Source organism: Streptomyces sp. NPDC000345 (genome assembly GCF_042898825.1).
GTDB lineage: Bacteria > Actinomycetota > Actinomycetes > Streptomycetales > Streptomycetaceae > Streptomyces.
Window position 1 is genome coordinate 414,430 of record NZ_JBIAZE010000006.1, and the last position, 55,267, is coordinate 469,696.

Sequence of the window (55,267 nt, forward strand, 5' to 3'; positions counted from 1 at the left end):
CGATGCGGCCGGTGTTGTCGGCGGGTCTGGGTCTGTGCTTGCCGATGCGGCCGGTGTTGTCGGCGGGTCTGGGTCTGTGCTTGCCGATGCGGCCGATGCTGTCGGCGCGTCTGGGCCCGCCCTTGCCGAGGCCCCCGGCGCTCTCGGTACGTCCGTACCCTCCCTCGCCGAGGTGGGCCGCACTCTTGCCGGGCGGCGGGTGTATCGGCATCGGGCGGTCGTCGTGGCGCGGGATGCCGGGCAGGCGGTGCGGCTGCTGCGCGGGGTCGCCGAGCGGGAGGCCGCCCGGGACGCCGGTGCCAAGCCGCGCAAGCTCGGCAAGGTCGCGTTCGTCCTCCCCGGCCAGGGCACCCTGCGGCACGCCGCCGGCGCGGCCGCGCATCGCGCGCTCCCCGGATTCCGGGCGGCGTTCGACGCGCTGCGCAAGCACGTGCTCGACGAGCACGGCATCGATCTGACGCCCGTCGTCGAGGATTACCCCGGGGACGGCACGCCGGACGACTGGTTCGCCGACACCGTGCACCAGCAGCTCGCCCTGTTCGCCCTCGGCCACGCCTTCGGCAGCCAGCTCAGGGAGTGGGGCATACGGCCCGCCGCCCTCCTCGGCAACAGCGTCGGCGAGTACGCGGCCGCCGCCCTCGCCGGCGTCTGGTCGCCCCAGGACGCCGCCGACCTGGTGTTCCGCCGGGCACGGGCCATGTGGGACACCGAGCCCGGCCGCATGGTGAGCGTCACCGGCGACGCCCGCGAGATCGCCGCCCGGCTCCCCGCCGGCGGCGAGGTCACCGTCGCCGTCGAAGGCGCCGGCTCCGTCGTCCTGTCCGGCCCCGAGCGGGCCGTCGAAGACCTTCTGGCGGGCGACGCGCTTGCGGGCCTGCCCCTCACGCCGGTGCACACCCGGCGCGCCTTCCATTCGAAGGCCATGGAACCGGCAGCCGAGGCGGTGCGTGCGTACCTGTCGTCGGTGCCCGCCCGCCCGCCCCGGCTGCCACTGATCTCCAACTCCACCGGCGACTGGGCCGACCCGGCCCGGGTGGCCGAGCCCGGCTACTGGGCCACCCAGCTCCGCAGCCCCGTGCTGCTGGCCCGCGCCATGGAGACCCTGCTCGCCTCGGGCTGCACGACGTACGTCGAACTCGGCCCCGGCAGCTCGATGCTCGGCGGACTGCGCCGCAGCCCCGGCTGGGACGCCACCGCGTTCACCGCCGTACGGCTGACCGGCCGCCCGGACGAGCCCGCCGACGACGCCCTGCTGGCGGCGCTCGGCACGCTGTGGGAACTGGGCGCCGACCGCGCGCTCGGGGACGTACTGGAGCCCGCCGGGCCCGGGGCGCCCCGCTGCTCGCTGCCCGGCTACCGCTTCCAGGGCGAGGACCCGCGCGGCGAGCGGCGCCCGGCGCGTGCGCCCGCGCCGGGCGCGTCGGCCGCGCCCCGGGCCCTTCCCGCGCGAGGCGGCACACGGGCGGTGCTCGAAGAGGTGTGGTGCCGCACCCTCGGGGTGGCCGCCGTCCGCGACGACGACGACTTCTTCGCCCTGGGCGGCGAGTCCCTGATGGCCGTCACCCTGATGTCCGCGGTCAGGGAACGCACCGGCCACGCGCTGTCCGTCACCGACTTCTCCCGCCGGCCCCTCTTCGGAGAGCTCGTGGCCGCGGTCGCCGCCGGCGCCGTGACGCCGTCGGTGCCCGGCGTGGCCACCCTCGCCGAGGGGCGGCCGGGACAGCGCCCGCTGTTCCTCGTCAGCGACGCCGTCGGCAACGCCCTGCCCTACCGGGAACTCGCCGGTGAGCTGGCCGTCGCCGGCAGCGGCAGGCCGGTGCTCGGCCTGGAGGACACCGACGACCCCCGGGGCACCCCGCGCACGGTCGGCGCCCTCGCCGCCGCCCACCTCGCGACCCTGCTGCGGGCCCAGCCCGAGGGCCCCTACACGCTCGGCGGCTGGTCCTACGGCGCCGTCGTCGCCCATGAGCTCGCCCGGCTGCTGATCCGGCGCGGCGAACACGTCGATCTGCTCGTCTGCCTGGACGGTTTCGTGCCCGACACCGCCGGTCTGCCCGTCGGCCTCGCCCCCGAGTTCCTCCGCGCGGGCCTGCGCCACCAGGCCGAGGCCCTGCTCGGCGTCGGCCCGCTCGCACGGCGGCTGCGCACGGACCCGGTGCTGCGGCGGCGGTTCGCGGCCCGGCAGGCGGGCCTGCTGCGCTACCGGCCGCGCCCGCTGCCCTGCCGAGCGGTCCTGTTCAAGGCGGCCGAGGGCCTCCCCCCCGGCGGCGCGGACCGGCTGCGGGCCCGGCTGGACGGCCTGTACGGCGGCGGACTGCGGGTCGAGCCGGTCCCCGGCGACCACTGGTCGATGCTCGCCGCCCCCCACGCGGCGCCGCTGGCCCGCGGGCTCCTCGGCGTGCTCGACCCGGGGGAGCAGTTGTCCGGCGAGAAACGGAGCGACCATGGCTGACGCGATCACCCAGGAAGAGGCGCAGACCCGGCAGGAGGAGCCCAGACCCCTCCTGCGCAACGCCGACTTCCAGGCGCTGTGGACCAGTGAGGCGTTCGCCGCGCTGGCCAAGGAGACCGCCGAGGTCGCGTACCCCCTGCTGATCCTCGCCACCGGCGGCTCCGCCTTCTACGCCGGTGCCGTCGGCTCCGCGCAGCTGATCACCGCGAGCCTGATGTCGATCCCCGGCGGCACCCTCGCCGACCGGGTCGACCGCCGGCTGCTGCTGATCGCCTGCAACATGGTGCGCGTCGTCCTGCTCGGACTGCTGGCGCTGCTCGTGTCCACCGGGCACACCCACCCGGCCGTCATCTTCGCGGTGGCCGTCGGGTCGGCCGCCTGCCTCGGCATCTCCAACCCCACCGGCCTCGCCGTCATCAAGCAGCTGGTGCCGCCCTCGCAGCTGACCCAGGCCACCGCCCAGAACCAGGTCCGCTACTTCGCGGCCACCATGGGCGGACCTCCGGCCGGCGGCGCGCTGTTCGCCGTCGCGCGCGCCTTCCCGTTCCTCACGGCGGCCCTCGCGTTCCTCGCCTCCTCCGCGCTGCTGCTGTTCATCCGCAAGCCGCTGAAGGTGGAGAACGCGGCGCCCGGCGAGAAGCGCAACGCCGCCGAGGGCTTCCGCTTCCTGGCCCGGCAGCCCGTCCTGCGGCTGCTGATCGTCTGGATCATGGGCTCGAACATGGCGTTCACCCACACCGGGGTCTTCCTGGCGCTGATCGCGACCGCCGAGAGCCGGGGCGCCTCGTCCACCTTCACCGGTCTGCTGCTGTCCATCGCCGGCATCGGCGGAGTGGTCGGCTCGCTCCTCGCGAGCCCCATCATCAAGCGGGTGCCGCCGCCGGTGGTGTTCCTGACGGCCGCCTGGATCGGGCCGGTCGCCGCCGTGCTGCTGGCCACCGTCTCCGGGCTCGTCCCGCTCGGCATCATCGTCGCCTGCGTGTTCCTGCGCGGGCCGATCACCAGCGCCCTGTTCCTCGCCTACCTGGCGGCCATGGCGCCGGACCGGACGCAGGGCCGCGTCCTCGGTGCCGTGATGTTCATGTCGATGGTGGCCGCCCCGCTCGGCGTGTTCGGCGTCGGCACCCTCTTCGACCTGGCCGGATCCACCTGGGTGTTCACGGCCATGGGCATCGTCTCGGGCCTCGCCGCCCTGCCCACGCTCAGCCCCCGCATCCGCAAGCTCGCCCCGCCGGAGGAGTACGCCGTCACCACGGCGGACCCGGCCGGGGACCCGGACTCCCCGACCTCCCCGACCTCCAAGGAGACGTGATGCCCGCCGACACCACACGGCCGACCTCCGCCCCCGAGACCGCCGCCGCCACCCTCCCGGCCCAGCCGGCGGCCGGCGCCGCTCCCGCGGACGACACCGACCCCGCCGTCGCGAAGCTCGCGGCAGCCACGGGCAGCGGTGACCGGCTGCCGCCGGAGTTCTTCACCGACCCCGACCCGGCACCCGGCGCCACCCACGCCGCCAACGCCCGGCTGCGGGCCACCGGTTGCCCCGTGCACCCCATCAACTACCCGCCCGGCGGCGACGCCTACGTGGTCTCCGAGTACGAGACCGCCCTCAAGGCGTTCGGCGACCCGCGGCTGTCCAAGTCCGTCGACAACGCGCCCGGCTGGTTCCGCGACCTGCTCAAGGACAGCAGCCCGGTCCTCATCCGCAACATGATCACCGCGGACGCGCCCGAGCACACCCGGCTGCGCCGCCTGGTCAGCCGCGCCTTCGTGCCGCGCCGGATGGCCGTGCTGCGGCCCCGCATCCAGGAGATCACCGACGAACTCATCGACGGGCTGCCCGAGTCGGGCGAGATCGACCTGATGGAGTTCGCGTTCACCCTGCCGATGCGGGTCATCTGCGAGTTCCTCGGCGTCCCCATCGAGGACCGCCCCGATCTGCACGCCTGGGGCTACTGGCTGAGCGGTGCCCCCTTCGCGGACGAGGAGTCCAACCGGCAGCTGAAGGTGGCCAGCGACAGCATCGAGCAGTACCTCGTCGGGCTGCTCGACCGGCGCCGCGCCGAGGGTCTCGGCGACGACCTGGTCTCCATCCTGCTGCGGGCCGCCGACGAGGAGGACGTCTTCACCAACGACGAGCTCGTCTCCACCCTCGTCCTGCTGATCATCGCCGGCCACAAGACCACCGCGAACCTCATCGGCAACGGCTTCCAGGCCCTGTTCGCCTTCCCGGACCAGCTGGAACTCCTGCGGTCCAAGCCGGAGCTGGTGGAGTCGGCGGTCGAGGAGTTCCTGCGCTTCGAGCCGCCCGTCTACCGCGGCACCCTGCGCGTGGCCACCGAGGAGATGGAACTCGGCGGCTGCCCCATACCCCGCGAGGGGTTCGTCCACATCCTCATGGACTCCGCCAACCGCGACCCGGAGGCCTTCGAGGACCCCGACCGCCTCGACATCACCCGCGGCAACAACCGCCACTTCGCCTTCGGTCACGGCGCGCACTTCTGCGTCGGCGCCCCGCTCTCCCGCGTCGAGGGCTCGGTCGCCTTCCCGACCCTGCTGCGCCGCCTGAGGGGACTCGAACTCGCCGTCCCGCACGACGAGCTGGAGTGGGTCTTCGACAACTCCACCAGCCGGGGCCTGAAGAGCCTCCCGGTGCGCTACACCGCCCGGCTGGCCGCCGACCACCCGGAAGGGGCCCACTGAGATGACCGCCACCACCCTGGTCTGCCTGCCCTTCGCCGGCGCCGGCGCCTCCTTCTTCCGCCCCTGGCAGCGCGTCGCCGGCGAGCGGCTGACGGTCCTGCCGCTCCAGCTCCCCGGCCGGGAGCGCCGGATCGACGAGGACCCGTACACCGACGCCCGTACGGCGACCGACGGACTCCTCGCCGACCTGCGCTCCACGCTCGCCGACGACCCGGGACTGCCGCGCCGGATCGCCCTGTTCGGGCACAGCCTGGGCGCCGTCCTCGCCTACGAACTGGCGCACCGGCTGGCCGCCGAGCCGGGCGGCACCACCCTCGTACGCCTCTTCGTCAGCGGCTCCCCGCAGCCCGCCGAACAGCGCACCCGCCGCGCGACGGGCCTGCCCGACGACGCGTTCCTCGCCCGTGTCAACGAGTTCGCCGGCTACACCCACGAGGCGCTCGACGACCCGGAGATGCGTGAGCTGATCCTGCCGACGCTGCGCGCCGATGTGGAGATGCACGAGAACTACGCGCCCTCCACCGACCTGCCGCTGCCCGCCCCGCTCACCGTGCTGCGCGGCAGCGACGACGAGCTGGTCAGCCGTGACGAGGCGGAGGCCTGGGCGAAGGTCGCGGGCGCCGGCTTCACGTCCGTGGAACTGCCCGGCGGCCACATGTACCTGACCGAGTCGGCGGCGGGGCTGATCGACGTCATCGCCGCCGACGTCAAGTAGCAGAGATGGGGGAGCGCGCCATGCGCCTGACCGGGAAGACCGTCGTCGTCACCGGGGCGTCCCGGGGTCTCGGCCGGGCCACGGCGGTGGCCTGCGCCGCCGAGGGCGCCGACCTGGCGCTGCTCGACCTCTGCGGCGACCTGCCCGGGGTGCCGTATCCGCTGGGCACAGCGGGCCAGCTGGAACACACCGCCGCGCTGTGCCGCAAGGCCGGTGCGGCGGTGCTCACGGCCCGCTGCGACGTGCGCGACCTGCGTTCCGTGGAGGAGGCCGTGGCGCTCGCCGAGGACCGGTTCGGGGCGATCGACGGCGTGGTCAACAACGCGGGTATCGCGGCGCCCTCGGGCCGTCCCGCCCACGAGATCGGCGAGGAGGAGTGGGCGCTGATGATCGACGTCGACCTCTCCGGGGCGTGGCGGATGATCCGGACCGTCGGCAAGGCGATGAGCGCCCGCCGCTCGGGCAGCATCGTCAACATCGCCTCCACGGCGGGCCTGGTCGGCTACCGGCACTTCGCCGGGTACGTCGCCGCCAAGCACGGCCTGATCGGGCTCACCAAGGCCGCGGCGCTCGACTACGCCCCCCGCAAGGTGCGGGTCAACGCCGTCTGCCCCGGCTCGGTACGCGACGACCCGGCCGCCGAGGGCCGGATGCTCGCCGAGATCGCGCGCGCCCTCGACGTGCCGGTGAGCGAGCACGAGGAGGAGTTCGTGGCCGCGCAGCCGATGAACGCGCTGATCGAGCCGGAGGACGTGGCGGCGGCCGTGGTCTACCTGCTGTCGGACGACGCCCGGCAGGTGACGGGCACGACCCTCACGGTGGACGGCGGCTTCTCGGCCCGCTGAGCGGCACCGCGGGGATCAGCACAGCGACAGCACAGGAACAGGACAGGGGAGGACACCCGTGCCGGGTGCACAGTGCCATGCGGTCCGCGTCCCGGTGACCGGGACCGGCGTACGACAACTGCAGGACCGGCTGGCCGCGGCGGGCCCGTGGCGGCTGTGGGCGGACGACGTCCCGGCCGCACCGGCCGCGCCGCTCGCCGTACGCCGCCGCGAGGCCGAACTGCACCGCTCGGTCTCCCGGGACGTGCGGTGCGTCCTGCTGCGGTACGCCGACGGCACCGCGGACCTGGTCCTCGTGGCGCACCGGGACCGACTGGACGGGGCGGGCCTGCGCCACCTGGCGGAGGTGCTGACGGGCGAGCGCCCGCCGTCCCCCTGCCCGGCCCCCGCCGCGCCCCGCGCCCCCCTGCCGCCCGCGGCCCCCGCCCCGGAGTGGGGCGACGGCGACCCCTCCGCCGCCGCGCTCGGCACCTGCCGGCTCGACCTTGGCGTCCCGTACGCCGCCACGCCCGTGTCCCTCCGCCTCCCCGCCCTCGCGCTGACCCTCACCCGCTACGACGGCCACGGCTCGACGGGGTCGGCGACGGTCGGGACCGACCGCGGGGAGGCGTGGGAGTACGCCGTCCCCGAGTCGGCCGCCCTCCGGGACCTGGCCGCGGCGCAACCGGCGCGGGTGGAACGCGGTGTGGTCGCGGGGATCCTCGACGAGCCGGAGGACTTCGGCCCGGGCGAGCGGCTCCCCTGCCTCGCGCCGCCCTTCCCGCTCACCTTCGTCTTCTCCCCCCTCCCCGACGGCGGCACCCGCCTCACCTGCTTCTTCCGGACCACCCATGTCTCGCTGGCGATCGCCGAGGGGTTCACCCGGCACTTCGGCGAGGTGTACCGGCAGTCGGCGCTCGCGGGGGAGACGGTCGTCGCCGACGTGGACCTGCTCGACGCCGGTGAACGGGCCCGCGTGGCGCGGCTCGGGCGGCCCGGCGCCGCCCTGGTGTCCGAACCGGACACCCTGCCCCGGGTGTTCGCGCGCGTGGCGGCCGCCACGCCCGACGCCGTGGCCGTCTGCGACGGCGGGACGGAGCTCAGCTACCGGGAACTGGACGAGCGTTCCGCCCGGGTCGCCGCCGGGCTGCGGGCCCTCGGCGTGCGCCGCGGCGACCGCGTCGGGGTCTGCCTGGAGCGGACGGCGGAACTCGTCGTCACCCTGCTCGGCGTGGTCCGGGCGGGCGCGGCCTACGTCCCGACCGACCCGGCGTACCCCACCGACCGGCTCGCCCACACCGTCTCGGACGCCGGGCTGCGCGTGGTCGTCACCCGTCTCGCCGAGTTCCCGCGCGAGGGCGGGGCCACGCTGGTGACCCCTGATCGACTCGCCGAGGCGGAGGGCGACCCCGGCGCTCTCGACGTGGTCCCCGACGACCCGGCGTACGTCATCTACACCTCCGGTTCCACGGGCCGCCCCAAGGGCGTGACCGTCCCGCACCGCAACGTCGTCGCCCTGATCGACGCCACCCGGGACGAGTACGGGCTCGGCCCCGACGACACCTGGACCCTCTTCCACTCGGCCGCCTTCGACTTCTCGGTGTGGGAGATCTGGGGCTGCCTGCTGACCGGCGGGCGGCTCGTCGTCGTGCCGTACTTCGTCAGCCGCGACCCGGACGACTTCCGCGACCTGCTCCTCGCCCGGCACGTCACCGTGCTCAGCCAGACGCCGTCCGCCTTCTCGCAACTCCTGCGGACCGACCACGCCCGGCTGCCGGTCCGGCTCGTGGTGTTCGGCGGCGAACCGCTGGACAGCCGCATGCTGCTGCCCTGGTTCGACGTCCACCCCGAGAACACCTGCCGCATGGTCAACATGTTCGGCATCACCGAGACGACCGTGCACGTCACCGCCCAGACGGTCACACGGGAACTCGCCCTGGCCGGCTCCCGCTCCGTGGGCCCCGCCCTGCCGGGCTGGCACCTGTACGTCACCGACGACCGCGGCCGCCTCGTGCCCCCGGGCGTCACGGGCGAGATCCGCGTAGGCGGCGCGGGCGTCGCCGCCGGCTACCTCAACCGCCCCGACCTGACAGCCGAACGCTTCCTGCCCGACCCCCACACCCTCGCCCTGGACACCCGCGGCCATTCCGCCCCCACCCCGGACGCCCCGGGTCTGTCCGCTTCCGGCGCGGCTGCCCCTGCCGCGGATGTTCTGGGTCTGTCCGCTTCCGGCGCGGCTGCCCCTGCCGCGGATGTTCTGGGTCTGTCCGCTTCCGGCGCGGCTGCCCCTGCCGCGGACGCCCCGGGGCTGTCCGCCGCCGCCTCGGCCGCTCTCCTTCCGGATGCCCCCGGCCAGTCCTCCGGCGCCTCGGACACTCCGGGTCCGTCCGCCACCATCCCGGGCGCCCCCGTCGCATACGCCCCCGGCGCGCCCGCTCACACCCCGGATGCCGGGGGCCCGTCCGCCCCCGGCACGCCCGCCCCCGCCTCGAATGCTCCCGGCGCGCACGCCCCGGCGCCCGCCCCCGGCACGCATTCTCCCGGCTCGGACGCCCCCGCCCCGTCCGTCCCCGCCCCGTCCGCGCGTCTCTACCGCAGTGGTGACCTGGGGCGGTTGCGGGCCGACGGGCGGTTGGAGCATCTTGGCCGGATCGACAGCCAGGTCAAGATCCGGGGCTTCCGTATCGAGCTCGACGAGATCCGTGCCGTGCTGCTGGAGGACCCGGTCGTCGCCGCCGCGGCCGTCGTGGTGCGCCGCGACGACCCCGCCGACCCGGCCACGGCCCGGCTGGACGCCTACGTCGTCCCGGCCGACGGCGGCTCGGCCGCCGACCCGCAGGGCATCCGCAAGCGCGCCGCCGGCATCCTGCCCGAGCACATGGTCCCGGCCACGGTCACGCCCCTCGACGCCCTCCCGCTGACGACCAACGGCAAGCTCGACCCGGCCCGGCTCCCGGCCCCGCTCCGCTCGACGACGGCGTCCCCGCGGCCCGGAACGGCACCTTCCGCACCGGCGGGCGAAGGTGATTCGGGTCTCGCCGAGGCCCTGCGGGAGATCTGGGAGACGGTCCTCGGCACGCCCGTCGGCCTCGACGACGACTTCTTCGAGCTCGGCGGAAACTCCCTGTTCGCCGTCCGTGTCAGCGCCGCCCTGCGGGCCCGCGGACTGCCGTCCCTGCCGCTGCGCGACCTCTACCGGACCCCCACGATCCGGGCCCTCACCGGCTGACGCCGCAGCGCTCGCCGGGCGCCGACCCGGCCGTCCCGAACTCCAATCGCGTTAACATGACGAGAAATCGTCCGGTACCCCGCGCGGACTGGAACGGGAAGGCCGCCCTCGCGTGAGTGCATTTCAACAACCAGATCCCCAGGACCGCCCCGCGCGGCTCACCGTCGGCGTCGTCGGCGCCGGCCGCGTGGGACCCGCCCTGGCCGCGTCCCTCCAGCTCGCCGGACACCGCCCGGTGGCCGTCTCCGGTGTCTCCGACGCGTCCCGGCGGCGGGCCGCGCAGATGCTGCCCGACGTGCCGCTGGTGCCGCCCGCCGAGGTCCTGGAGCGGGCCGACCTGGTGCTGCTCACCGTCCCCGACGACGCCCTGCCCGGACTGGTCCAGGGCCTGGCCGACACCGGCGCCGTGCGGCCCGGCCAGCTCCTCGTGCACACCTCCGGGCGCTACGGCGCGAAGGTCCTCGACCCGGCCCTGCGCGCGGGCGCGCTGCCGCTGGCCCTGCACCCGGCGATGACGTTCACCGGGACGCCGGTGGACGTGCAGCGGCTGGCCGGCTGCTCCTTCGGCGTCACCGCGCCCGACGAACTCCGGCTGGCCGCCGAGGCCCTCGTCATCGAGATGGGCGGCGAACCGGAGTGGATCGCCGAGGAGAACCGCCCGCTCTACCACGCGGCCCTCGCCCTGGGCGCCAACCACCTGGTCACGCTGGTCGCCCAGTCCATGGAGCTGCTGCGCGCGGCCGGCGTCGAGGCCCCCGACCGGATGCTCGGCCCGCTCCTCGGCGCCGCCCTCGACAACGCGCTGCGCTCCGGCGACGCAGCGCTCACCGGCCCCGTCGCGCGCGGGGACGCCGGCACCGTCGCCGCGCACGTCGCCGAGCTGCGCCGGCACGCCCCGCAGACCGTCGCCGGGTACCTGGCGATGGCCCGGGCGACCGCCGACCGCGCGCTCGCCCACGGACTGCTCAAGCCCGAACTCGCCGAGGACCTCCTCGTCGTCCTCGCGGGCCGGCCCGACGGCGCCCCCGGCACCCACGGCACCGAAGGAGACGCCGGATGACCACCACCCTCCTGCGCACCGCCGCCGAACTGCGGGCACGCGCGCGTGCCGGCCGCCGGGCCGTCGTGATGACGATGGGCGCCCTGCACGAGGGCCACGCCACCCTCGTGCGCACCGCCCGCGACCTCGCCGGACCGGACGGCGAGGTCGTCGTCACGGTCTTCGTCAACCCGCTGCAGTTCGGCGAGGGCGAGGACCTCGACCGCTACCCGCGCACCCTGGACGCCGACCTCAAGGTCGCCGGGGAGGCGGGCGCCGACGTGGTGTTCGCGCCGTCCGCCGACGAGGTCTACCCCGGCGGCGAGCCCCAGGTCCGCGTCAGCGCCGGCCCGATGGGCGAGCGCCTGGAAGGCGCCTCGCGCCCCGGCCACTTCGACGGCGTCCTCACGGTCGTCGCCAAGCTGCTCCACCTCACCCGGCCCGACGTGGCGCTGTACGGCCAGAAGGACGCCCAGCAGCTCGCGCTGATCCGCCGTATGGTCCGCGACCTGAACTTCGGCATCGAGATCGTCGGCGTCCCGACCGTCCGCGAGGCCGACGGCCTGGCCCTGTCCAGCCGCAACCGCTACCTGTCCCCCCAGGAGCGCCGCACCGCGCTCGCGCTCTCGGCGGCCCTGTTCGCCGGCCGCGACCGGCACGCCGCCCAGGAGGCGCTGCGGGCACGCGCGCGCGAGGTGCCCGCCACGCAGGCGCGCGCCGAGGCGCTCAGCGCGCTGGGGGAGTCCCGCGCGGCGGCCGACGCGCACGCCGTCGCCCAGGCCGCCCCAGGCAACCCGGCCGCCGTCCGCGCGGCCGCCCGCCTGGTCCTGGACGAGGCCGCCCGGTTCGACCCGCCGCTGGAACTGGACTACCTCGCGCTCGTCGACCCGTCGGACTTCACGGAGATCACGGACCTCGAGGACGACTTCACCGGCGAGGCCGTCCTCGCCGTCGCCGCCCGGGTCGGGACGACCCGGCTGATCGACAACCTCCCCCTCACCTTCGGAGCCGCCTCGTGACCAGCACAGGCATACGACTGCACGCGCCCGCGCCCGGGTGGAGCATCGACGCGGACGTCGTGGTCGTCGGCTCCGGCGTGGCCGGTCTGACCGCGGCCCTGCGCTGCGAGGCGGCGGGACTGAACACCGTCGTCGTCACCAAGGCCCGGCTCGACGACGGCTCCACCCGCTGGGCGCAGGGCGGCATCGCCGCGGCCCTCGGCGAGGGCGACACCCCCGAACAGCACCTGGACGACACGCTGGTGGCGGGCGCGGGCCTGTGCGACGAGGACGCCGTCCGGATCCTCGTCACCGAGGGCCCCGACGCGGTGCGGCGGCTGATCGAGACCGGGGCGCACTTCGACGAGTCCTCCGAGGGCGGTCTGGAGCTCACCCGCGAGGGCGGCCACCACCGGCGCCGTATCGCCCACGCGGGCGGCGACGCGACCGGCGCGGAGATCTCCCGCGCGCTCGTGGAGGCGGCACGCGCGCGGGGCATCCGGATGATCGAGAACGCGCTCGTCCTGGACCTGCTCACGGACGCGGACGCCCGGACGGCGGGCGTCAGCCTGCACGTCATGGGCGAGGGCCAGCACGACGGCGTGGGCGCCGTGCACGCCCCGGCGGTCGTCCTCGCGACGGGCGGCATGGGCCAGGTCTTCTCGGCCACCACCAACCCGTCGGTGTCGACGGGCGACGGCGTGGCGCTCGCGCTGCGGGCGGGCGCGGAGGTCAGCGACCTCGAATTCGTGCAGTTCCACCCGACCGTGCTGTTCCTCGGCCCGGACGCGGAGGGCCAGCAGCCGCTGGTCTCCGAGGCCGTGCGCGGCGAGGGCGCCCACCTGGTCGACGCGGACGGCGTGCGCTTCATGGTCGGGCAGCACGAGCTGGCCGAGCTGGCGCCCCGGGACATCGTCGCCAAGGGCATCATGCGGCGCATGCAGGAGCAGGACGCCGAGCACATGTTCCTCGACGCCCGCCACTTCGGCGCCGAGATGTGGGAACACCGCTTCCCGACGATCCTGGCCGCCTGCCGCGCCCACGGCATCGACCCCGTCCACGAACCCATCCCGATAGCCCCGGCGGCCCACTACGCCTCCGGCGGGGTGCGCACCGACTCCCGGGGCCGTACGACCGTCCCGGGCCTGTACGCGTGCGGCGAGGTCGCCTGCACCGGCGTGCACGGCGCGAACCGGCTCGCGTCCAACTCCCTTCTGGAGGGTCTGGTCTACGCCGAGCGGATCGCCGCCGACATCGCAGCCGGTCACGCGGACGACGGCCTGCGCGCGCGGGTGCCCGCCCCGGTGGAGCAGCCGGACAGGCCCGCCCACCCGCTCCTCGGCGCCGAGGCCCGGTTCGCGATCCAGCGGATCATGACGGAGGGCGCCGGCGTGCTGCGCTCCGCCGAGTCCCTGCACAAGGCCGCCGACCAGATCCAGCGGCTGCACGCCGAGGCCCGCGACGCCCTCGACGAGAACGGCAAGACCGCCGAGCCCGGCGTCGACACCTGGGAGGCCACCAACCTCCTGTGCGTGGCCCGCGTCCTGGTCGCGGCGGCCCGGCGGCGCGAGGAGACCCGCGGCTGCCACTGGCGCGAGGACCACGCCGATCGCGACGACACGACGTGGCGCCGCCACATCGTCGTACGGCTGAATCCCGACCGGACGCTCGCCGTACACACCACCGATACCGCAGACTTCCCCCCTACCCGGCAGCACCAGCAGGAGCAGTGACAGACGTGAGCACCCCCGACCTTCCCCTCGCCTCCAGTGGCGGCTGCGGCGACGGCTGTGCCTGTGGCGCCGACGGCGACCTCACCGGCGAGGACTACCTGGAGTGCGGTCTCGACCCCGCGCTCGCCCAGCTCCTGGCCGACGCCGGGCTCGACCCCGTCGAGGTCGAGGACATCGCCAACGTCGCCATCCAGGAGGACCTGGACAACGGCGTGGACGTGACGACGGTCGCGACCATCCCCGAGGAGGCGGTGGCCACCGCCGACTTCACCGCGCGCGAGGCGGGCGTCGTCGCGGGCCTCAGGATCGCCGAGGCGGTCGTCTCGGTCGTCTGCACCGACGAGTTCGAGGTCGAGCGGCACGTGGAGGACGGGGACCGGGTGGAGGCCGGGCAGAAGCTGCTGTCGGTGACCACGCGCACGCGTGACCTGCTGACCGCCGAGCGCAGCGCGCTCAACCTGCTGTGCCGCCTCTCCGGGATCGCGACCGCCACGCGCGCGTGGGCCGACGCCCTGGACGGCACGAAGGCACGCGTGCGGGACACCCGCAAGACCACCCCGGGCCTGCGCTCCCTGGAGAAGTTCGCGGTCCGGTGCGGAGGCGGCGTCAACCACCGCATGTCCCTGTCGGACGCGGCGCTGGTCAAGGACAACCACGTGGTCGCGGCGGGCGGTGTGGCCCAGGCCTTCAACGCCGTGCGCGAGGCCTTCCCGGACGTGCCGATCGAGGTCGAGGTCGACACCCTGCACCAGCTGCGCGAGGTCGTGGACGCGGGCGCCGACCTGATCCTGCTCGACAACTTCACGCCGGGCGAGTGCGCGGAGGCGGTGGGCATCGTCGGCGGGCGCGCCCTGCTGGAGGCCTCGGGCCGGCTCACGCTCGAGAACGCCAAGGCGTACGCCGACACCGGCGTCGACTTCCTGGCCGTGGGAGCCCTGACCCACTCCTCGCCGATCCTGGACATCGGCCTGGATCTGCGGGACGCGGAGTAGGGAGCGGGTGCCGGCCATGCTGCTGACGATCGACGTGGGGAACACGCACACCGTGCTCGGCCTGTTCGACGGTGAGGACATCGTCGAGCACTGGCGGATCTCGACCGACGCCCGCCGTACGGCCGACGAGCTCGCGGTGCTGCTGCAGGGCCTGATGGGCATGCACCCGCTGCTCGGCGTGGAGCTGGGCGACGGCATCGACGGCATCGCGATCTGCGCGACGGTCCCCTCGGTGCTGCACGAACTGCGCGAGGTGACCCGCCGCTACTACGGCGACGTGCCCGCCGTCCTCGTCGAACCGGGCGTGAAGACCGGTGTGCCGATTCTCTTCGACAACCCCAAGGAGGTCGGCGCCGACCGCATCATCAACGCGGTCGCCGCGAACGAGCTCTACGGCGGCCCGGCGATCGTCGTGGACTTCGGCACGGCGACGACGTTCGACGCGGTGAGCGCGCGGGGCGAGTACGTCGGCGGCGTGATCGCGCCCGGCATCGAGATCTCGGTGGAGGCCCTGGGCGTCAAGGCGGCCCAGCTCCGCAAGATCGAGGTGGCCCGCCCGCGCAGCGTGATCGGCAAGAACACGGTCGAGGCCATGCAGTCCGGCATCGTCTACGGCTTCGCCGGCCAGGTCGACGGTGTGGTCACCCGCATGGCCCGCGAGCTGGCCGAGGATCCCGACGACGTCACGGTGATCGCGACGGGCGGCCTGGCCCCCATGGTCCTCGGCGAGTCCTCGGTGATCGACGAGCACGAGCCCTGGCTGACCCTGATCGGCCTGCGCCTGGTCTACGAGCGCAACGTCTCCCGCATGTGATCCGCTGATCCGCCGATCAGCAGCTGACCGCGGAAGGAGCCGGGGGGCGGATTTCAGGCGCGCCACACCTGCCCCCTATGTCGAATTTGTCCGATTAGCGCGTATCGTCGCCGCATGCCCACGCCATACGGATCCCGCGGCGGCATGGCGTTCGGCGCGGCGGAGCTGCGTGTGCTCCGTCGCGCTCTCGCCCTCGCCCTCCACCCCGGTCCCGCCTGCGCCGAGGACGTCCAGGACTGCCATCGCCTAGCCGAGTCCCTCGACGAGGCGATGCGCGAGGCCGCCCGTCTGCGGGCCTTCCTGGTGGCCGACCTCGCCCGCTACCGCGCCGCCCTCCCCGGCACCGCGGTCGGCTACCTCAGGCTCCTGGAGGAGGTCCTGGCGGAGGGGCACCTGCCCGGCCCCGACGACCTCGCCGCCCTGCGCGCCCTGCGGGGCAACCCGACGGCCGCCGCCCTCCTGGACCGCTGCCAGGCGCTCGCCGAAGCGGACGTACGGGCCCGTCTCGCCCGCCGTGCGCACCGCGAGGCCCCCGTGGCCGCCCCGGCCGTCCCGGCGTCCCGTACGCGCCTCCTGGCGCTTCCCGGGGGCCGTTCCAGCGAGGCCGGCGACCCCCTCACGGCCGTCGCCGAGGATCCGCGCGAGGAACCGCGCGAGAAACCCGCCGAGAAGCCCGCCGCGCCCGCTCCCGGCCCCGGTCCCGTCCCCGTGAAGCCCTCCGCCCCCGAGCCCGGGCGCCGCCCCATCCCCACCCCGGGCGAGGTCTTCCCGCGCCGCAAGCCCGCTCCGCGGCCGGCGGAGCCGGAGGAGCGGCAGCCGCGCACGCTGGCGGCCGGCTGAGGCGTCCGCTCCCGCGGCGCGGCGGCCCCGGTCGACCCCGCCCCTTCGTCCCGTTCCTCCCTGGCTACCCTGGATCCATGGACTATGTCTCCGCGCTGGTGCCCCCCGTCGTCATGGCCGCGTTCTTCATCGGTCTGATCAGGGTGATAGTGAAGACCCAGGGGGGCGCCAACAAGGCCAAGGAGGACGCGGCCGTCGACGCCGCCCTCGCGCGCGCGGAGGGCGCCCGCCGGCCCTCCGCCGGCCCCGACGCCTGACCCCGCGTCCCGCGGCACCCCCCGGGCGTACGGCTCCCCTCGGAGCCGTACGCCCCTTTTGTGTCTGTTTGACATCGAAAGTGCCCGTCCGGCACGCCATTGGCGGGATCTCCCACTATTGTGCTGAGAGTGCCTCGCCCATTGGGAGAACTCGAAGACGCGGTCATGACGCGGGTGTGGAAGTGGAACCGCCCGGTGACCGTTCGGGAAGTCCTGGAAGACCTTCAGCAGGAACGGTCCATCGCCTACACCACGGTGATGACCGTTTTGGACAATCTCCATCAGAAGGGCTGGGTACGCCGCGAGGCCGAAGGCCGTGCCTATCGATATGAGGCGGTCTCGACCCGCGCCGCCTACGCCGCCGCCCTCATGAACGAGGCCTGGTCGCAGAGCGACAACCCCGCCGCCGCACTCGTCGCCTTCTTCGGGATGATGAGCGACGAACAGCGACAGGCGCTGAGCGACGCCGTACGCATCGTCCAGGGTCCGGAAACATCCGAAGCCGCGACTGCGGGCAGTGGCGGGGAGAACCCCGGCTCGGCGGCGGGAGGCCGCGGGCGATAGCGTCCGCACATGTCCGCAGAGAGCCCCTCCGCCGAGAACCCCGAAGTCACCGCTAAAGCCATCACCGTCCGCCGGGCCCGGACCAGCGATGTCCCCGCCGTACGCCGGCTGCTTGACGCCTACGTCAGGGGCGGCATCCTGCTCGACAAAGCGACGGTGACCCTTTACGAGGACATCCAGGAGTTCTGGGTCGCCGAACGCGACGACAACGCCGAGGTCGTCGGCTGCGGCGCGCTCCACGTCATGTGGGAAGACCTGGCTGAAGTGCGCACTCTCGCGGTGAAGCCCGGCCTGAAGGGCGCCGGCGTGGGCCACCGGTTGTTGGAGAAGTTGCTGCACACCGCGCGCTGGCTCGGCGTTCGCCGGGTTTTCTGCCTGACCTTCGAAGTGGACTTCTTCGGCAAGCACGGCTTCGTGGAGATCGGTGAGACGCCGGTTGACACCGATGTCTACGCCGAGCTGATGCGTTCCTATGACGAGGGCGTAGCGGAGTTCCTCGGACTCGAACGAGTGAAACCGAACACCTTGGGCAACAGCCGGATGCTTCTGCATCTGTGATCGTGGGCGCCCATTCCCGCGGACCGGCCTTGCCCGGTGCCCTATGTCCGAAACGCGCACGTTTCCGGGCGAGGGGCGGGTCGTCGGTCTCCGCCAGGGGTTTGTGTTTTCCCAGCAAAAGCGGTTTGCTTTCCGACGTACTGCAGTACTGCATATAACAGGGCGCGGCTAAACGGCGGACGCCGCGGACCCCCGTCCCTCACGTTATCGATGAAAGGAAATCCGGTGGCACAGAAGGTTCAGGTCCTTCTTGTCGACGACCTCGACGGCGGCGAGGCGGACGAGACCGTGACGTTCGCGCTGGACGGCAAGACCTACGAGATCGATCTCACGACTGCCAATGCGGACAAGCTGCGCGGGCTTCTCGAGCCCTATGTGAAGGGTGGCCGTCGTACCGGAGGCCGTGCTTCGGGCGGGCGCGGAAAGGCGCGTGCCGCTGCCGGCAGCAGCCAGGACACCGCTCAGATCCGCGCATGGGCGAAGGAGAACGGTTTCGAGGTCAACGACCGTGGCCGTGTTCCGGCGAGCATTCGCGAGGCTTACGAGAAGGCCAACGGCTGAGCGCGGGAGCGCCGCAGCCGGACACGGTGACAGTGCGTCGCCAGCGTGTCCACCAGCCGCACCAGGTCGGGGGCGTCTCCCACGCCCCCCAACGCCGGCATCGCCGGCAGCGAGGCCTCACCCTCGCACCCCGCGACGGGGGGCCGCACCCACACGGCGGCCCCCTGCAACGGTCCGGAGCAGTGGTCCTCCGGGACCGGCGCGGCCTCTGACCCCGGCGGCAGGGGGGCTCGCGGGCCCGGGTGGAGGGCCGCCCGCGGACCCGGGGGCGTCCGCGGACGCGGGGGCAGGGGCGCCTCCATGAGGCCGCCCGGCCCGATCGCCGCGAGATCCAGGGGCAGCGTGCCCCACTCCAGCCACTGAAGGATTCCCGGCAGCTCCTCCGCGCTGCCCGCGGCCACCAGCAGCCGCATGCGCCCGCCCCGTACGGCCACGGGGGAGTGCGGCGCCAGCCGCCCGAGCGCCGCGCGTCCCGCCTCCGCGGGCACGTCCAGGACGTCGAAGCGCTCGCCGACCAAAAGTCGTACCGGTCTCCCGGGCACCGTGGGCCACCCCAGTTCGTTCTCGTACCAGCCGCGGACCCGGTCGTCCGGGTCGGCGGCGTCGAGCGGCCGCCGGGGGAGAGGCACTGAGCCAGCCATGCCGAGTAGAACCGTTCCCCAGGGCCGCGAGTTACGCTGGGTGGTCGTCCGGCCGCGCGCAGTGGCGAAAAGGGGGGCGCGCGGAGAGCCAGGGAGGCGCAAGGTTGTTCGCCCGTAGCGGAGGGAAAAGGCGTGCACGGCATGGACTGTCCGTGCCGGCGGGTAAGACATCCCTAGTGGGAGGGGGCGACACGCAGGAAAGGGCGTCTCACGTTCGCCATCGGCGTACTGATGGTGAGGGTAACCACCTGGCCTGCGGGAACATCGTCTCGCACCATCGGGTTGGAGCAGATGTCGGCGTTCGGGGTCAGGAGGCCATCGACGGTGTCGGCAGTTGGAATGAGCGGTCCCCGCTTGCGGGACTAAGCTGCGGAAGGACAGGGAGGGGAAGTTCCCCCCACTGCCTGACCGCTCTGAGGAGCGATTAACGATGTTCGAGAGGTTCACCGACCGCGCGCGGCGGGTTGTCGTCCTGGCTCAGGAAGAAGCCCGGATGCTCAACCACAACTACATCGGCACCGAGCACATCCTCCTGGGCCTGATCCACGAGGGTGAGGGTGTCGCCGCCAAGGCCCTTGAGAGCCTCGGGATTTCGCTCGAGGCGGTCCGCCAGCAGGTGGAGGAGATCATCGGCCAGGGCCAGCAGGCTCCCTCGGGCCACATCCCCTTCACCCCCCGTGCCAAGAAGGTCCTGGAGCTGTCGCTCCGCGAGGCCCTTCAGCTGGGCCACAACTACATCGGCACGGAGCACATCCTGCTCGGCCTGATCCGTGAGGGCGAGGGCGTCGCCGCCCAGGTCCTGGTCAAGCTGGGCGCAGATCTCAACCGGGTGCGGCAGCAGGTCATCCAGCTGCTCTCCGGTTACCAGGGCAAGGAGACCGCCACCGCCGGCGGGCCTGCCGAGGGCACCCCCTCGACGTCCCTGGTCCTCGACCAGTTCGGCCGGAACCTCACCCAGGCCGCTCGTGAGTCCAAGCTCGACCCGGTCATCGGGCGCGAGAAGGAGATCGAGCGGGTCATGCAGGTGCTGTCCCGCCGTACCAAGAACAACCCGGTCCTGATCGGTGAGCCCGGCGTCGGCAAGACCGCCGTCGTCGAGGGCCTCGCCCAGGCCATCGTCAAGGGCGAGGTGCCCGAGACCCTCAAGGACAAGCACCTCTACACCCTGGACCTCGGCGCGCTGGTCGCCGGCTCCCGCTACCGCGGTGACTTCGAGGAGCGCCTGAAGAAGGTGCTCAAGGAGATCCGCACCCGCGGTGACATCATCCTGTTCATCGACGAGCTCCACACGCTGGTCGGTGCGGGTGCCGCCGAGGGCGCCATCGACGCCGCTTCGATCCTGAAGCCGATGCTGGCCCGCGGTGAGCTGCAGACCATCGGTGCGACCACGCTGGACGAGTACCGCAAGCACCTGGAGAAGGACGCGGCCCTGGAGCGCCGCTTCCAGCCCATCCAGGTCGCGGAGCCGTCCCTGCCGCACACGATCGAGATCCTCAAGGGTCTGCGCGACCGGTACGAGGCGCACCACCGTGTCTCCATCACCGACGAGGCGCTGGTCCAGGCCGCCACCCTGGCCGACCGGTACATCTCGGACCGCTTCCTGCCGGACAAGGCGATCGACCTGATCGACGAGGCCGGTTCCCGGATGCGCATCCGCCGGATGACCGCTCCGCCGGACCTGCGCGAGTTCGACGAGAAGATCGCCGGCGTCCGCCGCGACAAGGAGTCCGCGATCGACTCGCAGGACTTCGAGAAGGCCGCCTCCCTGCGCGACAAGGAGAAGCAGCTCCTGGCCGCCAAGGCCAAGCGGGAGAAGGAGTGGAAGGCCGGCGACATGGACGTCGTCGCCGAGGTCGACGGCGAGCTGATCGCCGAGGTCCTCGCCACGGCCACCGGCATCCCGGTCTTCAAGCTGACCGAGGAGGAGTCCAGCCGCCTGCTCCGCATGGAGGAGGAGCTGCACAAGCGGGTCATCGGCCAGAACGACGCCGTCAAGGCGCTGTCGAAGGCGATCCGACGTACGCGCGCCGGTCTGAAGGACCCGAAGCGTCCGGGTGGCTCGTTCATCTTCGCCGGCCCGTCCGGTGTCGGTAAGACCGAGCTGTCCAAGGCGCTCGCCGAGTTCCTCTTCGGTGACGAGGACGCGCTGATCTCCCTCGACATGTCGGAGTTCAGCGAGAAGCACACGGTCTCGCGTCTCTTCGGTTCCCCGCCCGGATACGTGGGCTACGAAGAGGGCGGCCAGCTGACCGAGAAGGTCCGCCGCAAGCCGTTCTCCGTCGTCCTGTTCGACGAGGTCGAGAAGGCCCACCCGGACATCTTCAACTCGCTGCTGCAGATCCTGGAGGACGGTCGCCTGACCGACTCCCAGGGCCGGGTCGTGGACTTCAAGAACACGGTCATCATCATGACGACCAACCTCGGCACCCGGGACATCTCCAAGGGCTTCAACCTGGGCTTCGCGGCCTCGGGTGACACGAAGTCCAACTACGAGCGCATGAAGAACAAGGTGTCGGACGAGCTCAAGCAGCACTTCCGTCCCGAGTTCCTCAACCGCGTCGACGACGTGGTCGTCTTCCCGCAGCTGACGCAGGAGGACATCCTGCGGATCGTCGACCTGATGATCGGCAAGGTGGACGAGCGCCTGAAGGACCGGGACATGGGCATCGAGCTCTCCCAGTCCGCCAAGGAGCTGCTGTCCCAGAAGGGCTACGACCCGGTGCTGGGCGCGCGTCCGCTGCGTCGCACGATCCAGCGCGAGATCGAGGACTCGCTGTCGGAGAAGATCCTCTTCGGCGAGCTGCGCCCCGGTCACATCGTGGTCGTGGACACCGAGGGCGAGGGCGAGACCAAGACCTTCACCTTCCGCGGCGAGGAGAAGTCGGCGCTGCCCGACGTCCCGCCGATCGAGCAGGCGGCCGGCGGCGCCGGACCGAACCTGAGCAAGGAGGCGTAAGCCTCCCGGCCCTGGAGCCGACGTGAAGAGGGCCGGTGCTTTCCAGCACCGGCCCTCCTCGCATGCCCGGCTCGCGGGACGCGCCGCAGGACTACGACAGCTGCCCGTCGTAGTCCGGCAGCTTGTACGTCTTCTCGGCGTGCCCGCCCGACAGGTCGGTGGCGCTGTTGCCGATGTTCGCGATGATCGTGTAGCCCTTGTTCTCGATGTCGACGCGCTGGGCGGTCTTGTAGGCGGCCACGTCCTTGAAGAGGTCGAGCAGACCGCGGACGTAGAGCCCGGAGACGCGGTATCCGACGTGCTTGAGGTTGTAGTCGGTGAACCCGTAGATGATGCCCGGGCGCGCCGTGACGAAGAACAGCGAGACGCCGTGCTCCTGGGCGTACTCGGCGACCTCGAGGACGGGCTCGTTGGCCGGCTGCGGGTAGCTGAAGCCGAAGTCGGTCTCCAGCGTGGTGTTGTCGATGTCGAGCACGATCGCCTGCTTCTCGCCCGGCTTCGCGGCGGCGATGCGCTGCTTCAGGTACGGCAGGGCCGTGTCCATCACGGCCTGGCAGTCCGTCTGCCAGGTGTCGTAGTCGACGTCCTCCGCGGCGGTCGCGGAGGCGACGGCGGAGGTGCTGGTGGCCGTAGCCGCCTGGGCGCCGGCCGGAACGGCCATCGCGGTGACGGCGGCCGTGGCCGCCACCGTCAGGGCTGTGCGGCGCTTCCAGGTGCCTCTGGTCATGTGGGGTCCTCTCGCGTCCTGGCCTGCCTGTGTCGTGGGCATGCTGATCTGTGGGGATGGCCTGCGGGGAACCAGCGGGTTACCGGGGGAAACCTGCGGGTTACTGGACGGTAGAGGGTGGTGAGACTCCGCTCACAGACCCGTGCACGTGTCGTGACCGGGGTCACAAGTGGCCTGCGGGGAGGGCGAGTAGCCCCCGTCACATCCCGAAGTCCCCTGAGGGGGGCGGTCGGTGACATGGTGCACAGGTCATCTGTCCGGTACTAGGGCGGATAGTGGCAGCGCAAAATCAGGCAAATGGGACATAGGTTGCGCGACTGCCGGATGGCGGGAGGCCTCCGGCATGGAACGCCGCCAAATGGGGCATGAAGGGCGCTCTGTCAAGAAGTGGTCTGTTTCGGGGTGAAGTACTAGCTTCCGTCGTACGTCACACGTTTGGGGGTCTATCGCCCTCGGGGTTACCAAGGGATGGCCCACCCGGCAGGCGTTCCTGCCCCGGGTGGTCTCTCTGTCCCCGAACCACGAGGTCTTCGATGTTCAAGCGCGTCACGTTCCGCTCTTCCCGTACGTCCCTGCTCCGCACCCGCCTGGCCGTCGGGGCCGCCGCCGTGGGCGCCTCGGTCGTGCTGGGAACCGGAGTGGCGTCCGCCGCCGCACCCGCCGCCGCGCCCGCCGCCGCCAAGGCCGCCTCGGCCACCGGCTGGGTCAAGCCGGTGGCGCACTACGCCAAGTCCGCCAGCTTCCACCAGGCCGGCGCCATGTGGCAGTCCACCCACAGCGGCCAGGACTTCGCCGTGCCGAGCGGCACCAAGGTCGTGGCCGCCCACGGCGGCACGGTCGTGAAGGCCGGCGGCAACGGCGCCGGTGACGGCCCGGCCTACGGCAACGCCATCGTCATCAAGCACGGCAACGGCACGTACTCCCAGTACGCCCACCTGTCCCGTGTCGACGTGAAGGTCGGCCAGATAGTCAAGACCGGGCAGCGCATCGCCCTGTCCGGCAACACCGGCAACTCCAGCGGCCCGCACCTGCACTTCGAGATCCGCACGACCGCGAACTACGGCTCCGCGATCGACCCGGTGGCCTTTCTGCGCGCCAAGGGCCTGACCGTCTGACGACGACGGGTGATCAGGCGCCCTGATGCGCCTGGGTGACGAGATCGACGGCGACCTCGAGGACTGCTGCACGCTTGTCCTCGGGGTCGCCGTCGAGGTCCTGCAGGAAGAACATGCCGGCGTGCAGCGTGAAGATGGCGCTCACGCAGCGGACCTGGTCGGTGAGGGGGGCGTCCGGGTCGATGATGATGTCCCGCAGTGCGCGCATACGGTCCTTGAAGGAGTCGCCGATCTGCAGTTCCCGCACCGTCGCCTGGTTCTCCTGCATGAAGCGGAAGAGCGGGGTCGCGCCGGCGAGGGCCTCGCTGTAGCGCCGTACGATCTCCCGCTTGGTGTCCAGGGTGTGCGGCTGGTGCCTGCCCCACTCGATCAGCTCTTCGATCGGCTTCGTCAGATCCGTGAAGATGCTGACGACGATGTCTTCCTTCGTCTTGAAGTGGTAGTACAGGGCCGCCTTGGTGACCTCCAGACGCTCCGCGATCTCGCGGAGGGAGGTCTTCTCGTAGCCCTGCTCGGCGAAGAGTTCGAGCGCGACGTCCTGGATGCGCTGGCGGGTGTTGCCGCGGCGCTGCTGCTTGGTGCCGTCCATGGTGACGTCCATCCTCGTACTCCTCGAGCTCTCCTGGAAAGTTACTTGCCGCCCGGCTAGTTCGACACCATAAACTTACTTGACGACCGGCTAGTGACGGGGCTACTTTCCCCAGTGTAGTGAACTAGCCGGGCGGCAAGTAAGTGGGCGGCCCGCAGTGGTACCCAGGGGAGTGGGAACGATGGCGGACACGAAGACGGTAGAGACGAAGCCCGAGAAACAACCGAAGAGCGTGCGGGTCGTCCTGCTCGCGCTGATGATCACGATGATGCTCGCGATGCTCGACAACATGATCGTGGGTACCGCGATGCCGACGATCGTCGGCGACCTCGGAGGCCTGGAGCACCTGTCCTGGGTCGTGACCGCCTACACCCTCGCGACCGCGGCCGCCACGCCGATCTGGGGCAAGCTCGGGGACATGTACGGGCGCAAGGGCGCCTTCATGACCTCGATCGTGATCTTCCTGATCGGCTCCGCGCTCAGCGGCATGGCCCAGAACATGGGCGAGCTCATCGCCTTCCGCGCCGTGCAGGGCCTCGGCGCCGGCGGTCTGATGGTCGGCGTCATGGCGATCATCGGCGACCTGATCCCGCCCCGGGAGCGCGGCAAGTACCAGGGCATGATGGCCGGCGTCATGGCGCTCGCGATGATCGGCGGCCCGCTCGTCGGCGGCACCATCACCGACAACTGGGGCTGGCGCTGGTCCTTCTACATCAACCTGCCGCTCGGCGCGGTGTCGCTCGCCCTGATCAGCGCCGTACTGCACCTGCCGAAGAAGCGGGCCAAGGCGGGCATCGACTACCTCGGTGTCGTGCTGCTGACCGTGGGCATCACCGCCATCGTCCTCGTCACCACCTGGGGCGGCACGGAGTACGCCTGGACGTCCGCGCGGATCATGGAGCTGATCGGGATCGGCGTCGCCGCGCTCATCGGGTTCGTGTTCTGGCAGACCCGGGCCGCCGAGCCGATCGTGCCGCTGCACATCTTCCGCAGCCGCAACTTCACCCTGATGTCCCTCATCGGCTTCGTCACCGGCTTCGTGATGTTCGGCGCGACCCTCTTCCTGCCGCTCTACCAGCAGTCGGTGCAGGGTGCCTCCGCGACCAACTCGGGGCTGCTGCTCCTGCCGATGCTCGGCGCGATGCTGGTGACCTCGATGGTCGCGGGCCGCATCACCACCAACTCCGGCAAGTACAAGGTCTTCCCGATCGTCGGCAGCGTCCTGATGGTCATCGGCCTGTACCTGCTCTCCACGATGGACACCGGAACGTCGCGCCTCACCTCCGGCGTGTTCATGGCCGTGGTCGGCCTCGGCATGGGCTGCCTGATGCAGATCACCATGCTGGTCGCGCAGAACAGCGTGGAGATGAAGGACATGGGCGTCGCCTCCTCCTCCACCACCCTGTTCCGTACGCTCGGCTCGTCCTTCGGTGTCGCGATCATGGGCGCGCTGTTCAACCACCGCGTCCAGGACGTCATGGCCGAGCGGGCCGGCGCGCTGGGCTCGAAGATCACCGAGCAGTCCGCGCAGCTGGACGCCGCCAGCCTGGCGAAGCTGCCCGTGGCCGCCCGCGAGGCCTACCAGCACGCGGTGTCGGCGGGCACCCACTCGGCGTTCCTGCTGGGCGCGGTGGTCGCGGTCACCGCGCTGATCGCGGCGGTGTTCGTCAAGGAGGTCCCGCTGAAGGGCGCGGGCCCCCAGAAGGCGGGCGAGGAGCCGACGGACGCCGCGGGTGTCACCCCGCCGGTCGTCGAGGCCGTCTGACCCCACCCCAGCCAGTCACCGAAGGCCCCCGGCAGGTGTCCGCCCCGGGGGCCTTCGCCACGCCCGGGAACACGGCGGGGCGCCCAGCCCCGGCAGCACCCCGCCGTCGACGCGGCGGTCCGCTCCCGGGCGTTCGTCTCGGGCGGAGTCGTGTGACTCGCACCGGGCGTCCGACCTCGGCGGCGGCCTGCCGTGGCAGGCCCTGACGGTCCGTGTCCGCCCTCTGGACGTTCGTCCTGGGCAACCCGGTGTCGGGCGCCCCTGCCGTGGCAGCGGCGGTTGCCGGGGGCTTCCGGTGGGTGTCGGCACCGGGGCTTTCGCCGTGCGTGGGGGCGCGTCGGGCGCCGAGTCCCGGCAGCGGCCCGCCCTCAGGGCCGCTCACGGTCCGTTCCCGCGCGTTTGTCCCGGGCGGAGTCGTGTGACTCGCACCGGGCGTCCGACCTCGGCGGCGGCCTGCCGTGGCAGGCCCCGGCGGTCCGTGTCCGCCCTCTGGACGTTCGATCCTGGGCAACCCGGTGCCGGGCGCCCCTGCCGTGGCAGCGGCGGTTGCCGGGGGCTTCCGGTGGGTGTCGGCACCGGGGCTTTCGCCGTGCGTGGGGGCGCGTCGGGCGCCGAGCCCCGGCAGCGGCCCGCCGTCGAGGGCCGCTTACGGCCCCGGCAGCGACCCGCCGTCGAGGGCCGCTTACGGTCCGCTCCCGGAGGTTCGTCCCGGGCGGAGCCGCGGCCGTGGCCCCGCCCCGGACCGACCGTGGTGGCAGCGCCCCGGGCCGGCCGTTCCGTCTTCCGGCGGCATGGGCGGCGTGGGCGGCGTGGGCGAATCCCGTGCCGCGACCGGTTCTGGGCGGGCCACGGCCGTCGCGGGGGCCCGGGATGACAGGGACCGGCGTGGGGCGAAGGCCTACGGCATCATCGGGTAGCTTCCCGTGTTCGTCGGCGCGTGCTCCGGCAGCCACAGAACGGCCACCGCGCCCTCGGCCGGTATGTGTCCGGGCGCCCCCGCGGGCCGTACGTTGCGGAAGGTCAGCCGGGCGCCCAGTACGCGGGCCTGGCCCGCCGCGATGGTCAGACCGAGCCCGTGGCCGTGCCCCGCCCGGTCCGCGCTGCCGGTGCGGAACCGGCTCGGGCCCTCGGCCAGCAGGTCCTCGGGGAACCCGGGGCCGTGGTCGCGCACCCGGATGACCCGGCCCTCCACGGTGACCTCGATCGGCGGCTTGCCGTGCCGCGCGGCGTTGGCCAGGAGGTTGAACAGGACCCGCTCCAGACGCCGGGGGTCGGTCGTGACCATCGACTCGTGCACCACCCGCACCTCGACGTCCGGGTCCTTGGCCGCCACCCGCCGCACGACGAACTCACCCAGCACGATGTCCTGCAGCTCCGCTCGCTCCGAGGCACTGTCCAGACGGGCCACCTCCAGGACGTCCTCCACGAGCGTGCGCATGGCCTTCGCGCGGTCCAGGACGAGTTCGGTGGGCCGGCCGGGCGGGAGGAGCTCGGCCGCGGTCAGCAGCCCGGTGACCGGGGTGCGCAGCTCGTGCGCGATGTCGGCGGTGACCCGGCGCTCGGCCTCCAGCCGCTGCTGCAGCGCGTCCGCCATGGCGTCCACCGCGCTCGCCAGGTCGTCGGTCTCGTCCCGGACGATCCCGCCCATCGCGTCCCGGACCCGCACGTCCGACTCGCCCTTGGCGACCTGGTTGGCCGCGGCCGCCGCCTTGCGCAGCCGGCGTGAGAGCTGTCCGCCGATGAGCACCCCGAGCGCGCTGCCGCCGAGGACGACCGCGATCGACCCGATCACCAGGGCCTGGTCGAGGTCGTTGAGGATGTCCGTGCTCCGGTCGGTGAACCCGGTGTGCAGGGACATCACCCGCCCGTCCTTGAGCGGCACGGCCGCCCAGATGTCCGGCGCGCCCCCCGCGCGGTCGGACACGAACGTCACCCGGCGCCCCTCGGCGACCTTCTCGCGCACCTCCGCCGGCAGCCGGGAGTCGTCGATCTTGACCTGGGGGAAGTTCGGCCGCCCGGTCATCTCGAAGTTGCGCTGGGCGATCTGCACGCGCTCGTCCGCGAGGTCACGCGCGTTGTCCAGCATGGACACCCGGGCGGCGTTGTGCACGACCAGGCTGAGCGCGATCGCCACCAGCGCGCCGACCAGCGCGATCGCCGCGCTCAGCTTCCACCGCAGCCCCGTGCGGATGCCCGCGCCCTCCGCGCGGGCCGGAACCAGGTGCCGGATCATCCCCCTCACCCCCCGCCCGCTCAGGCCTTCAACTTGTAGCCGAAGCCACGGACCGTCTCGATGCGGTCCTGGCCGATCTTCGTGCGCAGCCGCTGCACATGGACGTCCACGACCCGGGTGTCACCGCCCCAGCCGTAGTCCCACACACGCTCCAGCAGCTTGTCCCGCGACAGGACCGTGCCCGGAGCGGAGGAGAACTCCAGCAGCAGCCGCATCTCGGTGGGCGTCAGGGCCACCGGCTGTCCGGCCCTGCGGACCTCCATCCCCTCGGTGTCCACCTCCAGGTCGCCGAAGGTGAGCACACCGCCCGCGGGGGCGGCGTCCTCGCCCCGCTCCCCGCCGCCGGCGTGCCCGAAGCGGCGCAGCACGGCGCGGATCCTGGCGACCAGCACGGCCCCGTCGAACGGTTTGGTCACATAGTCGTCGGCGCCGGCCTCCAGGCCCAGGACGACGTCGATGGAGTCGGCTCGCGCCGACAGCATGATCACGGGAACGGTGGACTCGTCCCGGATGCGCCGGCACAGGCTCACCCCGTCGAGACCGGGCACCATGACGTCCAGCAGCGCGATGTCGGGGCGGTCCGCCCGGAAGGCGTCCAGGCCGGACAGGCCGTCGGGCATCGCCGTGACCACGAAGCCGTCCCGCTCCAGGGCGAGCTGGGTGGCCTCGCGGATGACGTCGTCGTCCTCGACGAACAGGACGTGGGTCTGGTCTGCCATCCCGGTGCTCTCAGTCCTCGTGTTCGGTGGTGCGTATGTCTGGGTGCTTCTAGAGGGGACGCGCGGGACGTCCGCCGCGTTCACTCCCGGTGCGCCCACTCATTGATCGGAACGAGCGGCCCGATCGGTTCACGCTCCCGGAGATTTTCTCCGGCCGGCCCGGCCGGCCGCAGGCTTCCGGTCGGTCAGCCGCCCGTCCGCCGCCGGTCAGCCGCTCTTCGGCAGCGGCGTCGCGTCCCCGCCCCCGGTGCTGCTGTACTCGTTGTGGATGCTGAACTGCTTGACGAAGCGGTCCGCCGTGGTCCAGCGGTAGGTGATCACGTTCTCGCCGGAGGGGTCGGAGACGGGGTCGCCCTTCGCGTACACCTGCTTGGTCACCACCAGGTCGCCCCGGTCTATTTCCGCGTAGACCGGGGGCTCCTCGGCCTTGAACACGTTCTCGTACCGGCCGTCCTTCTTCCGGTACACGTACGAGCCGACGCCGACCGCGTCGCCGCAGGTGAGCACGTTCACGACGACGTCCGTGGCGGGGCCGCCGGTCAGGTCGCCGTAGGAGACGTCGATGGGGTACTCGTCGCCGACGCAGGGCTCCAGCTCGCCTTTGACCTCCGCCGAGACCTCGGGGTCGTCCTTGACGAGCCGGACCGCGTCGACCCGGGAGGGGGTGTCGGTGGGCGCGGCCGAGGGCGCGGTCGTCGCGCCGGCCACCGCGTCGGCGTGCGCGGGACCCTCGTCACGGGCGCCGGTGCCGCCGGTGCCGCACGCGGACACGAAAAGGCCGAGGGCGGCGAGCACGGTCACCGCCGTGATCGCCGCCTGGAAGGTGCCTCGGGCCGCTGTGGGCCCTGACAGGGCCGGTGTCGGCCCGTGGGTGGTGCCCAAGGGCCCACCCGGGTCGGTCAGGCCGCCGCGCAACGCTCCCGCTCCTCACGCTCCAGCGCGCGTGCGTCCAGATCGCGGGCTTCCAGCTCCTCGCGGAGCCGGGCGAGCGCCCGGTGCAGCGTGCTCTTGACCGTTCCCGCCGACATACCGAGGGCGGCGGCCGTCTCCTCCGTGGACATCTGCTCCCAGTGTCGCAGCACCACGACACTGCGCTGCTTCGGAGCGAGCACCTTCATGGCGTCCATCAGCAGGGCGCGGTCCGCGTGCTGTTCGGTGGAGTCGTCCACACAGGCGTCGGGCAGCTGCTCGGTGGGGACCTCCTCCAGCTTGCGGGCCCGCCACCACTCGGTCCGCGTGTTGATCATGACCCGGCGCAGATAGGCGTCCGCGAGCCGCTTGTCCGCGATGCCCTCCCAACGGCCGTACGTCCGGGCCAGGGCCGTCTGCAGCAGGTCCTGCGCGTCGACCGGGTCCGGGACCAGCCGGCGGGCGCTGCGCAGCAGCGCGTCCTGCCGGGTGCGGACGTACTCCTCGAACTCGAGCACCTCGCCCTGCGCCATGGTCAACCCCTCCGTTTTCCCCGTTTCCGGCTCGCGGTCGTCCGCCGGTTCCGTGCCTCTGGTCTGTCGCCGTCGTGCCCTCGCCGGGCACGCAACAGAAGCTACGGAGGTGTTGTCACGGGGCTGTCCGAAGCAGCCTGCGGCCAGCGCTCGGCTGTCCGTCGGTTGTGTAACGGAAATGAGTTCTGGGTAAAGGGGCGGGCCGAAGAATGGGTTTATGGGCGGATCTGTCCGGCCGGGGGCCGTGACAAAGCCTGGGCGCGGGCTGTGATGGAGCGCGTTGTCTGTGAAGTGACCGTGCGTCAGGTCAGCGGCAGCCGGTACAGCCCGTCCGGCAGCGGCTCCACCAGACCGTCCGCGACGAGGCCGTCGAGGGCACGCGTGCGCTGCACCGGCTCGTGCCACACCCGGTCCAGCGCCGTCTGCGGCACGGGCGCGTGCGCCTCCCGCAGCACGGCGAGCAGCTTGCCCCGCACCTGCCGGTCCGTCCCGGCGTACGTCTGGCCGCGGCGCGGCGGTCCGTCGTGCTCCGGCTTGCCCGCGAGCCGCCAGGCGCACTGCGCGGCGATGGGGCAGCGCACACACGTCTCGTTCTTCGCCGTGCACACGAGCGCGCCGAGCTCCATGGACGCGGCGGCCCAGCGGGCGGCGGTCCCCTCGTCCTCGGGCAGCAGGGCGCGCGCCAGCCTGCGCTCGGCGGCCGTGGTGGCGTTCGGCGGGTACTGCACGCCGGTGACGGCCCGCGCGAAGACCCGGCGCACGTTGGTGTCCAGCACGGCGTGCCGCTGCCCGTACGCGAAGGAGGCGACGGCGGCGGCCGTGTACTCGCCGATGCCGGGCAGCGCGAGCAGCTGCGCGTGGTCCGACGGTACGTCGCCGCCGTGCCGTTCCGTTATGGCGACCGCTGCTCCGTGCAGCCGCAGGGCGCGGCGCGGGTAGCCGAGCCGCCCCCAGGCGCGCACGGCCTCGCCGGGCGCCTCAGCGGCCAGGTCGGCGGGGCGCGGCCAGCGGGCGAGCCACTGCTCGTAGACCGGCAGGACGCGGCTGACCGGCGTCTGCTGGAGCATGAACTCGCTGACCATCACGCCCCACGCGCCGGCCTCGGGGCGCCGCCAGGGCAGGTCGCGGGCGTTCTCCTCGAACCAGTCGATGACGGGGGAGTGCAGGTCCGCACCGGGGACGGCGTCGGCGGCGGGGCTGCTGTGCGGGGTCTTCGTGGGCGCAGTCATGGCTCTTCCGATCCTGCCATGCGCGATGGGGCACGCGTGCGTACCGCCACTCGTCCGGGGTGCGGCCCCGGAGTGTCGTCCCCGCGCGCGCCCCCACCCGCGGCCGGAGGCGCGGGGGGCACCTCGCGAACGGCCGGGGCGTGCGCGGGGAGTGAAATCAGGGGCGGGAACCCGGAGTCCGGGATGATGATCCGGAAAAGTTGTACCGCGGGCGGCGGGTGGGACCAGCGAACGCGGCGATCTCTCGTACAGTTTGCGCCGTGGGATCTCTGCGCAATCCGATCGGGCCGCTTCCCTCCTCCATCTACTGGCGCCGGAGGGTCGTACTGCTGTCCGTGATCGCCCTGTTGGCGCTGCTCATCACGTGGATCGTCACCTCGGGCGGAGGTGGCGGCGACAACGGAGCCAAGGGGTCCAGCGGCAAGAATCCCGCGTCCTCGATCACGCCGGGTCCGTCCGGCTCGGGGCCCGCGATCAGTCAAGCCCCGGGCGGACGTGACGAGTCGAGCGAGGGCGCCACCAGCGGTCCGGGCTCCGGTTCGGGCTCCGGCTCGGACACGGGTTCGGGGGACGGTGGCTCGGGCTCCGGCGGCTCCGGCTCCGGCGGGAGTGGCGGCGGCATCGACGACGGCGCCAACGGCAGCGGGTCGAGCACGACCCTCCCGGCCGGCACCACTCTGCCCAACTGCACCGCCAGCGTGGTCAAGTTGAGCTTGCGCAGCATCCGCAACACCTACTCGCCCGACGAGACCCCCACCTTCCAGCTCACGGCGAAGAACTCCTCCGGCAGCGACTGCAAGGTCGATCTCGCGCCGAAGAACGCGGTGCTGACGATCACTCAGGCCGAGGGTGACGACGACTACTGGTCGTCGGCCGACTGCCCCAAGGTGTCCGGCAGCCTCCTGTACCGGGTGCCGGCCGGGGGCAGCTTCACGTACACCGTGAAGTGGGACCGCAAGCCGAGCGCCCCTCAGTGCGCGACCCCTCCGGCAGGATCGGCCACCGCGGGGACGTACCTCGTGGAGGCGAAGGCTCCGGGGTTCGCGAAGGCGCAAACGTCGTTCGTGCTGGCGGCCGACTGAGACCGGCCGACGGTCCGGCGCCGGCCGCCGGGCGTCACCGCCGGACGTACCGCTCCGGGATCGGCCAGACGTACCGCTCCGGGATCGGCTAGACGTACCGCTCCAGGATCGACGACTCCGCCAGCCGGGACAGGCCCTCGCGGACGCTGCGCGCCCGGGCCTCGCCCACGCCGTCCACCGTCTGGAGGTCGTCGACGCTGGCGGCAAGGAGCTTCTGGAGTCCGCCGAAGTGCTCCACCAGGCGGTCGATGATGGCGCCGGGCAGCCGGGGGACCTTGGCCAGCAGCCGGAAGCCGCGCGGGGAGACCGCCGAGTCGAGCGCCTCGGGGGAGCCGGTGTAGCCCAACGCCTTCGCCACCGTGGAGAGTTCGAGCAGCTCGGCGTGGGTGAGCGCGTCCAGCTCGTACAGCGCCTCGTCGACCGTGCGCGAGCGCTTGGCGGTCGGCTCGGGGACGTAGTCCCGGACCACCAGTTCCCGCTCCGGCTCCACACCCGCGATCAGCTCGTCGAGCTGGAGGGCCAGCAGACGGCCGTCCGTGCCCAGTTCGACCACGTACTCGGCGATTTCGGTGGCGATGCGGCGCACCATCTCCAGGCGCTGGGCCACCGCGGAGACGTCCCGGACCGTCACCAGGTCCTCGATCTCCAGCGCTGACAACGTTCCCGCGACCTCGTCCAGGCGGAGCTTGTAGCGCTCCAGGGTCGCCAGCGCCTGGTTGGCGCGGGACAGGATCGCCGCGGAGTCCTCCAGGACCCGGCGCTGGCCGTCGACGTACAGGGCGATCAGACGCATCGACTGGGAGACCGACACGACCGGGAAGCCGACCTGCTTGGAGACCCGGTCCGCCGTGCGGTGCCGGGTGCCGGTCTCCTCCGTGGGGATCGTGGGGTCCGGGACCAGCTGGACGCCGGCGCGCAGGATCTTCGACAGGTCGGAGGAGACCACGATGCCGCCGTCGAGCTTGCACAGCTCCCGCAGACGCGTGGCCGTGAACTCGACATCCAGGACGAATCCGCCCGTGCACATCGTCTCGACGGTCTTGTCGGAGCCGAGCACGATGAGCCCGCCGGTGTTGCCGCGGAGAACCCGCTCGAGGCCGTCACGCAGGGCCGTGCCCGGAGCCACCGCGCTCAGCGCGGCGCGCATCAGGCCCTCGGCGCCGGAACTCCCACCGGACTTTCCGGGAGCTGCCGCCCGGTCGTTGGCTGCCACTGCACTCCTCCGGTCGCAGGTTCTTCAGGCGCTCCCGTTTCGCGCACTCGGTTCGTACGGACGGGCGAGACCAGGGCAAAGTCTACCGGCGGTCCTCCGCCTCCCGTGGGGCCTCTCGGCGACGGGACCTCGGCAGGACCCGCAGCGCGTCCCCCATGTCCGCGACTTCGAGGACCTTCATACCGGCCGGGATCTTGCCGGGGTCGCCCGGTACGAGCGCGTGCGTGAAGCCCAGACGGTGGGCCTCCGCGAGCCTGCGCTGGACGCCCGTGACCCGTCTGACCTCGCCCGCGAGGCCCACCTCGCCGATCGCGACGAGGTTCTTCGGCAGGGGGGTGTCACTCGCGGCGGAGGCCAGCGCGAGGGCGATCGCCAGGTCCGCCGCGGGCTCCGAGAGCTTCACGCCGCCGACCGTCGCCGAGTAGATGTCCCGCTTGCCGAGCGCGCTGATGCGACCGCGCTGCTCCAGCACCGCGAGCATCATCGACACCCGGGACGTCTCCAGGCCGGAGGTGGTGCGGCGGGGCGAGGGGATCTGCGAGTCGACGGTCAGGGCCTGGACTTCGGCGACCAGGGGGCGGCGGCCCTCCAGGGTGACCGTCAGGCAGGTACCGGGGACCGGTTCGTCACGACGGGTCAGGAAAAGTCCGCTTGGGTCGGCAAGTCCGACAATGCCCTCGTCGTGCAGTTCGAAGCAGCCGACCTCGTCGGTGGCGCCGTAGCGGTTCTTCACGCCGCGCACCAGGCGCAGACGCGCGTGCCGGTCGCCCTCGAAGTGCAGGACGACGTCCACCAGGTGCTCCAGCAGGCGGGGGCCCGCGATCGCGCCGTCCTTCGTGACATGGCCCACCAGCAGCGTGGACATCCCGCGCTCCTTGGAGGCGCGGATCAGGGCCCCGGCGACCTCGCGCACCTGGGCCATGCCGCCCGGCGCCCCGTCGATCTCGGGGGAGGCCACCGTCTGCACCGAGTCGAGGATCAGCAGCGACGGCTTCACCGCGTCCAAGTGCCCGAGGACGGCGGCCAGATCGGTCTCGGCCGCCAGATACAGGTGGTCGTCGATGGCGCCGATGCGGTCGGCGCGCAGCCGGACCTGGCTCGCCGACTCCTCACCCGTCACATACAGCGTGCGGTGTTCGTCACTCGCCGCCTTGGCCGCCACGTCCAGCAGCAGCGTCGACTTGCCGACGCCGGGCTCGCCCGCGAGCAGCACCACCGCGCCGGGCACCAGACCGCCGCCGAGGACGCGGTCCAGCTCGGGCACGCCGGTGGAGCGGGCCGTGGCCTGCCGGCCGTCGACCTGGCCGATGGGCACGGCGGAGGTGGTGACGCGCCCCGGCGTCGTCGTACGGACCGCGGGCGCGCCGTACTCCTCGACCGTGCCCCAGGCCTGGCACTCGGGGCAGCGGCCGAGCCACTTGGCCGTCTGCCAGCCGCACTCCGTGCAGCGGTAGGACGGTCGGTCCTTGGTGGTCTTGGTACGGGCAGCCATGGGGAAACCGTAGCCGCCGCCACCGACAGCGGGGCGGGGCCTGTGGACAAACCGGCGCGAGCCCTCGGACACCCGGGGAGAATCCGGACACCCCCTGCGATCCGGCCACCCCCCTCACGAACGAGCCACGGAACCCCCCGTTCCTGTCCCCTTATGAGGGATCGTTTCACCCGTACGGATTAAAAGGACTGAAGGGACAAGAAGTGCTCGTCGCGGGCCGCCTACGGTCGCACGGGTGATGAGCAGCAGCCCGGAAACCTCGACCCGCACGACCGGCGCACACCGGGCGCACCGGGAGGCGCGCGACCGCGCCGCGGGGCGCACGCTCGCGCAGCGTCCGCCCGCGCGCTACGAGCCGTACCTGGACGGACTGTTCACCTACTGTCTGTCCGTCCTGTGCGACCACGACGCCGCCACCGCCGCCCTCGGGGACGCCCTCGCGCTCGCCGAGCGGCGCGGCCAGCGCGTCCCGGACGCCGCGGGGGAGCGCAGGGCCTGGCTGTACGCGCTGGCCCGCTGGGCGTGCCTGCGCAAGCTGGCCGAGGCCAAGCAGAAACGTCAGAGCACCCACGCGGCGGGGCGCACCGCCACCCGTGCGCAGTCCGGCGCCCGCCGGCAGTCCGCCGCCCGGACACCCGCACAGCCCGGCGACCGGACCGGCCCGCAGACGGGCCCGCAGTCGACCACCCGGGCCGGCGCACAGACGGGCCCGCACTCCGGCGACCGGACCGGCGCGCAAGCGAGCCCGCGCTCCGGCGCGCAGCCCGGGGAGCACCCCTCCGCCCCCGACGACGTCCAGGAGGAGCGGCGGCGCGAACTCGCCCTGCTCGCCTGGCCGGAGGCGGCCGGCACCACGCCCGAGCAGCGTGAGGCACTCGAACTCGCCGTACGCCACCACCTCGCCGCCCACGAGGTCGCCGCCGTGCTCGGCATGGACCAGGCCGCCGCCCGCGAGCTGCTCGCCTCGGCCGCCTGCGAGGTCGAGCGCACCCGCGCTGCCCTCGCCGTCGTGGAGACCGGCGGCTGCCCCGGTGTGGCCCGCCTCACCGGCGACCACCAGCTGGTCCTCAGCGCCACCCTGCGCCGCGAGCTCGTCCGGCACGTCGACGACTGCCCCCGCTGCCGCCGGACCGCCGAGCGCGCCGTCCCCGGCCGCTGGCCCGGGGCCGGGGTCACCCCCGCCGAGCTGCCCGTCCTGGAAGCGCCCCGCCCCGCCCTGCGCGCCGCCATGACCCATCTGCCCCGGGCGCGGGGCGCCGCCGTCCCCCGCTTCGACCGGCGGGGCTTCCCGATGGACCCCAAGGACCGCGCGGCCCGCCGCGACCGCCTGCGCGCGCGTGCCGTCACGACCACCGTCGTCGCCACCGTCGTGGCGGCCCCGGTGCTCGCCCTGTGGGCCGCCTACCGGGGCACCCCCACCACCGAGGGCGCCGACGGCCGCGCCGCCAGCGCCAGTGAGGCGCACGATCCCGCAGCCCTGGGCGGGGAGGGGGCGAACGGCTACGAGAACGCGGGCAACGCCAGCACCAGACCCGGCACCGGCTTCGGCAAGGGCCCCAGACCGGACGTCTCCGTGGAGGTCGTCAGCGTCTCGGGGCTCGGCACGAAAAGCGCCGGCCGCCTGACCGTGACCGCCGCCACCAGCGGCGACACCACCCTCGTCACCCTCACCGCGGGCAGGGACGCCGAAGGCCCCGTCCGCTGGTCCGCCTCCGCCGGTGTCTCCTGGCTCTACCTGAGCCGCTCCGCCGGCACCCTGCGGCCCGGCGAGTCGGTGACGGTCAAGGTGTACGTCGACGCCCTGCGCGAGCCGTCCGGACACTGGCACGCGCGCGTGACGGTCGCCCCGGCGGGCACCGTGATCTCCATCGAGGGCTACGGCACGGCACCCGCCCCGGCTCCCGGCACCGGCGACAACTCCGGTCCCGGCACCGGCCCCGGCAGCCCCACGGACCCGCCCCCGTCGTCCTCCGGCCCGGACCCGGATCCCCCCGTACCGCCCTCCCCGGACCCCACCCCGGCCGACCCGCCGCCCCCGGCCGACCCGCAGCCCACGCCCAGCGGCTCCCCGTCCACCCCGGAGGACCCGGCACCGCCCCCGGCCGACGGCGGCGGCGAGAACCCGCCCACGACCTAGCGCCATGGCAGGCGACGTGCGCCCCGCCGCGACGCCCGGCACGCCGCGAGCGGGCACCGCTCCTTCACGGGCGGACGTCCTCGGCCACCGCACCGGACCCGCGGCCCGCTCAGTCGATTGGATCCGCCGGATGCGGTGCCAGCAACGGGAGCTGCGAGGCCAGACGTGCCTCGCACAGCTCGACGAGACGGTCGTAGCCGGCCTTGCCCATCAGCTCGGTCAGCTCCGCCCGGTACGACACGTACACGGGCTCGCCCGCGCCGTGGGCCGAGGTCGCCGACGTGCACCACCAGTGCAGGTCGTGGCCGCCCGGGCCCCAGCCGCGGCGGTCGTACTCGCCGATCGACACCTGCAGGACGCGGGTGTCGTCGGGCCGGTCGATCCAGTCGTACGTCCGGCGCACCGGCAGCTGCCAGCAGACGTCCGGCTTGGTCTCCAGCGGCTCGCGGCCCTCCTTGAGGGCCAGGATGTGCAGCGAGCAGCCCGTGCCGCCGGCGAAGCCGGGACGGTTCTGGAAGATGCAGGAGCCCTGGTAGGGGCGGGTCTGGCGGTCGCCGTCCTCGTCCTCCGAGACCCAGCCGCCCCGCAGTCCCTCGTCGTGGTGCTGCCAGATGTCGGGGGTGAGACGCGCCACGTGCTCGGCGACCCGCTTCTCGTCGTCCTCGTCGGAGAAGTGGGCACCGAGCGTGCAGCACCCGTCGTCCGCGCGGCCCGCGCGGATGCCCTGGCAGCCGCTGCCGAAGATGCAGTTCCAGCGAGAGGTCAGCCATGTCAGATCGCACCGGAAGACCTGCTCGTCGTCCGCAGGATCCGGGAACTCCACCCACGCGCGCGCGAAGTCGAGGCCCTTCTCGTCTTCCTTCAGGGCCTTCTTCGACTGCGTGGACGCCGTCACCGGCTTCGCCCGCGAAGAACCGCCGGTGGATTTGTCGGTCTTCGCCTTTTTCGTCTTTGGCACCCGTCCAGGGTAAGTCGGCGGAGCCCGCTTCGGGGACGGCCCATGGCCTGGCTGGCAGTAGCGTTCCCTACATGAGACTCGGTGTCCTCGACGTGGGATCGAACACGGTGCATCTGCTGGTGGTGGATGCACACCCCGGCGCGCGCCCGCTGCCCGCGCACTCGCACAAGGCCGAACTGCGCCTCGCCCAACTCCTCGACCCGGCCGGGGCGATCGGCCCCGAGGGTGTCGACAAACTGATCGCGGTCGTCCACGACGCGCTCCAGGCCGCCGAGGACAAGGGCGTCGAGGACCTGCTGCCGTTCGCGACCTCCGCCGTGCGCGAGGCCACCAACGCCGACGACGTCCTCGCGCGCGTGCAGGCCGAGACCGGCGTCGAGCTCCAGGTCCTCACCGGCGCCGAGGAGGCCCGGCTCACCTTCCTCGCGGCCCGCCGCTGGTTCGGCTGGTCGGCCGGCAAGCTGCTGGTCCTGGACATCGGCGGCGGCTCCCTGGAGATCGCCTACGGCATCGACGAGGAGCCCGACGCGGCCGCGTCGCTGCCGCTGGGCGCCGGCCGCCTCACCGCGGGCTGGCTGCCCGGCGACCCGCCCGACCCCGAGGACATAAGGTCCCTGCGCCGGCACGTCCGCGCGCAGATCGCCCGGACGGTCGGCGAGTTCAGCCGCTTCGGCGCCCCCGACCACGTCGTCGCCACCTCGAAGACGTTCAAGCAGCTGGCCCGCATAGCCGGCGCCGCCCGCTCCACCGAGGGCCTCTACGTCCAGCGCGAACTCAAGCGCGAGTCCCTGGAGGCCTGGGTGCCCCGCCTGGCCGGCATGACCACCGCCCAGCGCGCGGAACTGCCGGGCGTCTCGGAGGGCCGCGCCAACCAGCTCGTCGCGGGCGCGCTGGTGGCGGAGGGGGCGATGGACCTGTTCGGCGTCGAGAGCCTGGAGATCTGCCCGTGGGCGCTGAGGGAAGGCGTGATCCTGCGGCGCCTCGATCACATGGTCACGGTCTAGCCGGCGAGGGCGCGCGGAAACCGCACGAAGGACCCCAAGGCCCCGCACCCGTCTATGGCGAACACCACAACGACGATCAGGGGCCCGGCATTCAGGCAACCGCACCCCGTAACCTGTCCCCCATGGCAGAGCCAGTCGTACGGATCCCGGATGCGAAGGTCGCCCTGTCGACGGCGTCCGTGTACCCCGAGTCGACGGCGACGGCCTTCGAGATCGCCGCGCGCCTCGGCTACGACGGCGTCGAGGTCATGGTCTGGAACGACCCCGTCAGCCAGGACATCGAAGCGCTGCGCAGACTCAGCGACTACCACCGCATCCCGATCCTGGCCGTGCACGCCCCCTGCCTGCTCATCACCCAGCGGGTGTGGTCCACCGACCCCTGGGTGAAGCTGCAGCGGGCGCGCGCCGCGGCCGAGAAGCTCGGCGCGACCACCGTCGTCGTCCACCCGCCCTTCCGCTGGCAGCGCCAGTACGCGCGGGACTTCGTCCAGGGGATCTGGCGGATGGCGAACGAGACGGACGTACGGTTCGCCGTCGAGAACATGTACCCGTGGCGCTACCGCGACCGCGAGATGCTCGCGTACGCCCCCGACTGGGACGTCACGAAGGACGACTACCGGCACTTCACGATCGACCTCAGCCACGCCGCCACCGCCCGCACCGACACGCTGGACATGGTCGACCGCATGGGGGCCCGCCTCGGCCACGTCCACCTCGCCGACGGAAACGGTTCGGCCAAGGACGAGCACCTGGTCCCCGGCCGCGGCGCCCAGCCCTGCGCCGAACTGCTGGAGCGGCTCGCGCTGAGCGGCTTCGACGGGCATGTCGTCATCGAGGTCAACACCCGGCGTGCCATGTCCGGCGCCGAGCGTGAGGCCGACCTGGCGGAGGCCCTCGCCTTCACCCGGCTCCACCTGGCCTCGGCCACGAAGGTGCCCCGCCGGTGACCGACCCCGACGGGACCTCAGGACGCCGCGGCCGCCCCCCTCGTACGGAACCGGCCGACACCGGCGAGACCGCCCGTCGGCGCGGCCGTCCGCCCCGTACCGCCTCGGCCGGGACCCGCGACCGCATCCTGGCCGCCGCGCGAGAGGAGTTCTCCGAGCGGGGCTACGACAAGACGTCCGTGCGGGGCATCGCCAAGGCGGCCGGCGTCGACCCGGCGCTCGTCCACCACTACTTCGGCACCAAGGAGCAGGTCTTCGAGGCGGCCATCGAGGTCGCCTTCGCCCCCGCGCTGAGCGCGCCGGACGCGATCGCCGAGGGCCCGCTGGAGGGCGTGGGGGAGCGGATGGCCCGGTTCGTCTTCGGCATCTGGGAGAACCCCGCCACCCGTACGCCCCTGCTCGCCATCGTGCGGTCGGCCGTGAACAACGACACGGCGGCCGCCGTCTTCCGCCGTCTGATCGCCTCCCAGCTGCTGCGCCGGATCGCCGCCCGGGTCGACCTGCCGGACGCCGAGCTGCGCGCCGAGCTGGCGGCGGCGCAGCTGGTCGGGTGCGCGATGCTGCGGTACGTGATCAAGGTGGAGCCGCTGGCGTCGGCGGACGTCGAGCAGATCATCGCGCGGGTGGCACCGGTCGTCCAGGGACACCTCACGACCCCCTGAGGCCGAGACACGCATCCCGTATTCCGGACACCTCGTCCCGCCCCCTGGATGACCGGCGTACGCTCATTAACAGCCCTATCTGTCTGAAGGAGCGAGCGACGATGCCCGAGCTGAGGTCCCGCACAGTCACCCACGGCCGCAACATGGCGGGCGCCCGCGCCCTTATGCGCGCCTCCGGTGTACCCGGTGCGGACATCGGCCGGAAGCCGATCATCGCGGTCGCCAACAGCTTCACCGAGTTCGTCCCCGGCCACACGCATCTGCAGCCGGTGGGCCGGATCGTCAGCGAGGCGATCCGCGAGGCGGGCGGCATCCCGCGCGAGTTCAACACGATCGCCGTCGACGACGGCATCGCGATGGGCCACGGCGGCATGCTGTACAGCCTCCCCTCCCGCGACCTGATCGCGGACTCGGTCGAGTACATGGCCGAGGCGCACTGCGCCGACGCCCTGGTCTGCATCTCCAACTGCGACAAGATCACCCCGGGCATGCTCATGGCGGCCCTGCGCCTGAACATCCCGGCGGTCTTCGTCTCCGGCGGTCCGATGGAGTCCGGCCGCGCCACGCTCGTCGACGGCACGGTCCGCACGCTCGACCTGGTCGACGCGATCTCCGACGCCGTCAACGACAAGATCTCGGACGAGGACATCCTCCGCATCGAGGAGAACGCCTGTCCGACCTGCGGCTCCTGTTCCGGCATGTTCACCGCCAACTCGATGAACTGCCTGACCGAGGCCATCGGCCTCTCCCTCCCCGGCAACGGCTCGGTCCTGGCCACCCACACCGCGCGCAAGCAGCTCTACGTCGACGCCGCCCGCACGGTCATGGACATCACCCGCCGCTACTACGAGCAGGACGACGAGACGGTCCTGCCGCGCAACATCGCCACCTTCGCCGCGTTCGAGAACGCGATGGCGCTGGACATCGCGATGGGCGGCTCCACGAACACGATCCTGCACCTGCTGGCTGCCGCCCAGGAGGCGGGCGTCCCCTTCGGCCTGGAGCAGATCGACGCCGTCTCCCGCCGCGTCCCCTGCCTGGCGAAGGTCGCGCCGAACGTCGCCAAGAACCGCACGTACTACATGGAGGACGTGCACCGCGCCGGCGGCATCCCCGCCCTCCTCGGCGAGCTGCACCGCGCGGGCCTGCTGAACGAGGACGTGCACGCCGTCCACAGCCCGTCCCTGGCGGACTGGCTGAAGACCTGGGACGTCCGCGGCGGCTCCCCGTCGGCGCAGGCCGTGGAGCTCTGGCACGCGGCGCCCGGCTGCGTCCGCTCCGCCGAGGCCTTCTCCCAGTCCGAGCGCTGGGAGGCGCTGGACGAGGACGCCGAGGGCGGCTGCATCCGCTCCGCCGAGCACGCCTACTCCAAGGACGGCGGCCTCGCGGTCCTGCGCGGCAACCTCGCCGTCGACGGCTGCGTCGTCAAGACGGCCGGCGTCGACGAGTCGATCTGGACCTTCGAGGGCCCCGCGGTCGTCTGCGAGTCGCAGGAGGAGGCCGTCGAGAAGATCCTCAACAAGCAGATCACGCACGGCGACGTCGTCGTCATCCGCTACGAGGGCCCCAAGGGCGGCCCCGGCATGCAGGAGATGCTCTACCCGACGTCCTTCCTCAAGGGCCGCGGCCTCGGCAAGACCTGCGCGCTGATCACCGACGGCCGCTTCTCCGGCGGCACCTCCGGCCTGTCCATCGGGCACGCGTCGCCCGAGGCGGCCTCCGGCGGCACGATCGCCCTCGTCCGCGACGGCGACCGCATCCGCATCGACATCCCGAACCGCTCGATCGAGTTGCTCGTCGACGACGCGGAACTCGCGCGCCGCGAGCAGTCGTTGGACGGGGTGTACGCCCCGTCGAACCGCGACCGCAAGGTCTCCGCCGCGCTGCGCGCCTACGCCGCGATGGCGACGAGCGCCGACAAGGGCGCGGTGCGGGACGTGTCCAAGCTGGGCTGATCCACACCCTGCCGGGCCGGTCCACAGCCCCGCCCGGCTGATCCACACCCTGTGCACAAAGGGGCCGCCTCCCTCGGAGGCGGCCCCTTCGCGTGCCATCGGCGCGCCGCGCGCACTACCAGCCGGACGGATCCCGCCCGTCCACGGCGAAGACGGTGCCGTCGGGAGCCGCCGCGTAGACCCGGCCGTCGACCGGGACGGGCCGCGGCAGCGTGCTCGCCACCCGGTCCGAGTGCGTGCCGAGGCGCGGCTTCGTCTGGCCGAGGAGCCGGCCGGTGCGGGCGTCCACGGCGAGCAGCCGCCCGTCCGCCGCGCTCACGTACACATGCCCGTCGGCGTACACCGGATCCGAGCCCCGGGACACGGCCGTCTCCAGGCTCCACAGCCGCTTCCCGGCCGCCGTGTCGATCGCCTCCAGCGCCCCGCCGGTGGACATCAGGTAGACGACGTCACCGTGCGCACCGGCCGCGGGTGCCTGCCGGGCCACGGGCAGCGCCACGCGGCGCTCCGACCGGGAGGCGGGGTCGTAGCGCACCACGGCGCCGGTGTCCCCGGACTCACGGTCGGTGGGGAGGAAGAACACCGCCCCCGCGTGGCTGCCCACCGCCTGCAGCGTGCCCTGCAGCAGCGCGCGCCACCGCACCTTCCCCGTGTCCGGGTCCACCGCGGTCACCCGGGTCGTCCCCGAGTCCGTGGCGGTCGTCGTGTAGGCCAGCGGGTCGCCCGCGAAGGACACGAAGTACGGCACCCCCTGGCCGGCGAACCCATGGCTCCACTTCGTCCGGCCCGACGCCCCGTCCACGGCCGTGACGGTCCCGTCGGCCGCGCTGAACAGCAGAGTGCCGCCCGCCGTGCGCACCCCGGTGTGCGCGGGCATGTCCCGCCGCCAGCCCACCTCGCCCGTGTCCGGGTCGAGCGCCTCCAGCTTCCGGTCCTGGTCGGACGGCGGCTGCACGAGCTCCCCGGCCAGCACCGGCGGCCCGCCCGGCAGCGCGTCGGGGACGGAGTGCTTCCACGCGAGGCCGCCGTCGGCCGGGTCGAGTGCGAAGACCACCCCGGACTGGGCGCACAGCAGCTTCCCGGCCCCGTACGAGCACTGCGGCACGGTCTGCGCCCCGGACACCGAACCGGCCTCCCACGCGTCGAACGCGGCCGTCGTGGTCCGGGGCCGCGCCTCCCCCGGCGAAGGCGTGGCGCCGAACAACTGCGCCGCCGCGAGCGTTCCGCCGACGGCGAGGGCAAGCGTCGCGGCCACCAGGGCCACCCGCCTGCCGCGCGTCTTCCCACGGGACGGCGCGGGCCGCTCGGGCCCCTCGGCCGGACCGGGCGCACCGGCCGGTTCCTGCCCGGGGACGGGCTTCTCGACCGGCCTGCCCGCCCCGTCGGCCGCCCCTTCGGCCGGCCCGGCGGGACAGGCGGACCCCCGGCCGTCGGCGGCCTCCGTCCGCTGCTCCGGTATGAACGCCTGCGTGTCGTACGAGGCGGCCACCGACCGCAGTTCCCGCATCAGCTCGTCCGGCGTCGGCCGGTCCTCGGGCTCCTTGGCCAGACAGCGCACCACCAGCGGCGCGAGGTTCGCCGGTACGCCCGTCAGGTCCGGCTCGTCGTGTACGACCTGGTAGGCGACGACGTAGGGGCTGTCGGAGTCGAACGGCCCGCGCCCCGTCGCCGCGTGCACCATGACCGAGCCCAGCGCGAAGATGTCGGCGGCCGGCCCGACCTCCCGCGGCCGCCGGAACTGCTCCGGCGCCATGAACGGCGGCGTCCCGATCAACTTGCCCGTCTCGGTACGCAGTTCGCTGTCCTTCGGCCGGGAGATGCCGAAGTCGATGACCTTCGGCCCGTCCTCCGCGAGCAGCACGTTGCTCGGCTTCAGATCCCGGTGCACGACCCCCACCCGGTGGATGTCGCGCAGCGCCTCCGCGAGTCCGGCCATCAGCCGCCGCAACTCGCCCGAGCTCAGCGGCCCGTTCCGCTTCACCTGCTCGGAAAGCGTCGAGCCGGGAATGAACAGCGTGGCCATCCACGGGCGTTCGGCCTCCGGGTCGGCGTCCACGACGGGCGCGGTGAACGCCCCGCTCACTCTCCGCGCGGCCGCCACCTCCTGCCGGAAACGGCCCCTGAACTCGGGATCCCGGGCGAACTGGGCGTGTACGACCTTCACCGCGACCTTCATCCCGGACGTGCTCCGGGCAAGGTGGACCACACCCATGCCACCCGAGCCGAGCCGTGACTCCAGCCGGTAGTGACCGGCGTACTCCGGAAGTTCCGCTTCCGCGCCCGCCCCGGTGTTGCGCTGTGGCGCCATGGACCACCCCCGTGCTGTTCTCCGCGCGCGCGACGCACGGAGCCTAGTCGATGACTTCTACGGGACAGAGGCGGCTTGCTAGCCTCCGCGTACGAATAACGCGCATGTGTTTCATGTCGTGTTCGAGGGGAATGAACGTGACCCCATGGCAGTCATGGGGTCCGACGGGGGAGGTTCTGCATGTCTGTTGAGCACGTGGAAGAGGCCGGCGGCGGCGACGCGGCGGCGGCCGTCACCTACTACTCGATCGCCCCGGGCGTCCGGCTGAACGTCCGCAGCGGCCCGGGCACGGGCTACGGCATCGTCCGCGTCCTGCCCGAGGGGTCCAGGGTCGCGATCTACTGCCAGACGCCGGGCACGACGATCACCGGCCCGTACGGGACGTCGAACATCTGGGACAACATCGGCAGCGGCGAGTTCGTCTCCGACAGCTACGTCCACACCGGCAGCGACGGCTACGTCGCCTCGCGCTGCGCCTGACCGCGGGGTGACCCACCCGGGAGCCCGCCGGACGCCGGCGCCATAATCGTCCCGTGAGCGACGAAAACGGCACCCCGGACATCCCGGCGGGCTCCCGGGACACGCCGGGCGCCCGCGACACACAGGGCACCCCCACCGGCCCCCGCCCCGAGCCCCTGCGCTTCTTCGGCACCACCTGGGTGGACCACGACGGCCGCTATACCGCCCGCCGCGTCGCGGTGGCCGCCGGCGCGCTCGCCGCCACCGCCGCCTCCTGTCTGGTCCTGCGCTTCGCCTACCAGGGACTGGCGATCGCCGACATCGGCAGCTTCGTGACCCTGCTGGTCGTCGTCATGTTCACGATCTGCAGCGCGCTCGCCTTCCGTCACACCTGGGACGGCTTCGCCAAGCGCCCCGACCCCGACCGCCAGGCGTCCCTGCGCGGTCTCCTGGCCATCGGCTTCGTCGGCTCCCTCCTCGCCTACTTCTTCCGCGCCCTCACCGAGGCCCCCGGCGAGAAGCTCCACCGCGAGGAGTACGAGGCGGCACTGAAGCAGCACGAGAAGCGCACCTCCCGCCGCACGGGCAACCCCTCCAGGAAGCGCCGCCGCAGCTGAACCCCACCCCGGCCCTTCGCACCACCGCGCGCAAGCCCGCCCCGCCTGACCGGCTCCTCGCGCCGCACACGGAGCGGCTGCCTCTGCCTGGCCGACTGCTTGCGCCGCACACGGAGCGGCTGCCTCTGCCTGGCCGGCTGCTTGCGCCGTACGCGGGTGGGTGTTCCTGCTCGGTCGGCACGTCGGCCGCGCGCAAGGCTGCTCCCGTCTGACCGGCTCCTCGCGCCGCACACGGAGCGGCTGCCTCTGCCCGGCCGGTTTTGCGCCGCACGCGGGTGGATGCTCCTGCTCGGTCGGCACGTCGGCCGCGCGCAAGGCTGCTCCCGTCTGACCGGCTGCTCGCGCCGTGTCGCGGAACGAAGCCCCGCCCTGCCGGCCCCTCGCCGCACGACGGAACAACGGCTTACCGCTCGCCCCCGCCCCCCGCCACCATGGTCGTATGACGGCCCCACCTGAACCCCGTATCCAGGCTCGAGCCCACTCCTTCAACGCCGCCGCGGCCCTGTACGCCGCCAACCGCCCTTCCTACCCGCCCGCGCTCCTCGACGCGGTCGAGACGCTCGCCGGCCGTCCCCTCGCGGGCGCCCGCGTCGCGGACATCGGCGCCGGCACCGGCATGGCCACCGCCCTCCTGCACGCCCGCGGCGCCCGCGTCGTCGCCGTCGAGCCCGGGGACGGCATGGCGGCGCAGTTCCGCCGCTCCCTCCCAGGCGTCCCGCTCGTGCGCGGCGACGGCAACCACCTCCCCCTCGCCACCGCCTCCCTCGACCTCCTCACCTACGCCCAGTCCTGGCACTGGACCGACCCGGCCCGCTCGGTCCCGGAGGCCCTGCGCGTCCTGCGGCCGGGCGGCGCGCTGGCGCTGTGGTGGAACACCGGCGCCGTGGACGTGCCGTGGATCGGCGCCCAGGCGGACCGCTTGGAGCGCCACTTCGGTGTCGACCGGGTCGTGGAGAAGAACGGCGACGGCAGACGCTCCGCCCTCGCCGACCCGACCGGCAGGCTCCGCTTCGCCCACCGGACGGTCCGCTGGAGCCGCCGCGTCCCCCTCGACGTGCACCTGGCCAACCTCGGCAGCCACTCGGTCCTCCTGGTACACGGCGAGGAGAGCACGGCGGCCTTCCTCGCCGAGGAACGCCGTCTCCTCCTCGCCGCCTTCCCGGACGGCACCGTGGAGGAGACCTACGACGTCGAACTGCTCCTGGCCGCGGCCCCCCGGCGGCCCCAGCCCTAGGACACCGGGCTGCCGGCCGCCACCTCCCCCTGTCGCCCCGCCCGCCGCTCCCGCGCGGCGGCCCATCCCTCCAGGGCCGCCGCGCAGGCGTGGTCCACATGCCGCAGTCCGCCCAGTTCCAGCCGCACCTCCCGGTCGGCCGGCAGCGCGTCCAACGCGTCCAGCAGCTTGGGCAGCCGCAGGAACGTCGCGTGGCCCAGCACCCTCACGACGATCCCGGCGTCCCCGCGGTCCTCGGTCTCCACATGCACATGGCTGATCTCCCACGCCGTCTTCGCGACGGCCAGCCCCAGCCCGACCAGCACGCCCTCGAACAGGTTGCCCACGACGATCGCCACCGCCGTCACGCCGAGCACGACGACCTCCCCCCGATGCCCGGACCACAGCGTGCGCACCTCGCGCACCGGCACGAGCCTGCACCCGGCGTGCACCAGCAGCCCGGCCAGCGCCGCGACCGGGATGACCCCCAGCACCCCCGGCACGACGGCCGTGAACAGCAGCAGCCACACCCCGTGCAGCACCCGCGACGCCTTGGTCCGCGCCCCGGCCCGCACTCCCCCGGAGGGGGCACCCCCAGCCGCGCTCCGCACGACGACCGCCGTCATCGGCAGCGCGCCCAGCACCCCGCACACGGCGTTGCCCGCGCCCTGCGCCATCAGCTCCCGGTTGTAGTCCGTCCTCCTCCCGTCATGAAGCCGGTCCACCGCGGCCGCGCTGAACAGCGCCTCCGCCGACGCGATCAGCGCGAACGCCACGACGGTCCCGACCACCCCCACTTCCGTGAGCCGCCCGAGATCCGCGGTCTCCGGCACGCGCACGGCGTCCCACAGCCCCTGCACCCGGACCCGCCGCACCTCCAGGTCGAACCCCCAGGTCACCGCCGACGCCAGCGCCACCGCCACCAACGGCGCCGGAACCAGCCGCGCCCCGCGCCGCCACCGCCCCCACAGCAGCAGTACGACCATGCTGGCACCCCCCACTGACAACGCCACCCAGTCCACCCGCCCGGGCAGCGACACCAGCCCGGCGAGCTTCCCGAGGCCGCCCGGCGGAGCGGCCGCGTCTCCGAGGGCGTACACCTGCCCGGCGACCAGCACCAGCCCGATCCCGGCGAGCATCCCCTGCACGACGGCCACGGACACGGCCCGGAACCACCTCCCGAGCCTGAGCGCCCCCAGCCCGAGCTGCACCAGCCCGGCCGCGAGGACGATCACCCCGAGCGCCTGAACGCCGTACTCCCGCACGGCCTCGTAAACGAGCACGGTCAGTCCCGCCGAGGGCCCGCTCACCTGCAGGCTGCTGCCGGGCAGCGCCCCGGCGACCAGGCCACCGACGATTCCGGTGACGAGCCCCAGCTCGGCGGGCACGCCCGAGGCCAGGGCGACGCCCACGCACAGGGGCAGCGCGACGAGGAAGACGACGAGGGAAGCGAACAGATCGGCCCTGCCGACCCCACGGACAGCACGGACAGCACGGACACCACGGCGCAACACGGGAGCACCTCCGGTAGGGAACGGGAGATGCGTGGGCGCGCCGCACCGGGGGAGGGCGCGGCGACTGACCCGCGCGGCGACGGCCCGAGCCATGCCGCGCATGAATTCCATTGTCAGTAAAAACGACGGAGTCCGGAGAGCGTTCTTGTGCACGATCCGTGAACGGGGAGGCGTACTGGGCGGAACCTCCGCTTCCAATCCCACCGCCGCGCGCCTGCGCCACCCGCCGAGCCCCTTGACGACTCCCTCACCCGCGGGCAATTATTCATCACATGATGAATTCCTTGAACGAGCCACCCGGCCCGCCCAGCCCGCCCGGCTCGCCCCCCGCCGTCACCGCCCGCGACCTCACCGTCGTCCGCGGCTCCCGCACGGTCCTGCGCTCCCTCGGCTTCACCGTCCCGCGCGGCCAGATCACCGGCCTGCTCGGCCCCTCCGGATGCGGCAAGTCCACCCTGATGCGCGCCGTCGTCGGCACCCAGGCCAAGGTCACCGGCACCCTCGACGTCCTCGGCCAGCCGGCCGGCCACGCCTCCCTGCGCACCCGCATCGGATACGTCACCCAGGCCCCCTCGGTCTACGACGACCTGACGATCCGCCAGAACCTCGACTACTTCGCGGCGATCCTCGACCCCGGCCGCGCCGCGGCCGCCCGCCGCCACGAGAACGTCACCCGGGCCATCGCCGACGTCGACCTCACCACCCACGCCGACGCGCTCGCCGGAAACCTCTCCGGCGGCCAGCGCAGCCGCGTCTCCCTCGCCGTCGCCCTCCTGGGCACCCCCGAACTCCTGGTCCTCGACGAACCGACGGTCGGCCTGGACCCCGTCCTGCGCCGCGACCTGTGGAACCTCTTCCACCACCTCGCCGAGACCCGGGGCGCCACCCTCCTGATCTCCTCCCACGTCATGGACGAGGCCGAGCGCTGCCACCGCCTGCTCCTGATGCGCGAAGGCGAGATCCTCGCCGACGGCACCCCCGAGTCGCTGCGCACCCGCACCGGCGCGGCCACGGTCGAAGCGGCCTTCCTGCACCTGGTCGACGAGGCGGCCGAAACCGCCCGCCAGAAGGAGACGACCCGATGACCACCACCCCCGCGCCCGCCCCCACCAAGGGCCTGAACGCCTCCCGCACCACCGCCACCGCCGCCCGGGTCCTGCGCCAGCTCCGCCACGACCCGCGCACGATCGCGCTGATGCTCCTCATCCCGTGCCTGATGCTGTTCCTGCTGCGCTACGTCTTCGACGGCAGCCCGCGCACCTTCGACGGCATCGGCGCCTCGCTCCTCGGGATCTTCCCGCTGATCACCATGTTCCTGGTGACCTCCATCGCCACCCTGCGCGAACGCACCTCCGGCACCCTCGAACGCCTCCTCGCCATGCCCCTCGGCAAGGGCGACCTGATCGCCGGCTACGCCCTCGCCTTCGGCACCCTCGCGATCATCCAGTCGGCCCTGGCCACCGGCCTGGCGGTCTGGTTCCTCGACCTGGACGTCATCGGCAGCCCCTGGCTGCTGCTTCTGGTGGCCCTCCTCGACGCGCTGCTGGGCACGGCCCTCGGACTCTTCGTCTCCGCCTTCGCCGCCTCGGAATTCCAGGCGGTCCAGTTCATGCCGGCGGTGATCTTCCCCCAGCTCCTCCTCTGCGGCCTCTTCGCCCCCCGCGACACCATGCACCCCGCCCTGGAGGCCCTCTCCGACGCCCTCCCCATGTCCTACGCGGTCGACGGCATGAACGAGGTCCTCACCCACACGGACATGACGGCCACCTTCGTACGGGACGTCCTGATCGTCGGCGGCTGCGCGGTGCTGGTCCTGGGCCTGGGCGCGGCGACCCTGCGACGCCGGACGACCTGACCGGCCCAGCCCCGTCCGGTCCGTGGGGCGGCGGGGGCGAGGAACCCGACGTCCGCCCACCGGACAAGCGACCCGCACGTCCCCGCACCGGTGCGAGGATGAACGTGGACGACGCAACCCACGGAGGGCCCCGCACCATGACCCAGAAAGTCGCAGTCCTCGGCACCGGCAAGATCGGCGAAGCCCTGCTCAGCGGAATGATCCGAGGCGGCTGGCCCCCGGCCGACCTCCTCGTCACCGCCCGCCGCCCCGAACGCGCCGAGGAACTCCGCACCCGCTACGGCGTCACCCCCGTCACCAACGCGGAAGCCGCCAAGACCGCGGACACCCTCATCCTCACGGTCAAGCCGCAGGACATGGGCACCCTCCTCGACGAACTCGCCGGCCAGGTCCCCGCCGACCGCCTGGTCATCAGCGGAGCCGCCGGCATCCCGACCTCCTTCTTCGAGGAGCGCCTCGCCCCCGGCACCCCCGTCGTCCGCGTCATGACGAACACCCCCGCCCTCGTCGACGAGGCCATGTCCGTCATCTCCGCCGGCAGCCACGCCACCGCCGAGCACCTCGCCCACGCCGAGGAGATCTTCGGCTCCGTCGGCAAGACCCTGCGCGTCCCCGAGTCCCAGCAGGACGCCTGCACCGCGCTCTCCGGCTCGGGACCGGCCTACTTCTTCTACCTGGTCGAGGCCATGACCGACGCGGGCATCCTCCTCGGCCTGCCCCGCGACAAGGCCCACGACCTCATCGTCCAGTCCGCGATCGGCGCCGCGACGATGCTCCGCGACAGCGGCGAACACCCCGTCAAGCTCCGCGAGAACGTCACCTCGCCCGCCGGCACCACCATCAACGCCATCCGCGAACTGGAGAACCACGGCGTACGGGCCGCCCTCATCGCCGCCCTGGAGGCCGCCCGCGACCGCAGCCGCGAGCTGGCCTCCGGCACCAAGGACTGACCCCGCCGGGGGAGCGAGCGGGGCGGCGGGGCGATCACTCGCCGGCCGCCCCCACGATCTCCTTCGTGGTCACCACCCGCGCGAACCCGCCCCCGTGCAGGGAGACCGCCGACGCCTGCGCGAGCTCCTCCGCGCTCCGCCGCCAGCCGAACGGCCCCTCCAGATCGAACGTGTACGTCGCGTCGTACGCGAACAGCACGTCGTACCCGAGATTGCCGCCCATCCGCGCCGTCGTCTCGGCACACATGTTCGTCTGGATCCCGGCCACCACGATCTGCGAGATCCCCTGCGCCGTCAGCCAGGCCCCCAGATCCGGCGTCCCGAGGAAGGCCGAGTTCACCGTCTTCGTGAGCAACAGCTCCGGCCCGGCACCCTTCCCCCGACGCTCCGCCACGTACTCCTTGAACTCGTTCCCCGCATACCCCGGCCGCAACGGCGACCGCGGGCTCGTCGAGTCATGCCGTACGAACACCACCGGCCGCCCCGACGACTGCCACACGTCGATGAGCGCCGCGATGTTCTCATCTGCCCCCGGGTTGTTCCTGGCCCCCCAGAAGCCGGCCTCCTCGAAGCCCTTCTGCACGTCCACGACCACCAGCGCTGCGTTCTCTGCGATGTCCATGCCCCAGATCGTGCCGCCGGGACCACCCACACCCCCAGAGGTACAGAAGCCAGCGATCGATGGTTTACTGCCAACCGTGGCCCCCGCGTACCGTGTCGCCCTCGTCGCCTTCCCCGGCATCCGGGCCTTCGACGTCTCCGTCATCACCGAGGTCTGGGGCACCGACCGCACCGACCGCGCCGCCCCCGCCTTCGAGCTGCGGCGCGTCGCCACCGACACCACCCCCGTCCCCCTGCGCGGCGGACTGTCCCTCCACCCCGACCGCACCCTCGCCTGGCTCTCCCGCGCCGACCTGATCCTCGTCCCCGGACTCGACGACCACCTCACTCCCGCACCGGCCCCCGTCCTCGACGCGCTCCGCCGCGCCCACGCCCGCGGCACCCCCCTCGCCGCCCTCTGCGGCGGAGCCTTCACCCTCGCCCAGGCCGGCCTCCTCGACGGCCGCCGAGCGATCACCCACTGGAACCTCATCGGACTTCTGCGCGCCCACCACCCGCACGTCGACGTCGTCCCCGACGCCCTCTTCGTCGAGGACGACAACATCTGGACCGCCGCCGGAACCGCGGCCGGCATCGACCTCTGCCTCCACCTGGTCCGCCGCTCCCACGGCGCCGAGGCAGCCGCCACCATCGCCCGCTCGATGGTGACCGCCCCCTTCCGCACCGGCAGCCAGGCACAGTTCATCGAGCAGCCCACCGCGCCCGCGGACCGCGACGCCGACACGCTCGCCGCCGTACGCGAACACGCCCTGCGCCACCTCCACGAACCGCTCACCGTCGCCGGCCTCGCGGCTCACGCGGGTATGTCCCCGCGCAGCTTCGCCCGCCACTTCACGGCCGCCACCGGCACCACCCCGCTCCGCTGGCTCCTGGACCAGCGCGTCGCCGCAGCCCAGAAACTCCTCGAACGCACCGACCTCCCCATGCCCGAGGTCGCCCGCCGCGCCGGCTTCGGCAGCGAGGTCACGATGCGCCAGCACTTCGCATCGCGCCTCGCCACCAGCCCACGCGCCTACCGAGCCGCGTTCAGCACCCCGCCCGCGACGGACTCCGCCACCGCCACCGGCGGCAGCAACCCGATCGCGCGATAGGCGGCGTCCACCACCGGACGCGCCATCTCCCTCGCCCGGCCCGCCCCGTCCCGCAGCACCCCCTCCACATACGCGGGATCCGCGCACAGCTCCCTGTGCCTGGCCTGCACCGGCCTGAGCACTTCGACCACAGCCTCCGCCGTGGCCTTCTTCAAAGCGCCGTACGACGCATGCCCGGCGGCCAGCTCCGCCGGGTCCCCACCCGTGCAGGCGGCAAGGATCTCCAGCAGATTCGCCACCCCCGGCCGCTCCTCGCGGTCGTACACGACCTCGCGCCCGCTGTCCGTGACGGCCCGCATGATCTTCTTCCGCACCACGTCCGGCTCGTCGAGCAGATAGACGATCCCCGGACCGGAGTCATCGCTCTTGCCCATCTTCGACCTCGGCTGCTGCAGATTCATCACCCGCGCCGCCACCGCCGCAACCGTCGCCCTGGGGACGACGAACGTGTGCCCGTACCGCTGGTTGAACCGCACCGCCAGATCCCGGGTGAGCTCGACGTGCTGTGCCTGGTCGTCCCCGACCGGCACCTCGTCGGTCCCGTAGGCCAGGATGTCCGCCGCCATCAGCACCGGATACGTCAGCAGCGACAGCCGCACACTCCCCCCGCGCTCCCGCTCCCGCGCGGCCTTCTCCCTGTACTGGATCATCCGGCGCATCTCGCCGTCGGTGGCCACGCACTCCAGCACATAGGACAACCGCGCGTGTTCGTCGACATGACTCTGTACGAACAGGGTGCACAGCCGTGGATCCAGTCCCGCGGCCAGCAGGAGCGTCGCCGCCTGCCGGCTCAGCCGCCGCACCCGCGCCGGGTCGTGGTCCACGGTCAGCGCGTGCAGATCGACGACACAGAACAACGCGTCCGAGCGGTGCTGGTCGAGCTCGGCCCACTGCCGCATGGCTCCCAGGTAGTTCCCCAACGTCAGGTGCCCGGTCGGCTTGACCCCGCTGAAGACCCGCGTCATCTCCACTCCTTCTCCGGTCGGGGCCGCCGTCCCGGCGGGCCGACCCTCGGGAGTCCCGGAGGGAGATACGAGAACGGCCGCCGAGGCGGCGGCCGTTGAACGCATACGTGAGTTCGGCCGCCGTCAGGCGGCCCACCACAGCTGGGTGCACGTACGCGTAGTCATGTCGCCCAGAGTACGCCTCCGGGGCGCACCGGGGGGCGGGTTGACACACCCCCGCCCGATACGTAGTGTTCTCCGGGTTGTCCGACGTGAGCGCCGACCCCGGTCGGTCCCCGGACAGCCATTTCGCACGTACCAACCACTCCTCGGCGAGCAGTCGACCCGTCTGCCGTCGTGTCATTGGCATGCGTATTCGCGAAAGAGGAATCCACGTTCGAAAGGACGCGGCGCCCGATTGGCTTCGGGAGCCGGGAATCCGCTAAAGTCTCACTCGTCGGAACGGCCCGAGGGCCGGGAAGGCAACCCCCTCTGACGGGGAATCAGACACCGAAAGGATCTGATAGAGTCGGAAACGCCGGAAAGGGAA

At 72.8% G+C, this 55,267-nt stretch carries 48 protein-coding genes; 32 read left to right on the forward strand and 16 right to left on the reverse strand.

Features of this window, described 5'->3' with window-relative positions; genetic code table 11:
• Nucleotides 1-211: hypothetical protein (locus ACFY30_RS17705; protein WP_390846080.1), on the reverse strand; the 211-nt coding region annotated here is incomplete at its 3' end.
• Nucleotides 212-223: 12 nt separating this feature from the next.
• On the opposite strand from ACFY30_RS17705, the gene ACFY30_RS17710 reads away from it, so the two are divergent.
• The 16 genes from ACFY30_RS17710 to ACFY30_RS17785 all read left to right on the forward strand — a co-directional run bounded on the left by ACFY30_RS17710 (nucleotide 224) and on the right by ACFY30_RS17785 (nucleotide 18,279).
• Nucleotides 224-2,452, forward strand: coding sequence for an acyltransferase domain-containing protein (locus tag ACFY30_RS17710; protein ID WP_390846081.1), 2,229 nt, complete (start codon nucleotides 224-226; stop codon nucleotides 2,450-2,452).
• Nucleotides 2,445-3,764: an MFS transporter gene (locus ACFY30_RS17715; protein ID WP_390846082.1), complete on the forward strand. Its 1,320-nt coding sequence runs from the start codon at nucleotides 2,445-2,447 to the stop codon at nucleotides 3,762-3,764. The genes ACFY30_RS17710 and ACFY30_RS17715 overlap by 8 nt, the downstream gene beginning before the upstream one ends.
• Nucleotides 3,764-5,155 (forward strand): cytochrome P450, encoded by a 1,392-nt coding sequence (locus tag ACFY30_RS17720; protein WP_390846083.1) that lies wholly within the window; start codon nucleotides 3,764-3,766, stop codon nucleotides 5,153-5,155. Before ACFY30_RS17715 ends, ACFY30_RS17720 begins: the two co-directional genes overlap by 1 nt.
• Before the next feature lies 1 nt (nucleotide 5,156).
• The gene (locus tag ACFY30_RS17725) at nucleotides 5,157-5,870 is read left to right on the forward strand and encodes a thioesterase II family protein (protein ID WP_390846084.1); all 714 of its coding nucleotides are present in this window, start codon (nucleotides 5,157-5,159) and stop codon (nucleotides 5,868-5,870) included.
• A 20-nt stretch (nucleotides 5,871-5,890) separates the two neighbouring features.
• On the forward strand, nucleotides 5,891-6,715 hold the full coding sequence (locus tag ACFY30_RS17730; RefSeq protein WP_390846085.1) for an SDR family oxidoreductase: 825 nt from the start codon (nucleotides 5,891-5,893) through the stop codon (nucleotides 6,713-6,715).
• Between the two features lie 58 nt (nucleotides 6,716-6,773).
• Nucleotides 6,774-9,923 (forward strand): amino acid adenylation domain-containing protein, encoded by a 3,150-nt coding sequence (locus ACFY30_RS17735; RefSeq protein WP_390846086.1) that lies wholly within the window; start codon nucleotides 6,774-6,776, stop codon nucleotides 9,921-9,923.
• Nucleotides 9,924-10,035: 112 nt separating this feature from the next.
• The gene (locus ACFY30_RS17740) at nucleotides 10,036-10,983 is read left to right on the forward strand and encodes a Rossmann-like and DUF2520 domain-containing protein (RefSeq protein WP_390846087.1); all 948 of its coding nucleotides are present in this window, start codon (nucleotides 10,036-10,038) and stop codon (nucleotides 10,981-10,983) included.
• Nucleotides 10,980-11,981, forward strand: a complete 1,002-nt coding sequence (gene panC / locus ACFY30_RS17745; protein ID WP_390846088.1) for a pantoate--beta-alanine ligase — start codon at nucleotides 10,980-10,982, stop codon at nucleotides 11,979-11,981. The genes ACFY30_RS17740 and panC overlap by 4 nt, the downstream gene beginning before the upstream one ends.
• Nucleotides 11,978-13,693 carry an L-aspartate oxidase gene (locus tag ACFY30_RS17750; protein ID WP_390846089.1) on the forward strand — a complete coding sequence of 572 codons (1,716 nt, stop codon included), beginning with the start codon at nucleotides 11,978-11,980 and terminating at the stop codon, nucleotides 13,691-13,693. Before panC ends, ACFY30_RS17750 begins: the two co-directional genes overlap by 4 nt.
• A 5-nt stretch (nucleotides 13,694-13,698) precedes the next feature.
• Nucleotides 13,699-14,685 (forward strand): carboxylating nicotinate-nucleotide diphosphorylase, encoded by a 987-nt coding sequence (gene nadC, locus ACFY30_RS17755; protein ID WP_390846090.1) that lies wholly within the window; start codon nucleotides 13,699-13,701, stop codon nucleotides 14,683-14,685.
• A gap of 16 nt (nucleotides 14,686-14,701) precedes the next feature.
• The gene (locus ACFY30_RS17760) at nucleotides 14,702-15,499 is read left to right on the forward strand and encodes a type III pantothenate kinase (RefSeq protein ID WP_390846091.1); all 798 of its coding nucleotides are present in this window, start codon (nucleotides 14,702-14,704) and stop codon (nucleotides 15,497-15,499) included.
• A gap of 144 nt (nucleotides 15,500-15,643) precedes the next feature.
• Nucleotides 15,644-16,339, forward strand: a complete 696-nt coding sequence (locus ACFY30_RS17765) for a hypothetical protein (RefSeq protein ID WP_390846132.1) — start codon at nucleotides 15,644-15,646, stop codon at nucleotides 16,337-16,339.
• A gap of 77 nt (nucleotides 16,340-16,416) precedes the next feature.
• A complete protein-coding gene (locus tag ACFY30_RS17770; RefSeq protein WP_390846092.1) occupies nucleotides 16,417-16,596 on the forward strand; it encodes a hypothetical protein in 180 nt (59 codons plus the stop codon).
• A 141-nt stretch (nucleotides 16,597-16,737) separates the two neighbouring features.
• The gene (locus tag ACFY30_RS17775) at nucleotides 16,738-17,160 is read left to right on the forward strand and encodes a BlaI/MecI/CopY family transcriptional regulator (protein ID WP_390846133.1); all 423 of its coding nucleotides are present in this window, start codon (nucleotides 16,738-16,740) and stop codon (nucleotides 17,158-17,160) included.
• 9 nt (nucleotides 17,161-17,169) lie between these two features.
• Nucleotides 17,170-17,718 (forward strand): amino-acid N-acetyltransferase, encoded by a 549-nt coding sequence (locus tag ACFY30_RS17780; RefSeq protein ID WP_390659447.1) that lies wholly within the window; start codon nucleotides 17,170-17,172, stop codon nucleotides 17,716-17,718.
• Between the two features lie 225 nt (nucleotides 17,719-17,943).
• Entirely contained in the window at nucleotides 17,944-18,279 is a 336-nt protein-coding gene (locus ACFY30_RS17785) for an Lsr2 family protein (RefSeq protein ID WP_390659448.1), read from the forward strand.
• On the opposite strand, the gene ACFY30_RS17790 is transcribed toward ACFY30_RS17785, so the two are convergent.
• On the reverse strand, nucleotides 18,258-18,920 hold the full coding sequence (locus ACFY30_RS17790; protein WP_390846093.1) for an SCO3374 family protein: 663 nt from the start codon (nucleotides 18,918-18,920) through the stop codon (nucleotides 18,258-18,260). The two genes, ACFY30_RS17785 and ACFY30_RS17790, sit on opposite strands and share 22 nt — an antisense overlap.
• 430 nt (nucleotides 18,921-19,350) lie before the next feature.
• Between ACFY30_RS17790 and ACFY30_RS17795 the strand changes: the two genes are divergently transcribed.
• Nucleotides 19,351-21,876, forward strand: coding sequence for an ATP-dependent Clp protease ATP-binding subunit (locus ACFY30_RS17795; RefSeq protein WP_390659450.1), 2,526 nt, complete (start codon nucleotides 19,351-19,353; stop codon nucleotides 21,874-21,876).
• Nucleotides 21,877-21,967: 91 nt separating this feature from the next.
• Here ACFY30_RS17795 and ACFY30_RS17800 read toward each other — a convergent pair whose 3' ends face one another.
• Nucleotides 21,968-22,603 carry an HAD family acid phosphatase gene (locus ACFY30_RS17800; protein WP_390846094.1) on the reverse strand — a complete coding sequence of 212 codons (636 nt, stop codon included), beginning with the start codon at nucleotides 22,601-22,603 and terminating at the stop codon, nucleotides 21,968-21,970.
• A 533-nt stretch (nucleotides 22,604-23,136) separates the two neighbouring features.
• Between ACFY30_RS17800 and ACFY30_RS17805 the strand changes: the two genes are divergently transcribed.
• Nucleotides 23,137-23,718: a M23 family metallopeptidase gene (locus tag ACFY30_RS17805; protein WP_390659452.1), complete on the forward strand. Its 582-nt coding sequence runs from the start codon at nucleotides 23,137-23,139 to the stop codon at nucleotides 23,716-23,718.
• A gap of 13 nt (nucleotides 23,719-23,731) precedes the next feature.
• Here the strand turns inward: ACFY30_RS17805 and ACFY30_RS17810 are convergent, their stop codons facing one another.
• A complete protein-coding gene (locus ACFY30_RS17810; RefSeq protein WP_390846095.1) occupies nucleotides 23,732-24,319 on the reverse strand; it encodes a TetR/AcrR family transcriptional regulator in 588 nt (195 codons plus the stop codon).
• 169 nt (nucleotides 24,320-24,488) lie between these two features.
• Between ACFY30_RS17810 and ACFY30_RS17815 the strand changes: the two genes are divergently transcribed.
• On the forward strand, nucleotides 24,489-26,072 hold the full coding sequence (locus ACFY30_RS17815; RefSeq protein ID WP_390846096.1) for an MDR family MFS transporter: 1,584 nt from the start codon (nucleotides 24,489-24,491) through the stop codon (nucleotides 26,070-26,072).
• Nucleotides 26,073-26,970: 898 nt separating this feature from the next.
• On the opposite strand, the gene cseC is transcribed toward ACFY30_RS17815, so the two are convergent.
• The 5 genes from cseC to ACFY30_RS17840 form a co-directional block, all read right to left on the reverse strand.
• Complete coding sequence (cseC, locus tag ACFY30_RS17820) at nucleotides 26,971-28,305, reverse strand: two-component system sensor histidine kinase CseC (protein WP_390846097.1); 1,335 nt, start codon at nucleotides 28,303-28,305, stop codon at nucleotides 26,971-26,973.
• A 20-nt stretch (nucleotides 28,306-28,325) separates the two neighbouring features.
• Nucleotides 28,326-29,024, reverse strand: a complete 699-nt coding sequence (gene cseB, locus ACFY30_RS17825; protein WP_390846098.1) for a two-component system response regulator CseB — start codon at nucleotides 29,022-29,024, stop codon at nucleotides 28,326-28,328.
• A gap of 207 nt (nucleotides 29,025-29,231) precedes the next feature.
• Nucleotides 29,232-29,906, reverse strand: a complete 675-nt coding sequence (locus ACFY30_RS17830; protein ID WP_390846099.1) for a hypothetical protein — start codon at nucleotides 29,904-29,906, stop codon at nucleotides 29,232-29,234.
• 17 nt (nucleotides 29,907-29,923) lie between these two features.
• The gene (locus ACFY30_RS17835) at nucleotides 29,924-30,466 is read right to left on the reverse strand and encodes a SigE family RNA polymerase sigma factor (protein WP_390659458.1); all 543 of its coding nucleotides are present in this window, start codon (nucleotides 30,464-30,466) and stop codon (nucleotides 29,924-29,926) included.
• A 302-nt stretch (nucleotides 30,467-30,768) separates the two neighbouring features.
• A complete protein-coding gene (locus ACFY30_RS17840; protein WP_390846100.1) occupies nucleotides 30,769-31,695 on the reverse strand; it encodes an A/G-specific adenine glycosylase in 927 nt (308 codons plus the stop codon).
• Nucleotides 31,696-31,955: 260 nt separating this feature from the next.
• On the opposite strand from ACFY30_RS17840, the gene ACFY30_RS17845 reads away from it, so the two are divergent.
• Nucleotides 31,956-32,777, forward strand: coding sequence for a hypothetical protein (locus ACFY30_RS17845; RefSeq protein ID WP_390846101.1), 822 nt, complete (start codon nucleotides 31,956-31,958; stop codon nucleotides 32,775-32,777).
• Between the two features lie 88 nt (nucleotides 32,778-32,865).
• On the opposite strand, the gene disA is transcribed toward ACFY30_RS17845, so the two are convergent.
• Both disA and radA read right to left on the reverse strand, forming a co-directional pair.
• Nucleotides 32,866-33,990, reverse strand: coding sequence for a DNA integrity scanning diadenylate cyclase DisA (disA, locus tag ACFY30_RS17850; protein WP_390659461.1), 1,125 nt, complete (start codon nucleotides 33,988-33,990; stop codon nucleotides 32,866-32,868).
• 82 nt (nucleotides 33,991-34,072) lie between these two features.
• Nucleotides 34,073-35,482 (reverse strand): DNA repair protein RadA, encoded by a 1,410-nt coding sequence (gene radA / locus ACFY30_RS17855; RefSeq protein ID WP_390846102.1) that lies wholly within the window; start codon nucleotides 35,480-35,482, stop codon nucleotides 34,073-34,075.
• 238 nt (nucleotides 35,483-35,720) lie between these two features.
• Here radA and ACFY30_RS17860 point away from each other — a divergent pair, with 238 nt between their 5' ends.
• Entirely contained in the window at nucleotides 35,721-37,619 is a 1,899-nt protein-coding gene (locus ACFY30_RS17860) for a hypothetical protein (protein WP_390846103.1), read from the forward strand.
• Between the two features lie 109 nt (nucleotides 37,620-37,728).
• Here ACFY30_RS17860 and ACFY30_RS17865 read toward each other — a convergent pair whose 3' ends face one another.
• Entirely contained in the window at nucleotides 37,729-38,577 is an 849-nt protein-coding gene (locus ACFY30_RS17865; RefSeq protein ID WP_390846104.1) for a hypothetical protein, read from the reverse strand.
• Nucleotides 38,578-38,648: 71 nt separating this feature from the next.
• Between ACFY30_RS17865 and ACFY30_RS17870 the strand changes: the two genes are divergently transcribed.
• From ACFY30_RS17870 to ilvD, 4 genes are all read left to right on the forward strand, one after another.
• The gene (locus ACFY30_RS17870) at nucleotides 38,649-39,581 is read left to right on the forward strand and encodes a Ppx/GppA family phosphatase (RefSeq protein ID WP_390846105.1); all 933 of its coding nucleotides are present in this window, start codon (nucleotides 38,649-38,651) and stop codon (nucleotides 39,579-39,581) included.
• Nucleotides 39,582-39,703: 122 nt separating this feature from the next.
• Nucleotides 39,704-40,528, forward strand: coding sequence for a sugar phosphate isomerase/epimerase family protein (locus tag ACFY30_RS17875; protein ID WP_390659466.1), 825 nt, complete (start codon nucleotides 39,704-39,706; stop codon nucleotides 40,526-40,528).
• A complete protein-coding gene (locus ACFY30_RS17880; RefSeq protein WP_390846106.1) occupies nucleotides 40,525-41,190 on the forward strand; it encodes a TetR family transcriptional regulator in 666 nt (221 codons plus the stop codon). The genes ACFY30_RS17875 and ACFY30_RS17880 overlap by 4 nt, the downstream gene beginning before the upstream one ends.
• A 101-nt stretch (nucleotides 41,191-41,291) precedes the next feature.
• The gene (gene ilvD, locus ACFY30_RS17885) at nucleotides 41,292-43,145 is read left to right on the forward strand and encodes a dihydroxy-acid dehydratase (protein WP_390846107.1); all 1,854 of its coding nucleotides are present in this window, start codon (nucleotides 41,292-41,294) and stop codon (nucleotides 43,143-43,145) included.
• 115 nt (nucleotides 43,146-43,260) lie between these two features.
• Here the strand turns inward: ilvD and ACFY30_RS17890 are convergent, their stop codons facing one another.
• Nucleotides 43,261-45,453 (reverse strand): PQQ-binding-like beta-propeller repeat protein, encoded by a 2,193-nt coding sequence (locus ACFY30_RS17890; protein WP_390846108.1) that lies wholly within the window; start codon nucleotides 45,451-45,453, stop codon nucleotides 43,261-43,263.
• Between the two features lie 180 nt (nucleotides 45,454-45,633).
• Between ACFY30_RS17890 and ACFY30_RS17895 the strand changes: the two genes are divergently transcribed.
• The 3 genes from ACFY30_RS17895 (at nucleotide 45,634) to ACFY30_RS17905 (ending at nucleotide 47,763) form a co-directional block, all read left to right on the forward strand.
• Complete coding sequence (locus tag ACFY30_RS17895; RefSeq protein ID WP_390846109.1) at nucleotides 45,634-45,933, forward strand: SH3 domain-containing protein; 300 nt, start codon at nucleotides 45,634-45,636, stop codon at nucleotides 45,931-45,933.
• A 53-nt stretch (nucleotides 45,934-45,986) separates the two neighbouring features.
• On the forward strand, nucleotides 45,987-46,529 hold the full coding sequence (locus ACFY30_RS17900; protein WP_390846110.1) for an EamA/RhaT family transporter: 543 nt from the start codon (nucleotides 45,987-45,989) through the stop codon (nucleotides 46,527-46,529).
• Between the two features lie 439 nt (nucleotides 46,530-46,968).
• Nucleotides 46,969-47,763 carry a class I SAM-dependent methyltransferase gene (locus tag ACFY30_RS17905; RefSeq protein WP_390846111.1) on the forward strand — a complete coding sequence of 265 codons (795 nt, stop codon included), beginning with the start codon at nucleotides 46,969-46,971 and terminating at the stop codon, nucleotides 47,761-47,763.
• On the opposite strand, the gene ACFY30_RS17910 is transcribed toward ACFY30_RS17905, so the two are convergent.
• Nucleotides 47,760-49,256, reverse strand: a complete 1,497-nt coding sequence (locus ACFY30_RS17910) for a SulP family inorganic anion transporter (RefSeq protein ID WP_390846112.1) — start codon at nucleotides 49,254-49,256, stop codon at nucleotides 47,760-47,762. The two genes, ACFY30_RS17905 and ACFY30_RS17910, sit on opposite strands and share 4 nt — an antisense overlap.
• Nucleotides 49,257-49,528: 272 nt before the next feature.
• On the opposite strand from ACFY30_RS17910, the gene ACFY30_RS17915 reads away from it, so the two are divergent.
• The 3 genes from ACFY30_RS17915 to proC all read left to right on the forward strand — a co-directional run bounded on the left by ACFY30_RS17915 (nucleotide 49,529) and on the right by proC (nucleotide 52,061).
• A complete protein-coding gene (locus ACFY30_RS17915; RefSeq protein ID WP_390846113.1) occupies nucleotides 49,529-50,341 on the forward strand; it encodes an ABC transporter ATP-binding protein in 813 nt (270 codons plus the stop codon).
• The gene (locus ACFY30_RS17920) at nucleotides 50,338-51,111 is read left to right on the forward strand and encodes an ABC transporter permease (protein WP_390846114.1); all 774 of its coding nucleotides are present in this window, start codon (nucleotides 50,338-50,340) and stop codon (nucleotides 51,109-51,111) included. The genes ACFY30_RS17915 and ACFY30_RS17920 overlap by 4 nt, the downstream gene beginning before the upstream one ends.
• Nucleotides 51,112-51,248: 137 nt before the next feature.
• Nucleotides 51,249-52,061 (forward strand): pyrroline-5-carboxylate reductase, encoded by an 813-nt coding sequence (gene proC, locus ACFY30_RS17925; RefSeq protein WP_390659475.1) that lies wholly within the window; start codon nucleotides 51,249-51,251, stop codon nucleotides 52,059-52,061.
• Nucleotides 52,062-52,095: 34 nt separating this feature from the next.
• Here proC and ACFY30_RS17930 read toward each other — a convergent pair whose 3' ends face one another.
• Nucleotides 52,096-52,683: a cysteine hydrolase family protein gene (locus ACFY30_RS17930; protein ID WP_390846115.1), complete on the reverse strand. Its 588-nt coding sequence runs from the start codon at nucleotides 52,681-52,683 to the stop codon at nucleotides 52,096-52,098.
• Between the two features lie 76 nt (nucleotides 52,684-52,759).
• Here ACFY30_RS17930 and ACFY30_RS17935 point away from each other — a divergent pair, with 76 nt between their 5' ends.
• Complete coding sequence (locus ACFY30_RS17935) at nucleotides 52,760-53,773, forward strand: GlxA family transcriptional regulator (RefSeq protein ID WP_390846116.1); 1,014 nt, start codon at nucleotides 52,760-52,762, stop codon at nucleotides 53,771-53,773.
• Here ACFY30_RS17935 and trpS read toward each other — a convergent pair.
• Nucleotides 53,695-54,738 carry a tryptophan--tRNA ligase gene (gene trpS, locus ACFY30_RS17940; protein ID WP_390846117.1) on the reverse strand — a complete coding sequence of 348 codons (1,044 nt, stop codon included), beginning with the start codon at nucleotides 54,736-54,738 and terminating at the stop codon, nucleotides 53,695-53,697. The two genes, ACFY30_RS17935 and trpS, sit on opposite strands and share 79 nt — an antisense overlap.
• Nucleotides 54,739-55,267 lie beyond the last annotated feature (529 nt).

Bases quoted from the DNA above. Each gene is read 5' to 3' on its own strand.
- ACFY30_RS17875 (WP_390659466.1), top strand. From the start codon at position 39,704: ATGGCAGAGCCAGTCGTACGGATCCCGGATGCGAAGGTCGCCCTGTCG.
- ACFY30_RS17805 (WP_390659452.1), top strand. From the start codon at position 23,137: ATGTTCAAGCGCGTCACGTTCCGCTCTTCCCGTACGTCCCTGCTCCGC.
- ACFY30_RS17860 (WP_390846103.1), top strand. From the start codon at position 35,721: ATGAGCAGCAGCCCGGAAACCTCGACCCGCACGACCGGCGCACACCGG.
- ACFY30_RS17810 (WP_390846095.1), bottom strand. From the start codon at position 24,319: ATGGACGTCACCATGGACGGCACCAAGCAGCAGCGCCGCGGCAACACC.
- ACFY30_RS17725 (WP_390846084.1), top strand. From the start codon at position 5,157: ATGACCGCCACCACCCTGGTCTGCCTGCCCTTCGCCGGCGCCGGCGCC.
- ACFY30_RS17765 (WP_390846132.1), top strand. From the start codon at position 15,644: ATGGCGTTCGGCGCGGCGGAGCTGCGTGTGCTCCGTCGCGCTCTCGCC.
- ACFY30_RS17920 (WP_390846114.1), top strand. From the start codon at position 50,338: ATGACCACCACCCCCGCGCCCGCCCCCACCAAGGGCCTGAACGCCTCC.
- ACFY30_RS17870 (WP_390846105.1), top strand. From the start codon at position 38,649: ATGAGACTCGGTGTCCTCGACGTGGGATCGAACACGGTGCATCTGCTG.
- ACFY30_RS17840 (WP_390846100.1), bottom strand. From the start codon at position 31,695: ATGACTGCGCCCACGAAGACCCCGCACAGCAGCCCCGCCGCCGACGCC.
- ACFY30_RS17790 (WP_390846093.1), bottom strand. From the start codon at position 18,920: ATGGCTGGCTCAGTGCCTCTCCCCCGGCGGCCGCTCGACGCCGCCGAC.
- ACFY30_RS17895 (WP_390846109.1), top strand. From the start codon at position 45,634: ATGTCTGTTGAGCACGTGGAAGAGGCCGGCGGCGGCGACGCGGCGGCG.
- trpS (WP_390846117.1), bottom strand. From the start codon at position 54,738: ATGACGCGGGTCTTCAGCGGGGTCAAGCCGACCGGGCACCTGACGTTG.
- cseB (WP_390846098.1), bottom strand. From the start codon at position 29,024: ATGGCAGACCAGACCCACGTCCTGTTCGTCGAGGACGACGACGTCATC.
- ACFY30_RS17770 (WP_390846092.1), top strand. From the start codon at position 16,417: ATGGACTATGTCTCCGCGCTGGTGCCCCCCGTCGTCATGGCCGCGTTC.
- ACFY30_RS17720 (WP_390846083.1), top strand. From the start codon at position 3,764: ATGCCCGCCGACACCACACGGCCGACCTCCGCCCCCGAGACCGCCGCC.
- ACFY30_RS17930 (WP_390846115.1), bottom strand. From the start codon at position 52,683: ATGGACATCGCAGAGAACGCAGCGCTGGTGGTCGTGGACGTGCAGAAG.
- ACFY30_RS17730 (WP_390846085.1), top strand. From the start codon at position 5,891: ATGCGCCTGACCGGGAAGACCGTCGTCGTCACCGGGGCGTCCCGGGGT.
- ACFY30_RS17715 (WP_390846082.1), top strand. From the start codon at position 2,445: ATGGCTGACGCGATCACCCAGGAAGAGGCGCAGACCCGGCAGGAGGAG.
- ACFY30_RS17780 (WP_390659447.1), top strand. From the start codon at position 17,170: ATGTCCGCAGAGAGCCCCTCCGCCGAGAACCCCGAAGTCACCGCTAAA.
- radA (WP_390846102.1), bottom strand. From the start codon at position 35,482: ATGGCTGCCCGTACCAAGACCACCAAGGACCGACCGTCCTACCGCTGC.
- proC (WP_390659475.1), top strand. From the start codon at position 51,249: ATGACCCAGAAAGTCGCAGTCCTCGGCACCGGCAAGATCGGCGAAGCC.
- cseC (WP_390846097.1), bottom strand. From the start codon at position 28,305: ATGATCCGGCACCTGGTTCCGGCCCGCGCGGAGGGCGCGGGCATCCGC.
- ACFY30_RS17905 (WP_390846111.1), top strand. From the start codon at position 46,969: ATGACGGCCCCACCTGAACCCCGTATCCAGGCTCGAGCCCACTCCTTC.
- ACFY30_RS17760 (WP_390846091.1), top strand. From the start codon at position 14,702: ATGCTGCTGACGATCGACGTGGGGAACACGCACACCGTGCTCGGCCTG.
- ACFY30_RS17835 (WP_390659458.1), bottom strand. From the start codon at position 30,466: ATGGCGCAGGGCGAGGTGCTCGAGTTCGAGGAGTACGTCCGCACCCGG.
- ilvD (WP_390846107.1), top strand. From the start codon at position 41,292: ATGCCCGAGCTGAGGTCCCGCACAGTCACCCACGGCCGCAACATGGCG.
- ACFY30_RS17795 (WP_390659450.1), top strand. From the start codon at position 19,351: ATGTTCGAGAGGTTCACCGACCGCGCGCGGCGGGTTGTCGTCCTGGCT.
- panC (WP_390846088.1), top strand. From the start codon at position 10,980: ATGACCACCACCCTCCTGCGCACCGCCGCCGAACTGCGGGCACGCGCG.
- ACFY30_RS17915 (WP_390846113.1), top strand. From the start codon at position 49,529: ATGATGAATTCCTTGAACGAGCCACCCGGCCCGCCCAGCCCGCCCGGC.
- ACFY30_RS17800 (WP_390846094.1), bottom strand. From the start codon at position 22,603: ATGACCAGAGGCACCTGGAAGCGCCGCACAGCCCTGACGGTGGCGGCC.
- ACFY30_RS17815 (WP_390846096.1), top strand. From the start codon at position 24,489: ATGGCGGACACGAAGACGGTAGAGACGAAGCCCGAGAAACAACCGAAG.
- ACFY30_RS17890 (WP_390846108.1), bottom strand. From the start codon at position 45,453: ATGGCGCCACAGCGCAACACCGGGGCGGGCGCGGAAGCGGAACTTCCG.